The 55,133-nt window shown below is 61.7% G+C and carries 58 protein-coding genes and 1 pseudogene (2 of these 59 running past the window's edge); 23 read left to right on the top strand and 36 right to left on the bottom strand.

The features are described from left to right. Positions 1-499 carry the 3' portion of a sigma-70 family RNA polymerase sigma factor gene (locus EOB49_RS10790; RefSeq protein ID WP_127380953.1) on the top strand. The gene continues 113 nt to the left of window position 1, outside the view, so the window shows 499 of its 612 coding nt (coding positions 114-612); the start codon falls outside the window, past its left edge; the stop codon is at positions 497-499. On the opposite strand, the gene EOB49_RS10795 is transcribed toward EOB49_RS10790, so the two are convergent. Further along, a complete protein-coding gene (locus EOB49_RS10795) occupies positions 500-676 on the bottom strand; it encodes a hypothetical protein (RefSeq protein WP_127292183.1) in 177 nt (58 codons plus the stop codon). A gap of 141 nt (positions 677-817) precedes the next feature. On the opposite strand from EOB49_RS10795, the gene EOB49_RS38780 reads away from it, so the two are divergent. Beyond that, the gene (locus EOB49_RS38780; RefSeq protein ID WP_164781642.1) at positions 818-1,075 is read left to right on the top strand and encodes a hypothetical protein; all 258 of its coding nucleotides are present in this window, start codon (positions 818-820) and stop codon (positions 1,073-1,075) included. Between the two features lie 62 nt (positions 1,076-1,137). On the opposite strand, the gene EOB49_RS10805 is transcribed toward EOB49_RS38780, so the two are convergent. The 9 genes from EOB49_RS10805 to EOB49_RS10845 are packed head-to-tail and all read right to left on the bottom strand — an operon-like array spanning position 1,138 to position 9,498. Next, positions 1,138-2,052, bottom strand: a complete 915-nt coding sequence (locus tag EOB49_RS10805) for a class I SAM-dependent methyltransferase (RefSeq protein ID WP_127380954.1) — start codon at positions 2,050-2,052, stop codon at positions 1,138-1,140. A gap of 3 nt (positions 2,053-2,055) precedes the next feature. Then, positions 2,056-3,030: a GNAT family N-acetyltransferase gene (locus EOB49_RS10810; protein ID WP_127380955.1), complete on the bottom strand. Its 975-nt coding sequence runs from the start codon at positions 3,028-3,030 to the stop codon at positions 2,056-2,058. Positions 3,031-3,038: 8 nt separating this feature from the next. Beyond that, entirely contained in the window at positions 3,039-4,187 is a 1,149-nt protein-coding gene (locus tag EOB49_RS10815; protein WP_127380956.1) for a glycosyltransferase, read from the bottom strand. Between the two features lie 6 nt (positions 4,188-4,193). After that, on the bottom strand, positions 4,194-5,126 hold the full coding sequence (locus EOB49_RS10820; protein ID WP_127380957.1) for a beta-xylosidase: 933 nt from the start codon (positions 5,124-5,126) through the stop codon (positions 4,194-4,196). Then, complete coding sequence (locus EOB49_RS10825) at positions 5,119-5,880, bottom strand: TIGR04290 family methyltransferase (RefSeq protein ID WP_127380958.1); 762 nt, start codon at positions 5,878-5,880, stop codon at positions 5,119-5,121. The genes EOB49_RS10820 and EOB49_RS10825 overlap by 8 nt, the downstream gene beginning before the upstream one ends. A 2-nt stretch (positions 5,881-5,882) precedes the next feature. Beyond that, positions 5,883-6,686, bottom strand: coding sequence for a sugar phosphate nucleotidyltransferase (locus EOB49_RS10830; protein WP_127380959.1), 804 nt, complete (start codon positions 6,684-6,686; stop codon positions 5,883-5,885). Next, positions 6,686-7,786, bottom strand: coding sequence for a glycosyltransferase (locus tag EOB49_RS10835; RefSeq protein ID WP_127380960.1), 1,101 nt, complete (start codon positions 7,784-7,786; stop codon positions 6,686-6,688). Before EOB49_RS10835 ends, EOB49_RS10830 begins: the two co-directional genes overlap by 1 nt. Positions 7,787-7,801: 15 nt before the next feature. After that, entirely contained in the window at positions 7,802-8,398 is a 597-nt protein-coding gene (locus tag EOB49_RS10840; RefSeq protein WP_127320166.1) for a histidine phosphatase family protein, read from the bottom strand. Then, positions 8,395-9,498 (bottom strand): inositol-3-phosphate synthase, encoded by a 1,104-nt coding sequence (locus EOB49_RS10845; protein WP_127292207.1) that lies wholly within the window; start codon positions 9,496-9,498, stop codon positions 8,395-8,397. Before EOB49_RS10845 ends, EOB49_RS10840 begins: the two co-directional genes overlap by 4 nt. On the opposite strand from EOB49_RS10845, the gene EOB49_RS10850 reads away from it, so the two are divergent. Beyond that, the gene (locus EOB49_RS10850) at positions 9,447-11,396 is read left to right on the top strand and encodes a hypothetical protein (RefSeq protein WP_245472630.1); all 1,950 of its coding nucleotides are present in this window, start codon (positions 9,447-9,449) and stop codon (positions 11,394-11,396) included. The two genes, EOB49_RS10845 and EOB49_RS10850, sit on opposite strands and share 52 nt — an antisense overlap. A gap of 9 nt (positions 11,397-11,405) precedes the next feature. Here the strand turns inward: EOB49_RS10850 and EOB49_RS10855 are convergent, their stop codons facing one another. From EOB49_RS10855 to EOB49_RS10895, 9 genes are all read right to left on the bottom strand, one after another. Continuing rightward, on the bottom strand, positions 11,406-11,591 hold the full coding sequence (locus EOB49_RS10855) for a hypothetical protein (protein WP_127268456.1): 186 nt from the start codon (positions 11,589-11,591) through the stop codon (positions 11,406-11,408). 94 nt (positions 11,592-11,685) lie between these two features. Beyond that, positions 11,686-12,732 (bottom strand): UDP-glucuronic acid decarboxylase family protein, encoded by a 1,047-nt coding sequence (locus tag EOB49_RS10860; RefSeq protein WP_027036338.1) that lies wholly within the window; start codon positions 12,730-12,732, stop codon positions 11,686-11,688. A gap of 23 nt (positions 12,733-12,755) precedes the next feature. Then, entirely contained in the window at positions 12,756-13,859 is a 1,104-nt protein-coding gene (locus EOB49_RS10865) for a glycosyltransferase (protein ID WP_127380961.1), read from the bottom strand. Beyond that, positions 13,856-14,950, bottom strand: a complete 1,095-nt coding sequence (locus tag EOB49_RS10870) for a glycosyltransferase (RefSeq protein ID WP_127268454.1) — start codon at positions 14,948-14,950, stop codon at positions 13,856-13,858. Before EOB49_RS10870 ends, EOB49_RS10865 begins: the two co-directional genes overlap by 4 nt. Continuing rightward, positions 14,947-16,077 (bottom strand): glycosyltransferase, encoded by a 1,131-nt coding sequence (locus EOB49_RS10875; RefSeq protein WP_127380962.1) that lies wholly within the window; start codon positions 16,075-16,077, stop codon positions 14,947-14,949. The genes EOB49_RS10870 and EOB49_RS10875 overlap by 4 nt, the downstream gene beginning before the upstream one ends. A gap of 2 nt (positions 16,078-16,079) precedes the next feature. Then, complete coding sequence (locus EOB49_RS10880; RefSeq protein WP_127380963.1) at positions 16,080-17,180, bottom strand: glycosyltransferase family 4 protein; 1,101 nt, start codon at positions 17,178-17,180, stop codon at positions 16,080-16,082. Then, positions 17,165-18,457, bottom strand: coding sequence for a TIGR04295 family B12-binding domain-containing radical SAM protein (locus EOB49_RS10885; RefSeq protein WP_127320997.1), 1,293 nt, complete (start codon positions 18,455-18,457; stop codon positions 17,165-17,167). Before EOB49_RS10885 ends, EOB49_RS10880 begins: the two co-directional genes overlap by 16 nt. Then, positions 18,454-19,527 carry an NAD-dependent epimerase/dehydratase family protein gene (locus tag EOB49_RS10890; protein WP_127380964.1) on the bottom strand — a complete coding sequence of 358 codons (1,074 nt, stop codon included), beginning with the start codon at positions 19,525-19,527 and terminating at the stop codon, positions 18,454-18,456. The genes EOB49_RS10885 and EOB49_RS10890 overlap by 4 nt, the downstream gene beginning before the upstream one ends. Then, entirely contained in the window at positions 19,524-20,630 is a 1,107-nt protein-coding gene (locus tag EOB49_RS10895; RefSeq protein WP_127380965.1) for an SDR family NAD(P)-dependent oxidoreductase, read from the bottom strand. The genes EOB49_RS10890 and EOB49_RS10895 overlap by 4 nt, the downstream gene beginning before the upstream one ends. Before the next feature lie 208 nt (positions 20,631-20,838). Here EOB49_RS10895 and EOB49_RS10900 point away from each other — a divergent pair, with 208 nt between their 5' ends. After that, positions 20,839-21,111 (top strand): hypothetical protein, encoded by a 273-nt coding sequence (locus EOB49_RS10900; protein WP_023809470.1) that lies wholly within the window; start codon positions 20,839-20,841, stop codon positions 21,109-21,111. Positions 21,112-21,217: 106 nt separating this feature from the next. On the opposite strand, the gene EOB49_RS10905 is transcribed toward EOB49_RS10900, so the two are convergent. Further along, positions 21,218-21,874, bottom strand: coding sequence for a response regulator (locus EOB49_RS10905; protein WP_127269400.1), 657 nt, complete (start codon positions 21,872-21,874; stop codon positions 21,218-21,220). A 271-nt stretch (positions 21,875-22,145) separates the two neighbouring features. On the opposite strand from EOB49_RS10905, the gene EOB49_RS10910 reads away from it, so the two are divergent. Continuing rightward, positions 22,146-25,268 (top strand): CheR family methyltransferase, encoded by a 3,123-nt coding sequence (locus EOB49_RS10910; RefSeq protein ID WP_127380966.1) that lies wholly within the window; start codon positions 22,146-22,148, stop codon positions 25,266-25,268. Beyond that, entirely contained in the window at positions 25,265-25,645 is a 381-nt protein-coding gene (locus tag EOB49_RS10915; protein ID WP_127321138.1) for a response regulator, read from the top strand. The genes EOB49_RS10910 and EOB49_RS10915 overlap by 4 nt, the downstream gene beginning before the upstream one ends. A 427-nt stretch (positions 25,646-26,072) precedes the next feature. Here EOB49_RS10915 and EOB49_RS10920 read toward each other — a convergent pair whose 3' ends face one another. Further along, complete coding sequence (locus EOB49_RS10920; protein WP_127380967.1) at positions 26,073-27,251, bottom strand: zinc-dependent alcohol dehydrogenase; 1,179 nt, start codon at positions 27,249-27,251, stop codon at positions 26,073-26,075. A gap of 74 nt (positions 27,252-27,325) precedes the next feature. Continuing rightward, entirely contained in the window at positions 27,326-28,111 is a 786-nt protein-coding gene (locus EOB49_RS10925; RefSeq protein WP_127380968.1) for an SDR family NAD(P)-dependent oxidoreductase, read from the bottom strand. A 332-nt stretch (positions 28,112-28,443) separates the two neighbouring features. Between EOB49_RS10925 and EOB49_RS10930 the strand changes: the two genes are divergently transcribed. The 8 genes from EOB49_RS10930 to EOB49_RS10965 all read left to right on the top strand — a co-directional run bounded on the left by EOB49_RS10930 (position 28,444) and on the right by EOB49_RS10965 (position 31,986). Then, positions 28,444-28,710, top strand: coding sequence for a hypothetical protein (locus EOB49_RS10930; RefSeq protein ID WP_027036323.1), 267 nt, complete (start codon positions 28,444-28,446; stop codon positions 28,708-28,710). Continuing rightward, complete coding sequence (locus EOB49_RS10935; protein ID WP_127380969.1) at positions 28,707-28,925, top strand: hypothetical protein; 219 nt, start codon at positions 28,707-28,709, stop codon at positions 28,923-28,925. The genes EOB49_RS10930 and EOB49_RS10935 overlap by 4 nt, the downstream gene beginning before the upstream one ends. 4 nt (positions 28,926-28,929) lie before the next feature. Continuing rightward, entirely contained in the window at positions 28,930-29,148 is a 219-nt protein-coding gene (locus EOB49_RS10940; RefSeq protein ID WP_013533184.1) for a hypothetical protein, read from the top strand. An 83-nt stretch (positions 29,149-29,231) separates the two neighbouring features. Continuing rightward, positions 29,232-29,462: a hypothetical protein gene (locus EOB49_RS10945; protein ID WP_031212583.1), complete on the top strand. Its 231-nt coding sequence runs from the start codon at positions 29,232-29,234 to the stop codon at positions 29,460-29,462. Positions 29,463-29,619: 157 nt separating this feature from the next. Next, positions 29,620-30,075, top strand: a complete 456-nt coding sequence (locus EOB49_RS10950; protein ID WP_127380970.1) for a hypothetical protein — start codon at positions 29,620-29,622, stop codon at positions 30,073-30,075. Next, a complete protein-coding gene (locus EOB49_RS10955; protein ID WP_127380971.1) occupies positions 30,072-31,292 on the top strand; it encodes a divalent metal cation transporter in 1,221 nt (406 codons plus the stop codon). The genes EOB49_RS10950 and EOB49_RS10955 overlap by 4 nt, the downstream gene beginning before the upstream one ends. Next, positions 31,292-31,651, top strand: coding sequence for a hypothetical protein (locus tag EOB49_RS10960; protein ID WP_127322794.1), 360 nt, complete (start codon positions 31,292-31,294; stop codon positions 31,649-31,651). The genes EOB49_RS10955 and EOB49_RS10960 overlap by 1 nt, the downstream gene beginning before the upstream one ends. A 2-nt stretch (positions 31,652-31,653) precedes the next feature. Further along, positions 31,654-31,986: a hypothetical protein gene (locus EOB49_RS10965; RefSeq protein WP_127292269.1), complete on the top strand. Its 333-nt coding sequence runs from the start codon at positions 31,654-31,656 to the stop codon at positions 31,984-31,986. Positions 31,987-32,015: 29 nt separating this feature from the next. Here EOB49_RS10965 and EOB49_RS10970 read toward each other — a convergent pair whose 3' ends face one another. The 3 genes from EOB49_RS10970 to EOB49_RS10980 form a co-directional block, all read right to left on the bottom strand. Next, positions 32,016-32,342: a hypothetical protein gene (locus tag EOB49_RS10970; RefSeq protein ID WP_127322793.1), complete on the bottom strand. Its 327-nt coding sequence runs from the start codon at positions 32,340-32,342 to the stop codon at positions 32,016-32,018. Between the two features lie 69 nt (positions 32,343-32,411). Further along, positions 32,412-32,666 carry a DUF982 domain-containing protein gene (locus EOB49_RS10975; protein ID WP_127268255.1) on the bottom strand — a complete coding sequence of 85 codons (255 nt, stop codon included), beginning with the start codon at positions 32,664-32,666 and terminating at the stop codon, positions 32,412-32,414. A gap of 150 nt (positions 32,667-32,816) precedes the next feature. Next, positions 32,817-33,248: a GNAT family N-acetyltransferase gene (locus EOB49_RS10980; RefSeq protein ID WP_127268259.1), complete on the bottom strand. Its 432-nt coding sequence runs from the start codon at positions 33,246-33,248 to the stop codon at positions 32,817-32,819. A gap of 234 nt (positions 33,249-33,482) precedes the next feature. Here EOB49_RS10980 and EOB49_RS10985 point away from each other — a divergent pair, with 234 nt between their 5' ends. After that, positions 33,483-33,680, top strand: coding sequence for a hypothetical protein (locus tag EOB49_RS10985; protein WP_127268256.1), 198 nt, complete (start codon positions 33,483-33,485; stop codon positions 33,678-33,680). Between the two features lie 135 nt (positions 33,681-33,815). Here EOB49_RS10985 and EOB49_RS10990 read toward each other — a convergent pair whose 3' ends face one another. After that, positions 33,816-34,334: a ferritin-like domain-containing protein gene (locus EOB49_RS10990; protein WP_127268257.1), complete on the bottom strand. Its 519-nt coding sequence runs from the start codon at positions 34,332-34,334 to the stop codon at positions 33,816-33,818. Between the two features lie 419 nt (positions 34,335-34,753). On the opposite strand from EOB49_RS10990, the gene EOB49_RS10995 reads away from it, so the two are divergent. After that, positions 34,754-36,316 (top strand): GMC family oxidoreductase N-terminal domain-containing protein, encoded by a 1,563-nt coding sequence (locus EOB49_RS10995; RefSeq protein ID WP_127380972.1) that lies wholly within the window; start codon positions 34,754-34,756, stop codon positions 36,314-36,316. Positions 36,317-36,358: 42 nt separating this feature from the next. Here EOB49_RS10995 and EOB49_RS11000 read toward each other — a convergent pair whose 3' ends face one another. The 8 genes from EOB49_RS11000 to EOB49_RS11035 all read right to left on the bottom strand — a co-directional run bounded on the left by EOB49_RS11000 (position 36,359) and on the right by EOB49_RS11035 (position 46,573). Next, positions 36,359-37,885, bottom strand: coding sequence for an aldehyde dehydrogenase family protein (locus EOB49_RS11000; RefSeq protein ID WP_127276290.1), 1,527 nt, complete (start codon positions 37,883-37,885; stop codon positions 36,359-36,361). Further along, positions 37,885-38,691, bottom strand: a complete 807-nt coding sequence (locus EOB49_RS11005) for a creatininase family protein (RefSeq protein ID WP_127323041.1) — start codon at positions 38,689-38,691, stop codon at positions 37,885-37,887. Before EOB49_RS11005 ends, EOB49_RS11000 begins: the two co-directional genes overlap by 1 nt. Next, complete coding sequence (locus tag EOB49_RS11010; protein ID WP_127380973.1) at positions 38,688-39,662, bottom strand: ABC transporter permease; 975 nt, start codon at positions 39,660-39,662, stop codon at positions 38,688-38,690. Before EOB49_RS11010 ends, EOB49_RS11005 begins: the two co-directional genes overlap by 4 nt. A gap of 10 nt (positions 39,663-39,672) precedes the next feature. Next, positions 39,673-40,695 carry a Gfo/Idh/MocA family oxidoreductase gene (locus EOB49_RS11015; RefSeq protein WP_127380974.1) on the bottom strand — a complete coding sequence of 341 codons (1,023 nt, stop codon included), beginning with the start codon at positions 40,693-40,695 and terminating at the stop codon, positions 39,673-39,675. A 10-nt stretch (positions 40,696-40,705) separates the two neighbouring features. After that, complete coding sequence (locus EOB49_RS11020) at positions 40,706-43,249, bottom strand: ATP-binding cassette domain-containing protein (protein ID WP_127380975.1); 2,544 nt, start codon at positions 43,247-43,249, stop codon at positions 40,706-40,708. A 115-nt stretch (positions 43,250-43,364) separates the two neighbouring features. Continuing rightward, complete coding sequence (locus EOB49_RS11025; RefSeq protein ID WP_127322740.1) at positions 43,365-44,384, bottom strand: sugar ABC transporter substrate-binding protein; 1,020 nt, start codon at positions 44,382-44,384, stop codon at positions 43,365-43,367. 157 nt (positions 44,385-44,541) lie between these two features. Then, positions 44,542-45,480 carry a threonine/serine dehydratase gene (locus tag EOB49_RS11030; RefSeq protein WP_127380976.1) on the bottom strand — a complete coding sequence of 313 codons (939 nt, stop codon included), beginning with the start codon at positions 45,478-45,480 and terminating at the stop codon, positions 44,542-44,544. Beyond that, entirely contained in the window at positions 45,470-46,573 is a 1,104-nt protein-coding gene (locus EOB49_RS11035) for a succinylglutamate desuccinylase/aspartoacylase family protein (protein ID WP_245463597.1), read from the bottom strand. Before EOB49_RS11035 ends, EOB49_RS11030 begins: the two co-directional genes overlap by 11 nt. A gap of 40 nt (positions 46,574-46,613) precedes the next feature. Here EOB49_RS11035 and EOB49_RS11040 point away from each other — a divergent pair, with 40 nt between their 5' ends. The 6 genes and pseudogenes from EOB49_RS11040 to EOB49_RS11065 all read left to right on the top strand — a co-directional run bounded on the left by EOB49_RS11040 (position 46,614) and on the right by EOB49_RS11065 (position 53,102). Continuing rightward, positions 46,614-47,453, top strand: coding sequence for an IclR family transcriptional regulator (locus EOB49_RS11040; protein ID WP_164749416.1), 840 nt, complete (start codon positions 46,614-46,616; stop codon positions 47,451-47,453). A 129-nt stretch (positions 47,454-47,582) separates the two neighbouring features. Continuing rightward, complete coding sequence (locus EOB49_RS11045; protein ID WP_127380992.1) at positions 47,583-48,332, top strand: GntR family transcriptional regulator; 750 nt, start codon at positions 47,583-47,585, stop codon at positions 48,330-48,332. Between the two features lie 68 nt (positions 48,333-48,400). Continuing rightward, a pseudogene (locus tag EOB49_RS11050) lies at positions 48,401-49,978 on the top strand (putative N-acetylmannosamine-6-phosphate 2-epimerase). An 81-nt stretch (positions 49,979-50,059) separates the two neighbouring features. Continuing rightward, a complete protein-coding gene (locus EOB49_RS11055; protein WP_245472634.1) occupies positions 50,060-51,355 on the top strand; it encodes a sugar ABC transporter substrate-binding protein in 1,296 nt (431 codons plus the stop codon). A gap of 56 nt (positions 51,356-51,411) precedes the next feature. Further along, positions 51,412-52,278 (top strand): sugar ABC transporter permease, encoded by an 867-nt coding sequence (locus EOB49_RS11060; protein ID WP_127380978.1) that lies wholly within the window; start codon positions 51,412-51,414, stop codon positions 52,276-52,278. Positions 52,279-52,280: 2 nt separating this feature from the next. After that, a complete protein-coding gene (locus tag EOB49_RS11065; RefSeq protein ID WP_127380979.1) occupies positions 52,281-53,102 on the top strand; it encodes a carbohydrate ABC transporter permease in 822 nt (273 codons plus the stop codon). Here the strand turns inward: EOB49_RS11065 and EOB49_RS11070 are convergent. Then, on the bottom strand, positions 53,099-54,226 hold the full coding sequence (locus tag EOB49_RS11070; protein WP_245472636.1) for an NAD(P)/FAD-dependent oxidoreductase: 1,128 nt from the start codon (positions 54,224-54,226) through the stop codon (positions 53,099-53,101). The genes EOB49_RS11065 and EOB49_RS11070 overlap by 4 nt on opposite strands. A gap of 86 nt (positions 54,227-54,312) precedes the next feature. Then, a complete protein-coding gene (locus EOB49_RS36915; RefSeq protein WP_206526102.1) occupies positions 54,313-54,459 on the bottom strand; it encodes a hypothetical protein in 147 nt (48 codons plus the stop codon). A 567-nt stretch (positions 54,460-55,026) separates the two neighbouring features. Here EOB49_RS36915 and EOB49_RS11080 point away from each other — a divergent pair. Continuing rightward, on the top strand, positions 55,027-55,133 hold the 5' portion of the coding sequence (locus tag EOB49_RS11080) for a hypothetical protein (RefSeq protein WP_127380980.1). Its footprint extends 82 nt past the window's final position; 107 of the gene's 189 nt are visible here — the first part of the coding sequence; it begins with the start codon at positions 55,027-55,029; the stop codon falls past the right edge of the window.

A 55,133-nucleotide genomic window follows, 5' to 3' on the forward strand; every position in this document is an offset into this window, starting at 1 on the left:
GCGCACCTTCTGCCGCGTCCCCGACGACGCTGACGATCTCGTGCAGGAGACACTGACCAAGGGTCTCGCCAACATCGACAAGTTCGAACCCGGTACTCGAATGAAGTCGTGGCTCTTCACCATCATGCGCAACACTTATTATACCCGGGTCAAGATCGCTGCCCGGGAGGCGCCCGGCCTGCTCGATTGTGCGTCTTCGAGACCAATTTCGGAAGCCACCCAGGAATGGACCGTTCAGAGCAAGGAAGTTCACGGCGCCATTCAAAGGCTGCCTGAACACCAACGCGAGGTCCTGATGCTGATCGGCGTTTTGGGAGTGAGCTACGAGGAAACCGCCGACATATGCGGTTGCGCGGTCGGGACGGTCAAAAGCCGCCTGAACCGTGCGCGCGCCAACATCCTTGAATTCCTGGGGGAGAGTTCGCTGCAGACATTGATAGAAAGACGAAACCAGCTGTCGGATGGTCAGCTCGATGTCGAGGTCGACGGCCGCAGATAGTCAGTTCTTCACGTCGCGCCGACGTTTCTCGACGAGCGCGTTCTGCAATTCGATCGCCAGCTTGGTCAGGCGGTCTGGAATTTTTTCCTGCTCTATGGCGGCCAGCAGGGAAGCAATCTCCTGATCCACAGCCATCTCGACATGCGGATCCGCGGTATCGTCGCTCGAACGAGACATCACATTCTCTTGATAGCGGTCCCTTGATCCTAGTGTGGTGATAAGCGCCTGGCATTACAAGGCGGTGTCCACCGTCAAGAAGCTCACCAGCGGCCCCTCGCACAGATTTATTTCCTTGCTGCTCCTTCGTCGCCCCGGGCCATGGACGCGCTGCGGTGGCGTTCAATCCCTAGGCAATCGGTCAGCGGCCTGATCCTGATATTGATCGGACTTGATCCGATTGCCGTCCTGCCCGCGCTCCTGGCCATGCTGCTTCTTGTTGCGATTCGACAAGACCGCGTTTTCTTCGATCTTGTCCCTCTCCAGGGAGGTCATCGCGCCGGCGCCGGCACTCTTGCCTGGCTGCTGCGGCCGAATTGTTTTTTACCGCCGGATGCCATGATATCCTCCTTCAAATAGGGTACACTCGTCGGTGCCCGTTGTTCGAGGTCCGAACTGGCATCGCGCTGTAATGTTCCGCTTCACCCAGCGAGCAGAAAGGCGTCGCCATCCCACGACCGAAACGGCTTCTCGCCGTCGATGAGGACCCGCAATTGATGAGCTTGCGCCAGACGGCCGATATCATCGCGGTCTGAGAGAAGTGATCCGCGATAGGAATAGTTCAGCAAGGCGAGCCAGCCCGGCCGTTTCAGAACGCGCGCAATTTCGTCGAAATGCCGATCAGCCATGCCGGCCAGAACCAGATAGGGAAAGCTGTCCACCGCCAGCACGCAATCGAAACTGGCGTCGGCGAATTCGGACAGATCGAGACCGGAGGTTTGTCGCAACTCGACATTGCCGAGTGCGGCGCATTGCTCGGAGGCGATGGAGATCATCCTCGGCGATATGTCGATGCCGACCATGCGCTTGAAGGATTTGCACAGCGCGCGCTCGAAACGGCCGGTGCCGCAACCGATGTCGAGAATGCTCCGTTCCCTTCCGGTGAATTCTCGCGCTTCCAGCCATGCGACGATTTCGTTGGTCGTGACTGTGAGCCTTGCCTCATCGCCGAGGGATGCCAGTTGGACACTCGCGGCTCCCGAAATCGCTGCCGCGGCATCGAAGCTGGAGGCCAGCCGCATGACGACAGCGACATTCGTCTCGTCCTCATCGCGCTCATGCCGAACGGCGCCACCCGTTGCCCGCAACATGGCGAAGACGTCTGGTTTGCAGCGCAGCAGTCCGGCGACCCTTCGCAGCCTTGCTGCGTCGCCGGCATCCGCCGGCTGGACCTTCAGCACGACCTCCGCCAATTCCGCCGCTCCAATTGTGGGCGGCAGGTGGAGCGCCAGCCTGACGAGAACACCTTCGGCGCAAATGCCATCGGCCATGCAGTCTTCAACCGCCAGCCTGACCGATGTCGTGCGCCGGGCGGCTTTCGGTGCGGTTACACTCATGCATCAACTCCGCGTCCAGACCCTGCGCATCGTCCACCTGTCGACGGCGCCCCAGCCATATTTATAGGCCTCCTGGCCGCGCAGAAAATCGAACTCGCGCGCATCTTCGCGGATCGCTTCCGCGATTGCGTGGCCAATCAGGATCGCACCTGGGCTCTCCTCGGCATAAGCAGGGTCGAAGCCACCGAGATAAGCATAGGCACGGCCGCGGTGGTGAAATCCGTAATAAGCGCCGACGGTTCCGCCATCGATCGCGAACAGCCAGCATCGCACCAGACCGTGAGCGTCGAGCAAGGGAAGTGAGAGCCGATGGAATTGCTCGACGGCGGCGTTGGCCAACACACCGCCTCCTTGTTCGGCCCAGCGCATATTGTGCAGGCGGATCAATTGATCGAGGAAAGTTTGCGGACTGCCGCTTGCCGACAACAGCGCGATCCGGCCGCATCTTGATGCGGCTTGACGCGCCCGACGCAACTGGCGTCTGCGTCTTGCGGGGACGCAGCCTGCAAGCGTTTCGTCGCCGGCGAGGGCGAGCACGGGGCAGGCGGCATGGGCGGTCGGCCAATCCATCTCGGGATGCGTCATCGCAAGGGAGAGGCTGTCCTGCGGCAAGTCCGACAAGATCCATTGCGCCCACCCGATCGAGAGGATCGACTCGGCGACAATGTCGACGACCTCGGCTTCGCTCCCAGGGACAGCCAGAATGTCCAGATAATCGCTGAGCGAAATGCCGACCGGAAGCAGCTTCGAACCGGATATCCCATGCTCGAGATAGAATGGCGCCAGCCCGACCAGATCGTCGCCACGCCAGACCGCGACCGTCGCCAGTTCACCAGGTGCGAATGCGTGCCACCACGGCACCAGCCAGGCGGGAGATTGAAACGGCGTCGCCGAGGGACTCTGCTGCCACAGTTTCCACCAGTGCGGCGTCAAGGCGTCCAATTGTGCGAGGTCACCGATGATTTCGCTGCGCAGCACAGCTTAGCTCACGGCGTCGCCGCGAAGCGCCGGCGACCACTGCCAAGCTGTGCCAGCGCCTGATAGGCGTCCATGTAAGACGAGATCATCCGTTCCAGCGAAAACCGCCGTCGCGCTTCGGCCCTGCATGTCTCGGCATCCAAGCTGGGCGCCGCAAGAATGGCTTGGGCCATCTCGTCGACCGTGTCGACGAGAAAGCCCGTCCTGCCGTGCTCTATGACATCGGGAAGCGCACCATTTGGAAAGGCGACCACCGGGGTACCGCAGGCGAGGGCCTCCATGGCCACAAGCGAGCTGGTCTCGGCTGCGAGACTCGGAATGACCAGACAGCGCGCCGCATTGAGAATGCGTCGCTTGGCGGTGAAGCCGAGAGGGCCAAGGAAGCGGCGGCGGCCATCGAGGCGAGGTTGGACCTCATCGCGAAAGTACCGCGTATGCGTTTCATAGGGATAGACCTTGCCGCCGATGACCAGCGGCACATCTGCCTGTTTGGCTGCGTCGAGCGCCAGGTGGACGCCCTTTTCCGGACAAACCCGGCTTAGAACAAGGGCAAAGTCGCGCTTCGACTGCAGCAGGGTCAGTGCTTCGATGTCAACGCCGTTCGGAATCGGCGCCGTCAGCCGGGCGTCTGATGGCGCGGTTTTCTGCTGGGTGGGCGAGACCGCATGGAGCCAGAGGTCACCGCGCGTCGGGCGCAATGCCGCGGCCGGATACCAATCCAATGGCAGGTGGAGGGTCACCAAGGTCGGACCATCGTCGGGCAGATAAGCGTCGAAATCAATGCCGTGCAGATGAACCACGTCGATGGGCCATCGGGCGCGGGCAGCCGCGATCGCGTCGCGATGGGCCTGTTGCGCGCGGCTCTTCGCCGCCTCGTCGAGTACGCCGTTTTCGGCCGGTATTTCCACAAGCGTGCCGCTCGCGCTGGAGCCTCGGCACCCAATGACGATAGATCGATGACCGGCCTGAACCAGTGCCCGATCCAGCATCGACAGAATCTGTTCGGCACCGCCGACAGCGTCGGGGCCGACGGGCGCGAGAGGGTAGGCGACATTGAGGACGGTGAGTGTCTCGCCTGGTCGAGTCTCGTTGCCCCGCGCCGTATCTCCACCTGTCAACGGCGTCGCGAAGTCCTGCATCTGATGCATGGGCAGCATGACATTTCACGCGGCCGAGGCCCGCTGCGTGGGGAGCGAGGCGGATGTCATGCCAGGCGCATAGCGGCGGATCATGGTTGAACAGAATTCAGCGAACTCCTCCGGCACCAGGGGCGGGCTGGTGTGGTGGGGCATCATTCCGCGGTGCTGAGGTGTGAAGCAGAAGGTGACCGTCACATCGAAATCGGCGAGTGCTTCCATCTGCCGGTCGAACCAGTCCAGCGCATTCGGCCGAAAACTGTCCGCCCAGGAAAGCCCGGTACGCATATTGGTGACACCCAGCCGCTTCATCCAGGCGACGGCATCGTCTAGCCGCGGGTCTTCGAAATGAAACCACTGCACCAGGCCCATTGCGGGTGTATGGCGCAGGAATTCCTCCAGCGCGGGCTTTGGCGTGCCGTCCTGGCGTAGCAGCCCCATATGGAAATGCCGGTAATAAGAGGAGCCCTCGGCTTCGCGGTGACGCGTCGTTGCTTCCCATTCACGCGGAAGATCGTAGAGGCTGTACCATTGGATGCGTGGCGCATTGCCGAGCAGCAATTCAGCTGTGCGCTTGAGCCCCCAGACTTGGATTTCCTCGGCGCCGAAGGTCGATACGCCGACTTCGCTGACCCAGATGGGAAGGTCGGTGACGGTCGCGATCTCGCCGATCTTCTGCGGCCATTCCTGGATCTGCCACAGGTTCCAGTCGAGGGGAAAGCCGTGCACGGCGACGGCGTCGACATGGTCCAGCACGCCGAATTCCTTCATGCGGGTGATGAACCCCGGATCTATCGGCGAGATGCCACCGAGCACTTTGGTCAAAGCCGGGTTTTCAGATGCGATTGCGTCCGCCGCCAGGATTGCCATCCTGGCGAAGCGGCTCCAATCGGGATCGAGCTCGGGATCCCAATGCGATTTGTTGTTGGGCTCGTTCCAGATCATCGCGGCTTCAATCATGGCGCTGTCCTTTCGAGGGGTAGACGGGACCCCCACTGGCCGCGTCGCCGCCGGCGCGGCAGAAATAGACCTCCTGCTCCGGATGCAGGACGATTTCAAAGCCGGCGCTGCGCAGCATCGCTTCGGTGCAGGCGCGGTTGGGTATCCACCAGTTGGTCGGGTCATCGGCATAGCGGTGCTCGATGAAATGGAGCTTGGGAAATTCCGGCCGGTCGAACAGGTCATGCGTCCAGAAATGATAGTTCTCTTCCATCTCGGGCAGATCTGTGCTGCCGCGTTGCATGGACTGGAAGATCATCAGGTCACCGGCGACATGCTCACGGATAAGGTCGAGCGCGAGCAAGGGGTGGCGCAAGTGATAAAGCACCCCCATGAACAGCACGACATCGAACGTTTCACGCAGGGCGCCGACGTCGTAGACCGAAAGTTTCTGGAATTCGATCTCGCAGTCGGCGATCTCGGCGGCAAAGCGGGCCTGCGCCAGATAGGCCTCATCGAAATCGATGCCGAGGACACGGGCAGCACCTCGCCGTTTCATCTCGATGGAATAGAAACCGGCATTGCAGCCGATATCCAACACCGTCTTGCCTGTCAGATCGGCGGGAATAGCCTCTGCGAATTTGCGCCATTTGATCAGCGGATAATTGCCGAGAAAATGGTTGGGAGCGGTTTCGACACCCGCCAGTTCCATGTTGTGGAACCATGGGCCGAGAGCATCGATACGGCGGCGGATTTCGGCATGGGAATGCAGCATGATCAGGCTCCTTCGCCGGGAACGACAGGCACATGCGAACGGGCACCTGGCATAATCGTGGCGGGTTGGTGATGGACGGGTGCGGCGCCGTCCTCGAGCAGCCGCAGGGCCGTGCGATAGCCGTTGAAAGTGCCGACATCGACATAGGCGGACCCAGCCTTGACGCCGGAGGCTTGACCTCCGGCCGCAAGGTAGGCGTTGACCAACGTGCCGATATATTCGTCACGGCATTCCCGTTCACGCCAGAGTGCCGCAAGCTGATGCAGGATCTGGCCCGGCATCTTGAACGCACCCCAAACCCAGTTCGTGGCGGCGTCCTGTTGCTTGACCTGGATTTCGATCACGCGCTCGTGGTCATCGACAACGACGGCGTCGAAGAATTCGGGACGATCCACCGGGAAGAGCAGAAATGAAAGCTGATCGTCAGGCAAATGACAGAAGCCGTCCTCGGGAAACCAGATCGTGTCGGGAAGGCCGACCAGGACGACCTCATCGGACGCGACGAGAGGCGCTGCCCGAAAAATCGCATCGCAAAGTCCAACGGGGTTGGGCTGCACCACGAAGAGAGCCGCGGCGTCACCATAGCCGGCAGCGTAATATTCGAGGATGTCGGATTTGCCCGATCCAATGATGAAACAGATCTTGTCGACGCCAGCGTGCATCATCCGCCGCACCAGATACTCGCTCACGGCGCAGGGACGCTCGGTCTGTCCATCGATCCGGCTGCCGACCGGCAGCAGCTCTTTCGAGAAGCCGAGCGGTTGAATGCGGCTGCCGCGCCCGGCAGCGGGCACAATGCCCAACATCAGACTGCTTCCATCATCGGTTCGCCGGGAGATCTTTGAAAGGCGTCGTTTAGAATCTGGTCCAGCTCCGCCGCGCGCCGGCCAGAAGTGTGTTCGTCGAGAACCCGTTGGCGCGCACGGGTTTTGATGGCATCGAGTTCTCCTGCGGGTAAGGCGAGCGCCGCGACCACGTCATCGGTGTCGTGGGCCAGCAGGATCTCGCTGCCGGGTTCGAAGAAGCTGCTTAGGCCCGGCCATGTGTCGGTTACGATAGGCACTCCACATGCCGCTGCTTCGAACAACCGGCCCGAAGGGCACCAGCCCTTTTGCGCCATCGCCTCGCGGGTCACATTCAGTGTCAGACGAGAGGATGAGAAAAACGCCGGGTGATCGGCCGGCGGAAGGTGCCTGACGAAGAAGATGTTGTCGCTCCACGGGAATTCCTGCGGATATTGTGCGCCGCCGATGATGAAGCGCTGGTCCGGCAAGCGCGCAGCTGGGCGAACCAGCAGATTCTCGACGGCCGCCTGGCGATCGGGCGCGTAGGTTCCGAGATAGGAGAGATCGGCCTTGAACTCGGCCCGCGGCGTAGCCGGTCGGTGTTGATCCGGATCGACATGCCCATAGAGCGGCACCACGTGACGCGCGCCCAGAACCGCCTTCAGCGCGTCGACCGCCGAGCCGCCTGTGTAGCTCAGGACGAGGTCGAAATCGGCAAGACCCTCGGGGCCGAAATAGGGTGGACGCTCACCTTGTTCGATGCGGGCAAGCGTGACCGGAGTGTCCAGATCGTAGAAGACCCGCAGTCCGCGCCCTGCCTGCTGCGCCAGCCGCGAGGCGTCCACGGCATCGGGACAATAAGAGGTGACGATAACGACATCCGATCGTTTGATCGTTTGCTCCGCGACCCGGCGGATATCCTCCCAGTCCGGATAGAGCACGATGTTGCCGCCGTCCAGATGATCAACATCGCGCGTTCCGGCATAGTAGGGTGTGTCGCGTTCGAAGAAGGTGATGGACCAGCCGCGCCGGGCGAGGGCTCTGATCAGTCCCCTCCATAAGGTGGCATGGCCGTTACCCCATGAAGACGTGACGGTAAGACCGAAAATGACCATCTGCATTCGGCAAAATCCTCGTCAGGCAACTTCGTTCAATCGGATCAGCTTCGCCCCCCAGTCGCCCGACACGATCGTGGTGATCGAGGCGGGATCGATGTCGAAGCGAAAGCAGTCGCCGGCCGGCAAGCCAAGGACTTTGCAGACGGCGGCCTTGATCACATCGGCGTGGCTGACCAGGGCGACACACTGATTCTGATGCTGCTCGTGGACAGCGTTCATCACCGCGACGACGCGCTGCTGGACATCCAGCATGGTTTCGCCGTTTGGTGTCCTGGCCTCCTGCCGCTGGTCGTTCCAGGCTCGCCAGCCGGCGTTGCCGCTCAACTCATCGAAGGTCTTTCCCGACCAGTCGCCGAAGTCGATCTCGTCGAGTTCGGCACAGATCGCGATTTCCCCGACGCCGCAGGCGAGCGCGATTGGCAGGGCCGTCTCCCGGGTCCGCTCGCGCGGGCTGCACAAGATCGCTGCAATCGGCTCCCGGGCCATCCGGCAGCCAAGCTGCGTTGCCTGCGCCTTACCAGCATCCCCGAGGCAAACGCCGTCCATACGGCCTGCCAGATAGGAGCCGACATTGTCGTGTGCCGCATGGCGGATCAGAAAGAAGGTCGTCGTCATTCGGCAGCATCGAGCAAAGGCTCGTCCTTGCCTGCGATAAAAGCGAGCGTGCGCTGCCGCGCTTCGGCGTCGGTGAACTGTTCGGGAGGCGACTTCATGAAATAACTGCAGGGACCGGTCAGGGCACCGGCTATGCCGCGATCGAGCGCGAGTTTGGCGCAGCGTACCGCATCGATCACCACGCCGGCCGAGTTTGGAGAATCCCAGACTTCCAGCTTGAGCTCGGCGTTGAGGGGCACGCCGCCGAAGGTCGTGCCTTCCACCCTTATATAGGCCCATTTGCGATCAGTCAGCCACGGTACGTGGTCGCTGGGCCCAACGTGGATATTGCCTGGCTCCAGGGGAACATCGAACTGGCTGGCCACGGACTGTGTCTTCGAGATTTTCTTCGATTCCAGCCGCTCGCGTTCCAGCATGTTGAGAAAATCGGTGTTGCCGCCGAAATTCAGCTGATAGGTGCGGTCGATGCGCACGCCGCGTTCGCGAAAGAGGTTGGCCAGCAGCCGGTGCACGATGGTCGCGCCGACCTGGCTCTTGATATCGTCGCCGACCAGCGGCAGTCCTCGCTGCTCAAAGCGCCGGCGCCATTCCGGGCGTGAGGCGATGAAAACTGGTATGCAATTGACGAAGGCGCAGCCAGCCTCGAGTGCGCATTCGGCATAGAAGCAAGTTGCCTCCTCAGAACCCACCGGCAGGTAGGAAACCAGCACGTCAGCGTTGCTGTCGCGCAGGATCTCGCTGACATTGGCAACCGGCTCCGGAGCTTCTTCAATCTCGTCGCGCAGATATTTGCCGATCCCGTCCAACGTCGGCCCGCGCTCGACGCGAACGCCGGTTGTCAGCGCGTCGGCGAAGCGGAACGTGTTGTTCGGGGCGGCGTAGATCGCTTCCGCCACGTCGAGGCCAACCTTGCTCCTGGCGACATCGAAGGCGCAGACAATCTCGATGTCGTCGACATGGTAGCCGCCGAGGTCGGCATGCATCAGCCCAGGGATTGGTTCGTTGCTTTTAGCGTGACGATAAAAGGAGAGGCCCTGCACGAGGGAGGATGCGCAATTGCCGACCCCAACGATACCAACACGAACCTTTTTCGATCCCACGAAACCACCACCCTATGTTGTTCAAAGGTAAGTTCCTGGCGCCGAACCATCAGCGTGCCGGAATGTTCCTCGGCCCATCGAAAAATTGCGCGAGAAGCATGGATCGAAGCTGCATTCGATGCGTTGCCGCACGGCCAGCATTGGAAAACCGATCGATGATCGTCTACGGCGACCACAAGCAGACGCAGAACGCACAGCAGCTTCGCGAAGCAGCAAGCGAAATGGCCGAAAGCCTGGATCGGATGTCTCATGGCGTCCAACGCCATGCTGCATTGGTCGGACTATTCATTAGCGTGTCGGAGCTGGTTCAGGCGCTTGCCGATGTCGATTTCCAAACCAGCGGCATCGACATCTTTTCGCCGCGGCAACAGCGAGGCGCCAGATTGCTGGTCGGACTTGCGGCAGAGGTGGCGAAGTCGTGGCAAAGCGGTTTCGGCGTCGGCGGTGGCATCGATCCGGGACTTCTCAAACTGCTGGCCGGGCTCGACTGCCAGGCCGAGGTTCTGACCGGCTCTGCCGAGGGTTATGCGCACTATGCGCTTTATCCCGAAAGCTATTTGGACGCGGCGCAGAAGTCGGGTCTCGATGCGAACACATGCGTGATCGGCGTCCGCAGCATCGGCCTCGGGCTGGCAGCTATGGTGGCGGCCTCGATTGGTGCGCCGGCACCATTCAGCGTTCGCCCGATCGGCCATCCCTTCCGCAGGTATATCAACGCCGATCCGCAGTCGATCGCCACTTGGATGAACAATCCATCGGCGCGTTTCGCCGTTGTCGACGAGGGTCCTGGCCTGTCCGGCAGTTCGATGCATGCCGTTATCATGTGGCTGCGTGAACTGGGTATCGATACGGACCGCATTCACCTGTTTCCCAGCCATTCAGGCGGCCCGGGCATCGAAGCGTCGCGGGAGGCTCGGGAGACATGGTCGCGCTGTCCGAAGCATGTGGCGACGGCGTTTGAATGCACCTTCTCCGAAAGCTCGAAAATTCTCACGTTGCGCGATTGGGTGGCCGAGGCGGTCGGCAGGCCGGAATTAGGCCTGACCGAGATATCTGGCGGCGAGTGGCGGGGCGCCCACTACGCCGACGAAGGGCGCTGGCCGCCGAGCCCTCGCGGTACCGAGCGGCGTAAATTCCTGGCGTCCTCCGGGCGTGACCGCTGGCTCGTCAAATTCGCGGGCCTCGGCGAAACCGGACGGCGCAAGAAACGAACCGCGACGATGTTGCATGAAGCCGAGTTCGGATCGCAAGTTGTCGCGCTTTGCCATGGCTTTCTGGTTGAACGGTGGATTGACGGCACCACGATGGATCAGGCGCCGCTACCCAGGGAAAGACTGATCGCGGAGTTCACAAATTACCTGGCCTGGCGTGCGCTCAATCTTCGAACTTGCGAACCGGGTGCATCATTGCTTGCACTCGCGGAGATGGCTGTTTCCAATACGTCGGAAGCCCTGGGCGAAAAACGCGCGGCAGCGTTGCGCGGTTGGCTCTCGAAACTGGCCCCCGCGAGCGGGCTGCAGCGCGTTGAAATCGATGGAAAGCTCCAACCATGGGAGTTTCTCGTTCGCGCCGACGGCAGGGTGCTCAAGACAGATGCCGTCGACCATTGCCGGGCACACGATTTGATCGGCTGCCAGCCAATAGAGTGGGACATTGCCGGCGCCCGTGTCGAGTACGGGCTATCCGACAGCGATGTGAGGACCCTGGTCCAAGGAATGAAGCTTGCCATCGACAACGGCCACATCGGCTTTTTCGAACCGTGCTATTTGGCATTCCAGCTCGGGCTCTGGAGCACGGCTGCGCAATCCGAAAATGGCCGGGAAAAAGCAAGGCTCGCCGCGACGGCAGACCGATATAGGATGCGACTGATAGGATTCCTGGACGAATGCCTGATATGATCGTTCCGATCAGTCCAGCCTTCGCAGCATGTCTGCTTCCTGCTCGAGAATAGCGGCCACTTCCTCGCGCTGCAGATGCGTCATCATCAAGCTGACGCAGCACTCGAGATAGGTGATCGAGGCGCGCCGCAGATAGGCAGCCGTCTCGCGTTCGGCCATCTGGTCGATATCCCTCGCGGGTCGCTTGGGTTGCATGAGGATGATCCTCCGTATCGGTTCCTCCCGCCAAACCACAAGCTTGGGCGGATGTTCCGCGCGATCTCGGGAAAGATTCGGCGGCCGTCTCGCATCACGCCGGAAGGTTCTGCAGCCCGCCGGATGCTGGCCTCGCTCTTTTGGCAAAGCCTGTCATCTGATCGCCGATGCGACTGCCTTCGAGCGCCGCGAAATAATCGATCGTCAACTTGAGCCCTTCGTTGAGGGGCACCTTCGGTGTCCAGCCGAGCAGCGCTTTTGCACGCGAAATATCGGGCTGCCTGCGCCGAGGATCGTCTTGCGGCAGCGGCAGAAATCTCAGATCCGATTTGGTGCCGGTCATCGCCTTCACCAGCGCCGCCAGTCGCACGATGGTGAATTCTCCGGGATTGCCCAGATTGACCGGCTTGCCCGGATTGGGATCGATATCCATCAGTCGCCTCAATCCATCGATCTGATCGGAGACATAGCAGAAGGACCGCGTTTGCAAGCCGTCGCCGAAGATCGTCAGAGGACGTTTTTCTAACGCCTGCATGATCAGGTTTGAGACGATGCGGCCGTCCGCCGGATCCATTCTCGGACCGTAGGTGTTGAAGATGCGCGCGACGCGCACGTCGGCTTTGCCGGCTCTAAGATAGTCGAAGCAAAGCGTTTCGGCAGTGCGCTTGCCCTCGTCGTAGCAGGCGCGCGGGCCTGTGCAGTTCACATGGCCAACATAGTCCTCCCTCTGGGGATGTTGCTCCGGATCGCCATACACTTCGCTCGTCGAGGCCTGTAGCAGCCGCGCGTCATATCGGACAGCGAGTTCGAGCAGGTTGAGCGTGCCGATCACGCAGGTTCGCGTGGTGTGTATCGGGTCGGCCTGGTAACGCGGCGGCGAGGCAGCGCATGCCAGGTTGTAGATGCGATCCACGGGCTCGCCGAGATCCAATGGCCGGCAGATGTCCTGCTCGATCAATCGGAAACCCGGCTGATCCATGATCGAGATGATGTTTTCCATGCGCCCTGTCAGGAAATTGTCGGCGCAGATCACGCGCCAGCCGTCGCGGAGCAATGCTTCGCAAAGATGCGAACCGAGGAATCCCGCACCGCCGGCGACAAGCACTGCCTTTGCCCTTTGCGCGTTTCTTTTTTGTCGCATCGTCGTTTTCTCCTGTATGCCGGTCATGCTGCGCTTCCGATGTCGAAATCGAGGGCCGCCGCCCTTGGCTGTGTCAACGCCGTCACGAATTCGCGCGCTCTGGCCGCACCGGTGTGGGATGCGAGGACGCGTTCGCGGGCCCGGCGGGCCATGGCGAGGCGTGTGCGCTCGGACTCGCCGAAGAGGATTTCGATGACATCGTCCGTTTCCCCGGCGTTGTGGATCGCCGATGCGGGAAAGAAGCTGTCGAGCCCTGGCCAGCGATCGCTGATGATGGGCGTGCCGCAAGCAGCCGCTTCGAACAGGCGCACACTGGGTGACCATCCGGCAGCGATCATGGAACTGCGTGTGACGTTCAGCGTGTAACGCTGACGGCTGTAGAACGCGGCATGATCGGCCGGCGGCAAATGTTCGATGCGTTCGACATTGTCCGGCCAGCTGATGTCGGATGGGTATTGCGAGCCGGCTACGACGAAACGGCGGTCCGGCATACGCCGTGCTGGTTCGAGCAGCAGCGCGTTCAGCGTTGCCTGCCGGTCGGCACTGTAGGTGCCGAGATAGCCGAGATCCCAGCGGATCGGATCGCCGGTCCGGTGGTGCCGTTCCGGGTCGACCGAGCAGTAGAGCGGTTCGGCGCGGCGCGCGCCGAACTCCTCCACCAGACGGCCAAGCATCGGCCCGCCGGTGAACGAGAAGTAGACATCAAAATACGGAATCTGCCGCCAGCTCAGATAATCGCAATCATCGGCTGAAAGCTGTGCCACGGTTACCGGCGTGTCAATGTCGTAGAAGCAGAAGCGCCCCTTGCAAAATGAAGCGACGATGTCGATGACCACGCGCCCTTCCGGCACGAAGGAGCCCATGACGACAATGTCGGCCTGCTCCAGGCACCGGGCGTAGTCGCGTTGCAATTCCGCTGTGGTTTCGTAGTAGCGCAAGGCGCAGAAATCCGGGTCGCGCAGATCGCGGTGGTTGGCGTACCACGGCACGTCGCGCTCCAGAAAGGTCACGCGGTGGCCGAGTTCGTGCAGACCTTTCAGCAGGCCTCGAAACGTCGTGGCGTGGCCGTTTCCCCAGGACGAGGACAGCGACAGGCCGAGAAAGACGATGTCCAATTGCTTGGTCATTCCGCTGCCTCCACGGTCCCCTGCTCGAAATGACGTTTGAAGACGGCATCGGCCACGTCCGCCCGCAGCGCGTAGGTATGGTCGGCCAGCACGCGGCAAAGTGCGGCCTGACCGATTGCCTTCGCCCGACTGGAGGTCAGCGAGCGCATGATCTCAGCGACATCGCCGCCGTCCCGTGCCACCAGGATCTCCTCGTCTGGTTTCAGGAACAGTTCCACGCCCAGCCATGCGTCGGTGATGAGGCAGGCACCGGCGCCGGCCGCCTCGAAGACACGCGTGGCCGGTGAAAAACCGTTTACGGCCATGCTGTCGCGACTGATGTTCAGCACGGCCTTCGGAGTGACGTTGAAGGCATTATGATCGCGGGTGCCAACGTGACCGAGCCAGCCGACATTGGCGGGAAGCGGCTTGTCCCCCCAGCCCGATCCGCCGAGCAGAAAGCGCTGTTTCGGCAGCTGGCTTGCGGGATCGAGGAAGAATGCTTCGACACGCGCCTCACGATCCGGCAGCCGGTTGCCGAGGAACGCCAGATCGCAAGCGAAACGCGCATTGCTGGCGACCGGGTGATGCGTTTGGGGATCGAGCGCATTGTAGATCGGCACGCATTCGTTCGCCCCCATGGCACGGTAGGCCCAGACGACGGGGTCGCCGCCGCCATAGGTCAGCACAAGGTCGATTTCTTGCAGGGCGCCATGGAGCGGATGGTCCGGTTCGTCGCGCAACTGGGCAAGGGTTGCCGGAGCGTCCACGTCCCAGAATACCACCAGCGCGTCGCTGCGGGCATGGTCGAGAACGGCGCGCAGCAGCGCCTCGTCCTCGAAACCGACGCCACTCGCCTTGACGACGATGTCGGCGCTGGCGGCGCGTGCCGCGACCTGCATCAACGCGTGCTGGGTCGCTTCATAGACGACCACAGTGCACCAGTCAGGGGCCTCGATGTCGCGGTTCTTCTGCCGGTCGTAGACGTCGGGCTCATAGAAGGTGATTTCGTAGCCCAATTGGGCAAGCGCCTTCAGCAAGCCGCGATAGTAGGTCGCGGCACCGTTCCAGTAGGACGACAAGAGGCTCGATCCATAGAATGCCATCTTCATGCGGCGGCTTCCTTTGCGGTGGTCTTGTTGATGGTATGTTCGGTTGTGCATTCCATGAGCACGCCGAACAACTCGTCGACGCGGTGCTGGCAGGTGTGCCGCGAGCGGATGGTCTCGAGACCCGAAGTCACCAGGGAAGCCGCGAAATCCGCATCGGCCAACACCGCCCGCAGGTGTAGCCGCATTTGCGAGCCATTGTGGGCGAACAGGAAGTCGACGCCGGGCCTGAACAGCTGCTCGACATCGGACCATGGTGCTGAAATCAGCGGAATGCCGCAGGCGAGTGCCTCGAACATGCGGATCGTCGGAATTCCGGGCAAACCCTCACGATAGGGGCGCCGTGGGATGTGGACGGTGACACGATGCGCGGCGAACGCCTTCGGCACGTCGGCATTGGCGATCCATCCGTCATAGCGCAGTCCGGCGGTGGCCAGATCCGCAAGTGCGGGCTTGGGGTAGCGTACGCCGTGCACGGTGGCATCGAGACCGAGATCGTGTACCGGCTCGATCAGAAACTCCTTGAGTTCGGCGGTCCGCTCATCGTCGCCCCAGTTTCCAATCCAGACCAGATCGGACGTGGGGTGGATCTCCGGGTGTGGCTTGAACAGGCGATCGTCCGCGGCTTCATGCCAAGTGAAGACGCGCTTGCCCCAGCCGGCGCGCAGATAGCTCTCGCGCAAGGCCTCGCCAAAGGCGAGAACGCCGTCATAGTGCTCCAACCGCAGCGCCGAGATTGCCTCGGTCGCCGATACCGCCCGGTGGTGGGTGTCATGAAACAGAAGGATGAAGTTGCCGCCAGCGGCCCTGGCACGGCCGATGCGTGCGACAAGCTCCGGATCCGACCACTCATGCACGATCACAACGTCGGCCTCAGCGATCCAGGCCTCGTGATCGAACCCGGCATCGTAGGTCACCGGCATCAGTTCTGGGAAATCCTTGCGGAAGCGTTCGATGGCGAAGGATCCCTTCTCAGCCAGCAGGTTCGAACGGCTCCAGCTGTCGGACGGCTCCAGCGCGACCGCCTGGTGCCGGCGCGCGACCAGTTCCCGCATGATACCGCGCAGGAAATGGGCATTGCCGTGGTTCCAGTCGGAAACGACCGAGTGGGTGTAGAACAGAAAGCGCATGGTCAGCGCCCCGCCATGGCCAGGGCCGCCTTGTCGTAGATGCCTCGCATGGCCGCCGCTTGCCTGGCCAGTGTAAACCGGCGGCTTCGTCGCAGGGCTGCCTGACCGAGCTCTCGCCTGAGCTCGGCATCGCTGGAGAGACGATTGAGGCAGGCAGCGAGGTCGTGCGGATTGCGCGCGTCAAAGAACATCGCGGCCCCGTCCCATAGTTCGCGATAGGTTGCGATGTCGGAAAGCACCAGGGGCGTCGCCGACATGGCAGCTTCCAGCGCGGCCAGACCGAATGGCTCATAGATTGATGGCGACACGAAAATGCCGGCGCGCGCCATCAAGGAGCGCACCTCGTGAGACGGCAGTGCTCCCAGAGGAACAGCATAGCTGAAGCTGGTACGCCCGCCGTTGGGACCGTGCATCGAACCGGCGGCAAAAACGGGCCATTGCGTCAGCGACGCGGCCTGGTCGATCACCGCCGCATTCTTGCCCTCGTCCCACCAGCGGGCAGCGGCGAAGACGAGCGGTTGGCGCTTTTCGGTCTTCGGCACCGGACTTGCACTATTTCCGACCACACTCAGACGCGCGATCGGGCCGTAGCAGGTCTCAAGCATGTCGGCGTGGCTGCGGCTCGGCACGATAACAGCGTCGGCCCGATCCAAGCCGCGCCTGTTGCGCTCCTTCTGCCAGGCCCATGCGCCATCCACGGCCTGTTTCCTGACGGCGTGGAACCATGTCGTCACGCAGGAATGGGAGACCACCACGGCCGGGCACGGCGCATCGAATCCCGATGCCTGCGTCGGCGCGTTGAAATGGACAAGGTCGATGGCGTGGTCGCGCATGGGCGCAAGCAATTCCCGCGGCAGCGCGTCGAGGTCGCCGCCGTTGCGGGTCATCCAATCCGGCGGCGTATTCAACCAGATCAGCGTCGTGAAAGCCTCTGCTTCCGCAGCCTGCTGCCTCGACGGTTGTGGACCGAGGCCGGCAAGCACCACGCTGTCGCCGCCGTTCACAATTTCCCGTGCCAGATCAAGGGCATAGCGCCATACGCCGCCCACGGCATCGACAGTCATCAGGATGCGCCGCGAGCGCGGCGTCAGTGTCCGCAACATGTCGCCTCCAGTTCCGCCAGCGGTCGCGGCCGCCTCTCCTGGATGTCACTGAATTTCTGGAAAGATGCGAGGTAGTGGTCATGGGCGCGTTCCCAGGCAAGGTCGTCGGGTTCGCCCCAAAGCTCGCGGTAGCTGGGCGAACTCGGATACGGATAAAGCGGCACAGGTTCGTTAGCCCATACGCCGTGGTCGATCAGGTGGGTTCGCCAGTGCTCGACCAGGGCGGGATCATCCTCGACCACGCCGATCAGATTGGCCTGAACGAATGGAACGTGACGTCTGGCATCGACGAGCAGCGCGGCGAGTTCCTCGGTACCCAGCCGGCAGCGCTTGGCCAGCATTGCCCGACCTTCGACGGTCAGGCTTTCGAGACCGGCCTCGATGGAGACGCAGCCTGCGGCGCCCAGCAATTCCAGCAGCTCGGGCTTCCACAAATCGATGCGGGTCTGTACGCCGAATTTCACATCGCGATCGACCAAGGCTTCCAGCAACGCTTTTTGCGGCAGGAAGATCTCGTCGATGAAGTAGATGTAGCCGACACCTTGGGCAATCAGCCGATCGATCTCCGCTACCACCGCTTCGTGGTTTCGACGGCGATAGGCATCACGGAAATCGATCTTGGCGCAGAAACTGCAGTTATAGGGACAGCCGCGCGATGCCTCGACTTCCGCACCGAACCCCACCTGATTGTCATCGAACCTGTGATGGTGGTGCGAATGGGCTGCGATCCAGTCCGCTGGCCATTCGAGTGGCGGATGATCGACAAACGAGCTGGCGTGGACGCCTCCGTTCGAAACCACCCTGGCATCCCGCAGATAAGCGGTTGAGGGCACGGCGCTCCAATCATCGCGCCGGGCAAGTTGCTCGACGACTTCTTCACATTCGCCGCGCACGACGATGTCGACGCCGAGCTTGCGCAAGGTTGGCGCCGGCGTTGCCGAGCCATGCGGCCCGACCGCGACCGTGCGTCCACCGCGCCCGGCGAGACGGTTGAGGAAATCGGCCGGCACACGCAATTCCGGCGGTGCGCAGCGCCAGAACAGATAGGTCGGGGCGGTACTGACGACGGTCATCGCCGGGGCGAAATCAGCCACCCGCTCGCAGAGACCGGAATTATCGAGCCTCTGCAACTGCCCATCCAGCATCAGCACCTCATGCCCGGCGGCTTCGAGCAGGGCCTTCGAATAGCCGAGTTCCAGCGGCAGATGTGGTTGGCGGCAGCCGAAATAGATGCTGTCGTCGTAGGTCCAGAATGGGTTTACCAAAGCGATTTTCATGCGACGTACCTCACGGCTTCAGGGCGAGGCTCGAGCCGATGGCGCTGCAGCCAGTCGGCGAGGTCGCGGACGCCTTCGCGCCATGAAACATGGGCCATCCAGCCAAGCGCGGTTTTGATCTTGCGGGTGTCGGCGACGAAGAAGGGCTGGTCGCCGGTGCGTTCCCCATCGTGGCGGATTGAAAGCTCATGGCCGGTCAGGCTATGAATCTCGCTCAACAGCCTGCGCAGGCTGACCGCATTTTCCGGGCCGCCGCCAAGATTGAATGCTTGGCCTTTGATGGTCTCGATGCGATCGAGCACGGCCCTGTAGGCGGCAACGGCATCGGAGACATGCAGGATATCGCGCACTTGCCTGCCGTCGCCGTAAATGGTGATTGGGCGTCCCGTCAGCGCGCTGAGCAGGAAGTGTGCGACCCAGCCCTGGTCCTCGGTTCCGAACTGGCGCGGTCCATAGATGCAGCTCATCCGCAGCACCGCCGTCGGCATGCCGTAAGATTTGGCATAGTCGAGCACATACTGATCCGCCGCGCCTTTGGAGCAACCGTAGGGCGTGCAGAAGTCCAGGCCCCGAGCCTCATCGATGCCGTGCGCCTGGATGACGCTGTCGCAAGGCACATAGCGATCGCCGTCCTCGCGGACCGCGACGTCAGGCAGGCTGCCATAGACCTTGTTGGTGCTGGCGAAGATCACCGGGATACGCTCGCCGCTCAGTCGTGCCGCCTCCAGAACGTTGAACGTTCCCCGAAGGTTGATGTCGAAATCCTCGCCCGGCTGGACCAGGCTTGTGGTGACGGCGGTTTGCGCGGCCAGATGGAAAATTGCCTTCGAAACCATCAAGACAGGCGCCAGGGCGTTGGCGTCTCGCACGTCGACCGTCTCCACCGTGAGGCGACCGCCGTGTTTTTGCGCCAGCCATTCAAGGTTCTGCTCGACGCCCGGACGGCTGAGATTGTCGATCACCAGTACCGGCTCGCCATCCGACAACAGGCTGTCGGCGAGGTTCGATCCTATGAAGCCGCTGCCGCCGACGATGGCGACCGGCGCGTCGCGTCGATTGCGTGTGTTCATGAGACCAACCCGCGTTCTTCGAGCTCGCGCTTCATGTCGGCGCCGCGGTCGACGGCGGACGTGTTACGCACCCAGGAGACGAACTCGCCGAGCGAATTCTCCAGTTGCCGCACCGGCTCGAAACCGAGCAACTCACGGGCCTTGGAAATATCGGCGAAGCAGTTGCGGATATCGCCGGAGCGGGCTTTGCCGAGCAGTTCCGGCGAGCGATTCGGTGTCCCCATGGCCTCGGCCAGCAATCGCGCGACTTCGCTGATCGCATAGGCGCGGCCGCTGCCGATGTTGATGACATGACCCTTTGCCTGGCGTTGCTGCAGAGCAAGGCGAAAGGCGCGGGCGACGTCCTGCACATGGACGAAATCGCGCTTCTGTTCGCCATCCTCGAAGATCATTGGCCGTTGGCCGTTGGCGAGACGCGAAGCGAAGTTGGCCAGCACGCCGGTATAGGGATTCGACAACGCCTGGCCGGCGCCGAAGACATTGAACAGGCGCAGCGCGACCGCATCGATGCCATAGGCCTCGCCGAAGATCAGCACGGCGCGTTCCTGGGCGTATTTTGTCAGCGCATAGATGGAGGCGAGATCGACCGGCTTTTCTTCGTCCGTCGGCAGCGGCGAGAGGGCGTCTCCACCTGGCGACAGCGGGTTCCATTGCCCGCTCCTGATGTCGCTAGCCTTGCGCCGAGCATTGTCGATACGCCGGCCGTCTGGCGTTGCATAGAGCCCTTCGCCATAGACGCTCATCGACGAGGCGACGACGATCCGTTCGACCGGGTGTTTGATCAGCGCATCGAGCAGCGTTGCGGTGCCGAGATCGTTGGCGCCGACATAGCGCGCGATCTCATACATCGATTGTCCGACGCCGACTTCCGCCGCCAGATGAATGACCGCGTCAACGCCTTCCAGCGCACTGGCGACCGCCTCCCGGTCCCGGACATCGCCCTTGATCAGCTCGGTCCCGGCGGGAAGCGCGACGGCTTCGCCTGCATGCACCTGCTCCAGCAGCGCATCGAGGATGCGAACCGAATAATCCTGCTCGACGAGTTCCTGTGCGACATGCCGGCCGATGAAGCCGCAGCCTCCTGTAACCAATATGCGTTTCACGACGACTCCTCAGACAAGTAACCTCGGCGCCCCGAACTTTTCGGCAAAAGGTTTGTTCCCTTTGCTTCAACAAAGTTCCTTTGGCCGGCTTCGTTGGGAGCCGGCGCCGCGATCACCGCGCGGTGCTGGAACATTGACGCCCTTGTGCTGTTAGGACGCCCGACAGCCCGCGCGTCCCATGTGGCAACGCCGATCAAAGGAGATTTCAATGTCTCAGTCGCAAACGACCACCAACCATGACGAAATTCGCAAATGGGCCGAGGAGCGGGACGGCCGGCCGGCGGTGGTGCGCACCAAAGGCGAGGGCGGTATACTGCGGATCGACTTCGGCGAGCCCGAGGAAGCATTCGAGCCCATCGAATGGGACGAGTTCTTCCGGATATTCGACGAGAATGATCTGGCCTTTCTGTATCAGGCCAAGACCGGTGAGGGGAAAGCCAGCCGTTTCAACAAATTCGTCGAGCGCAATCAGAAGGGCTGATGACGCCGGCCAAGCGGCCGATCTGTACGGCCAAGTTTTCGAGATGTGGTGAACAATGACGGCCCCGCGGCTTGGCACTTCAGCCTGAGAGGCCTTGGAGGTAAAACTAATGCATCAGTTTTGCGCCGCGGGTTTTCGCCATCTCTCGCATGATGCCGTTGAGCCAGTTTTCAGTGGATTGACCAAGCTGTCTGCGGTCGACATCCCGGATCGCTTGCTCGAGCGTCCTCTCGACGAGCCGATCCGATGCGTCGACGTCTCCCAGCAAAAGGCGCGCCGCAAGTCGCAGTTTGGGCAAAAGCGCGAAGACGTCGTCGGACGGGTCCGGTACGGAGGTCGCCCGTCCCGATGCCTGTGGGGGAAAGAGTGCGTTGAACACGGCCTGGCTGCCCGAGGATTTCCGCAAATTGCTGGCGTAGCGGAGATGATCGGGAATGGCGATGTCGTCATCGCCACTGAAGAACACGAAGGGGACACCCCGGCGCATCAACTCATCGGCGATTGGAAACACGCGTCGGCCATTGAGATTGACGTCGAGAATTGCAGCTTCGGCCGTCCCGGTGTGTTTGGAAGCCTGTTCGACAGTTGCAGCGGGACCAAGGATTATGGCGCCCATATTGCTGAAAAACCGCGCAAGATCTCCCGCCATCGTCCATTCGTCTTCGACTATCAGAATATGCAGCCCCCGCAGGTCGCGCACGTCGTCATCCTTTCTTGGAACGGAGGTTAGAATGCAGCGGATTTGCTTTCCGAATTCTGTCATCCAAGGCCGCCTGCAACCGTTTCGCAAGCATCAGCATGCGATCCGGGACGGGCCCCGCATGGGAACCTTCGAGCGATCCAGGCGCTCCTGATACCACCGGCGTCGGGAGTTTTATGTCAGCAGATCGTTTTGCCATTGAACCACCATTGATATCGGGTTCAACGTCATCCCTGACGTCTTGTTCCATCCGTCTTGCGCGCTATATGGTTGTGTCCTGTTCGATCCGGCCTTGAGGAGACTTCATGTCGGGTCGGCGAAAGGGGGACATGCCGTGACTGCCCGATCGACTAGATTTCCCATCGTGGGCATAGGCGCGTCCGCGGGCGGCATTCCCGCGATGGAGGGCCTTTTCAAGGGCGTGACCGGCCAGCCCGGCATGGCGTTCGTCATCATCACGCATCTCAGCCCCAACAGGGAGAGTCTGTTGCATGAGGTTGTCAGCCGCTACACCGAGATGCCTGTTTCGGTGGTCGAGGATGGCACGATGGTTCAACCTGACCACGTCTATGTGATGCCGCAAAACGTGACATTGGCCATTGAATCGGGGGTGCTGCACCTGCGTCGGCCCAATGGGCTTACCCAGGAGCGCAAGCCCATCGATATCTTCTTCAGCGCACTGGGTGAAGACCAGGGCGAATATGCCGTCGGCGTTATCCTGTCGGGCGGTGATTCCGATGGAACCCTGGGCGCCAAGGCCATCAAGGAGCGGGGCGGGTTTATCGTCGCGCAAGCGCCGGACGGCTACGGGCCGCGCAATCCCGACATGCCGCAGAGCGCTATTGCCAGTGGGCTCGTCGATGTCGCAGTGACTGCCGAGGAGATCGGGGCGAAGCTGGAGGCTTTCGCCCGCGGCTTCGACACGCTGGACGGGTTGGCGGAAGACGATGGCGATGAAACGCCCGACATCGACAAGGTGCGAGAACAAATCTACGCCATTCTGCGCAGCCACTCCGGCCATGACTTCTCGGGCTATAAGACCAAGACGTTCCTGCGTCGCGTGAAGCGACGCATGCAGATCGCCCAGGTCCATTCCATCAGCGGTTATATAGACTGGCTGAAGAAGGATGCTCGCGAGGTGATGAACCTTTTTCGCGATCTGCTGATCAACGTCACCAACTTCTTTCGCGACCCCGATGCCTTCGAGTTGCTCGAGCGAAATATCATACCGCAGCTGTTCGAAGGCAAGACCGCCAGCGACACCGTCAGGGTCTGGGTCCCCGGATGCGCCACGGGCGAGGAGGTATTCTCCATCGGCATCCTGCTGCGCGAACACATGGAGAAGCTTACGGTCGTTCCGCGCGTCCAGATATTTGCCACCGACATAGACGAGCCTGCGCTGGCGGTGGCCCGGGCGGCACGCTATCCCGAAGCCTTGCTGCAAGGGCTTTCACCCGAACGCCGACAGCGGTTCTTCAACGGCGACGGAGAGAGCTATGTCATTAGCAACGAGATACGGGAACTGTGCATCTTCTCGCCGCACAGCGTCATTCGCGATCCGCCTTTCTCGCGCATGGACCTGGTCTCCTGCCGCAATCTGCTGATCTATTTCGGCCCGAGCATCCAGAGCCGTGTAATCCCTGTCTTCCACTATGCATTGAAGCCCGGCGGTTACCTGTTCCTCGGCACCTCCGAAAGCGTCGGGCAGCACGACAATCTGTTTGCCACTGTCGACAAGAAACATCGCATTTTCCAGGCGCGGGAGCATGCCTCACCGCACATCAGACTGCCGGCCCTGATCGGAGAAAGCCATTCCAGCGTCTTTCCATCCGAAAGCGCCGGCTCGAAGAAGGGACTTGTCGGCTATCCCCTGCGGCAGGCAGTCGAGGCGCAGGTGCTGGAACGGTTCGCGCCGCCGCATGTCCTGGTCAACGCCGAGGGCGATGTCGTCTATTATTCGGCCAGGACCGGCAGATATCTCGAAGCGCCACAAGGGATTCCCAGCCGGCAGTTGCTGACGATGGCTAGGCGTGGGCTGCGGCTGGACCTCCGCGCCGCGTTGCGGGAAGCGACGACGACGCGCCGCACAGTGGTGCGGGAAAACCTCATCGTGGAGGAAGACGACGAACGGGTCCAGCCGATCAGGCTGACGATCGAACCGCTCGCCGAACGTGGCAATAGCGAGCCGCTTTATCTCGTCCTGTTCGAACCGTCGGGGCCGACCCAGGCCCCCTCAGAGGAAGATGGCGGCGGCCGCGACAGCGACAGCGACAGCGACAGCACCGCCGATCTCGAGCGGGAACTACGCGACACCAGAGAGCGCCTGCAATCGACGATCGAGGAGTACGAGACCGCGCTGGAGGAGGTGAAATCGTCGAACGAGGAACTCGTCTCCGTCAATGAGGAGGCGCAATCCACCAACGAGGAACTCGAAGCCTCGAAGGAGGAGATGCAGTCGCTCAACGAGGAGCTCAACACGATCAACGCCGAGTTGACGGCCAAGATAGAAGAGCTCGACCACGCCAACGGCGACCTGCGCAACCTGTTCGAAAGCACCGACATCGCGACCATTTTCCTCGACCGCAGCCTTGTGGTGCGAACCTTCACGCCGGCGGCGTCATCCTTCTTCAGCCTGCGCCCCTCCGATGTCGGCCGGCCGCTGACGGATCTGTCGAGCCAACTCGACTACCCCGAGTTGAAGCAGCACATCGACAAGGTGTTCGAGACGGGCGAGGTCCTGAATCACCATCTGGCACGCGATGCCAGGGGTCTGTTTCACATGGTCCGCATCAATCCCTATCGCGACAAGGGCAACAGGATCCAGGGCGTGGTGGTGACACTTGTCGATGTCACCACTCTGGCACAGGCAGAAGAGCATCAGCAGGTGCTCATCTCGGAACTCAACCACCGGGTCAAGAACATGCTTGCGGTGATCGCCAGCATTGCAAGCCGCACGCGGGAAAGTTCTGATACGAAGGAGGAGTTCGCGGATGCGCTGATCGGTCGCCTGCATGCCATGTCGCGGGCCTACGGCCTGCTGACCCGGGAGAGATGGAAGGAAGCCTCGGTCAAGGAATTGCTCCAGCAGGAGCTCGAACCATTCGGCATCGAGCGGATCGAACTCGATGGCGAGGATGTCAAGCTAGGTCCGCAACAGGGGCTTTCCATGAGTATGGCCATTCATGAACTGGCCACCAACGCGGCCAAGTACGGCGCTTTGTCAAAAACCGATGGCAAGGTCAGTGTGCAATGGTCGATCGAGGACGACAGTTTCACATTTGGCTGGCGAGAAAAGGACGGCCCTCTTGTCAAGGCGCCGTTGGAGAACGGTTTTGGGCTGACTCTGCTGCAGGGAGAAATCGGTTACAGGCTCGGCGGCAATGTCGAGACCGCGTTCCACAAGGACGGCCTCAGCGTCCAGATCGCGTTTCCAGCAAACCACAAGGAGGCGCCGTGAGCGACGACAGGCCACGCGTTCTGGTGGTCGAGGACGAATGGCTGATCGCCGAAGACATCGCGTCACGCCTGCGTGCGGCGGGTTATCCGGTGATCGGCCCGGTCTCGTCGGTCGCCGCGGCTCGTCAGCTTATCGATGCAGGCAAAGCCGACGTGGCGCTGCTGGACATTCAATTGAACGGTGAAACAAGTCTGCCCGTGGCCGAAACATTGCTGGCTCGCGGCATCCCATTCGCCTTCATGACCGGATTTGGGCCGCGCGACGTTCCCACACCCTTCCGAAACTGCAAATTCGTGCCGAAGCCGGCAGGCGACGCTGCACTTCTCAACACCCTGGCGGACCTGGCATCGCTTCGTCCCGACAAACACTCGTTATGAATTCAAGAGGCCGGTTTCGATCAGTCCAGGGGCTTGTCCGTCGGCCTAGGCGTGGTGCTCGCCTGACGCGGCCGCCCCGCGGTTCGATTGGCAACCGGATTGTCCAGCGGCGGGGCCGATGGCCGGGACGTGCCGGCGGTTTTCGGCGTCAGCGGCTTAGCACCGGCATCCGTGTCACTGGCGTCCCGTCTCGGGTGCGGCAGAGCATCGGCGTTTGGTGACCGGACGCTGGGTTTCGATGTGGAATTCTCATTGCTCATGGCGATAGCTTCCTTCGCAGCGGGCGGGCACGATAGTCTCGTCGCCCTGAGTTTATTCTGCGGGTCAACCACCGCCACGGTCGAAAGTTCCAGGTTCCTCGTCGGCGTCGGTGCTATCCTTGGCGGGGAATCCGCGCAAGGTGGACCCCGCGCAAGATGCCGACATCTCAGCCATGCGGTCGCATTACCACCTTGATGCAGCCATCCTGCTTGTCACGGAACGTCTTGTAGAGGTCTGGTCCCGCTTCGAGGTCTGCCCGGTGCGTGATCACGAAGGAGGGATCGATGTCGCCCTTCTGGACCATGGCCAGGAGCGGTTCGAGATAGCGTTGCGTGTGCGTCTGACCCATCCGGAAGGTCAGTCCTTTGTTCATGGCGGCGCCGAACGGAATATGATCGACGAGGCCGATATAGACGCCGGGGACCGAGATGGTGCCGCCTTTGCGGCACGAGTAGATTGCTTCGCGCAATACATGCGGCCTATCGGTGCCGAGATAGACGGCAGCCTTGACCTTGTCGAGCATGGAGTCGGCACTGGCGCCGGGATCCGACTCGGTCCCGACACAGTCTATGCAGCGATCCGGACCGCGGCCATCGGTCATCGCCATCAAAGCGTCGTAGATATCGGAATTGCTGAAGTCGAGCGTCTCGGCCTTGCCGTGCTCGCGAGCCATCGCCAGCCGCTCCGGAATCTTGTCAATGGCGATGACACGGCCGGCGCCGAGCATCCATGCGCTCTGGATGGCGAACTGACCAACCGGACCGCAACCCCAGATGGCGACGGTATCACCTGGCTCGATGCCGGCGTTTTCGGCCGCCATATAGCCGGTTGGAAAGATGTCGGAGAGAAACAGCACCTGTTCGTCGTCCATTCCGTCCGGCACCTTGATCGGACCGACATCGGCGAAGGGCACGCGCAGATATTCTGCCTGTCCGCCCCAATAGCCGCCGACCAGATGCGAATAGCCGAACAGGCCAGCCGGGGATTGTCCCATCACTTCGGCAGCCTGTTTGGCATTGGGATTGGACCTGTCGCAAAGCGAGAACAGCCCCTTCTGGCAAAACCAGCATTCACCGCATGAGATGTTGAAAGGCACCACGATGCGGTCGCCTTTTCTAAATTTCGAATGGCCGCTTCCGACTTCGACGACCTCGCCCATCGTCTCGTGTCCGAGCACATCTCCAGATTCCATGGTCGGCATATATCCGTTCATCAGATGCAGGTCCGAGCCGCATATGGCGCAACAGGTGACTTTGATGATGACGTCGCGATCATCCTCGATGCCGGGGTCAGCCACCTGATCGCATCGAATGTCGCCTTTGCCGTGCCACGTGAGCGCTTTCATGATGGTGCTCCTGCTTGGAGAAGGTCGGCAGAAGACCCTGCCGGACTTTTTTTGGTTTGCTTGAAGGCCGAAGGTCAGTCTTTGGACGCCGAAACCGGCTCGGCCATCTTGCGGTGCTGTTCGGCCAGCGTGCCTGCCGGCGTCACATGCGCTGCGGCGACCTGCAGCTTGTTCTTCCAACCGCTGATGATTTGTTCCTCACCGTCCATCATCGCCTCGTAGCCGGCCTCGGCGACATCGGCGGGATTGTCCTTCTCGTCGGTGCCGACCTTGGTATCCATCATTTCGGCGCGTTCGAAGAACCGCGTCTTCGTTGCCCCGGGCATCAGCACGGTGACTGTGACTCCTGTGTCCCGCAATTCATGACGCAGTGCGATCGAAAAGGAATCGATGAAAGCCTTGGTACCGTTGTAGACCGCCTGGAAAGTGCCGGGCATGAAACCAGCGATCGATCCTGTGAAGAGGATGCGGCCTCGGCCGCGGCGTGCCATCCTGGCTCCGAGTTGATGCGCGAGATAGACGGTCCCGGTGATGTTGGTGTCGATGATGCGGCGGACTTTTTTCCAATCCTGATCGACGAAACCACGGCCGAGCCCACGTCCGGCATTCAGGAACAACAGGTCGACATCGCGATCGCCGATCCCGGCGATCAAACGATCGACACCTTCCTCGGTCGCCAGATCGGCCTCGATGGCTTCGACAGTCACACCATGCGAACCGAGCGCCTCGGCGGCCTGCCGGATCGCAGGTTCGTCAGCGGCTATGATCAGATGGTAGCCGTCCCTTGCGCACAGTTTGGCAAGTTCCTTCCCAATGCCGCTTGAGGCGCCCGTCACCACGGCCAACTTTTCATTCGTCATCACGTCCTCCGAACTCGCTTCGGCCGAACCACTGTCGGGGCTGATTGTTCCGTGCGGTTTGATGCGCGGCCGTATGCGGGCCGTGACAACGATTTGTCCTTGAACAGCGGCGCGTGGAGAGGTGGAACAACTCAGGTCTACGCGAGTTCGACATCCGTGCAGCGTCGTTGCTCCCCCTTGTTGATGCTGCACGATCGGGTCCCCTCAGCCTGATCCAGCCCGCGCGTCCCTGCTCGGAAGCGCGGGCTTTCCCGTGAGTTCGGCTGTCATGTTTTTAAGTTCTGGTGGGAACAATGTACCCGTTTGGCAGTTCGGCGCGCAGGAGGAACAAAATGCAATACGCCGAAGAAATCGCGCTCAGGCGCGTAAAGATGCTGGTCGAACAATATGTTGTCGCCAGGAGCAGGAGATATGATTTCGTCTCGACGGAACTTGCCTGCAAGGCCATTCGCCAGGTCGTACGAAGCCCGATCGAAGACGCCGAACTGGACCATTTGCTGGCTAGAAGCGCGGTCAAACAAGGGCTCTCGGTGCGGTTCGACCGGATAGGTCATTGGCAGGCGGCTTCGCCCGGACTCAGCCAGGAGAAATCAGCATGAGGGCAGTGCTTTTGATGTCGGCGGCATTGCTCGCCTTGGCGGGGTGCAACGACAATGCCGATCCAGTCAAGTCCAAGACGGATACTACGAACAGCCAGCCGGTCGACAAGAATCCCACGACGGACACCAACCCAACACCGCAGACCAGCACCGGCGGCGACCAGCAAGGTACGCAGCCAACCCAGCCGGCATCTCCCAAGCCAAGTGGTGGCTAGGCCTATGGAGCGGCGCAACGCAATAATCTCGCTGGTGATAGCGGCGGTCATCATTGTCGGTTTCGTCGTCGGCTTTTTCTACGTCGATATGGGCTGGCAGACCTCGCCGCTGAAACGCGCGCCGGAGCAGAACCAGGGCGGCAATGCCCCCGCGGATACCGCCCCGGCTGCCGGCGTCCAGAAAAATCCCAGGGAAAACACGGAAATGCCGGGGCAACAGTGATCGACGGCCGGCAGCAACAGGCGAGGCGGCGTCGCGGTGACGGTGCCGAAGTGAGTTCGATACAGCACGGATCTGGAGTGTGGATGATGGGCATCCTTTCCGACCTCGACAAGAAACTGACGGACAATATGTACGAGCATGGCAGCGAATTCACTGATGCGGTTTCGGATCTGCCCGAAGCAGTCGTTGAAGCGGTCGAACGGCTGATGTTTTTCATCCAGCCCGACGCGCGCGACACAGTCAGAACTCAGGTTCTCGGCCTCATTCACGAATACAGAATCCAAGACGCTCCGAACGGGGATCGCCCTGCCTGACCTTCAGCTTACGCTGATGCGGCAATTGAAACCGATCGGGACCTGGCTCGCCGCCGCGTGCTCCGGATCGGCGGGCGCGGTCGTTGACGGACCCGACGAGTGCTCTAGATCAGATTTACGCCGGCCACGGTTTTGTTGGGTCGGGGGAGACTATTCGGTGGCGCACCAAACGCCTGATTTGATCGTTAGACGCCGCTATCTCAGGCTCGACTGCTTGTGCTTGCTGTTGCTGATGTTGTCGGCATGCTCATCTTCCGATCAGATCGAGCAGCAATCACGAACTGCGGCCTCCGCATCGCAGACTGTATTGATGGCGCTGGACGCCTGGGCGGCAGGGGCGGCGCCGACCGCATACACGGCGGGTACGCTGCAATCGATCGGCAAGACGCTTGCCGATGCCGGGGAGCAAATCCGGTCCGCCGAAACCAGTGAACCCGCCGAGCAAGCTTCGCTGACGAAGGCAGTCAACGATTTGTCGGTCGCGGTGGCACGTGCAGAGGCCGGATTGCAGGCGGGCGACCGGCCGGAAGTCCAAGATGCGCAACAGGATCTACGGCTGGCGTCGCGTTCGCTCGCTACCGCCTACGCCAAATATTTCGCGCCGAAGCCATGAAGAAGCTCATGGAAATATCCCTCGGCGTCGTCACCAGCGTCGGCGGCTTCCTCGAAGTTGGGTCCATGGCGACGGCGGCGCAGGCAGGCGCGATGTTTGGCTTCCAGTTGATCTGGGCGGTGGTGCTCGGCACCATCTGCATCATCTTCCTTGTCGAAATGTCCGGCCGGTTCGCGGCCGTGAGCCATCACACGATCTCCGACGGCATCCGCGAGAGATTCGGCTTCAATGTCTTTCTATGGCCGTTGCTTGCCGCCCTGCTGGTCAATTTCCTGGTGCTGTCCGCCGAGATCGGCGGCGTCGCCATTGCACTCGAATTTGCCACCGGCATAGGCTTCCAGTGGTGGGCACTGCCGGTGGCTCTGCTGGCGTGGCTGCTGCTTTGGAAAGGCACGTTCGGCTTCATCGAGAAGGGCGTATCTATTCTCGGTCTGGTGACGCTGTGTTTCGTCGTCGGAGCGGTGATGCTGAGACCCGATTGGACGGCAGTCGCAAGGGGCGCCGTGCCTTCGCTGCCGGTCCACGATGCCGCCAATTACTGGTTCATGGCGGTCAGCATTCTCGGCGCCTCGATATCGCCCTACCTCTTCATGTTCTATTCCTCGGGGGCCATCGAGGACCGGTGGGACAAAAGCTATCTCGGAGCCAATCGGGCCATAGCGGGATTGGGCATGACTTTCGGGGGGACCATCTCGATCGGCGTGTTGATCGTGGCCGCTCTCGTGCTCGCCACGCATGGCGTCACCCAAGTGGATGACTATCACCAATTGCCGTTGATGCTGATACCTATATTCGGCTTCTGGGGCTTCGTGCTGTTTGTTGTCTCCCTCGCCATTGCCTGCTTCGGTGCCGCACTAGAGGTCGGGTTGCAACAGGCCTATCTTGTGGCCCAGGGTTTCGGCTGGAATTGGGGCGAGGATCGCAAGCCGCGCGACGATCCGGGTTTCAGCGCCACCTACACGATATCATTGCTTTTGGCGGCTATTCCCATCGCGCTTGGTCTCGATCCGCTGAGGCTCACCATCTTCTCCATGGCGCTGACGGCAGCCAGCCTGCCGCTGACGGTCGTCCCATTCCTGTTTCTGCTGAACGACAAACGTTATGTCGGCGAGCATCGCAATGGCATTTTGTCGAATGCCGCCGTCATCTTCATCATCGCGCTCGGCTTCGTACTGGCGGTGGTGACCATCCCGCTGCAGATATTCGGAGGCACATGATGAAGTTGCTGCGTGATCTCCTCGACAAGCAGGTGGTCGACCGCGAGCAGATCAAGATCGGCAAGGTCGACGGGCTGGTGGCGGAGTTACGGCCTGGCAAGCCGCCTCGGATCATTGCCATCGAGCTCGGCTCCATCACCCTGGCACGTCGCCTCGGCGCACGGCCTGGGCGGTGGATGGCGCGGCTCGCGGTCAAGCTGGGTGGCAAGCAGCATGGCGAGCCCCATCGGATCGCCTGGCACAAGGTAAAAGATATCGGCATCGATATCGAGTTCGACATCCATGTGCGAGAAACGTCGATCTTCGCCTGGCAGGACTGGTTGCGCGACCATGTCATCGGGCGCATTCCGGGAGCTTGATGATGACCACCGTCAATCTTGAGCATCTGGCTGGGCGACGCGTACTCTCGCAGCGCGGCAAGAATGTCGGCTATATCGAGGAGATCCACGCCGAACGGGATGGTGACGATTTCGTCGTCACCGAATTCCATGTCGGGGTCTACGCCGCTTTCGAGCGCCTCTCAGCCTCGGCCATAGGCGTGGCAGTGCTGGATCTTTTCCGATTGCGCCGCCGCGACGGTCTATATCGCATCCCTTGGAACAAGCTCGACATTTCCGATCCCGCGCGACCGCGGCTGCTGTGCCCAATGACCGAACTCTCGGGCATGAAGGGCGCACCAGACCTCCAGGAATAGGCCGTGGTGCCGCATCGTCGGGATCATTCTCAGCGCAGCATGCCTGCCGTCAGGAAAACCACGGCTGCTATCAAAACGACAGCTGCAATTACCAACACCGGCCAGTTGCCGCCGGGCCGCAGTTCCGGCTCGCCTTCGACCGGGCGCATGGCATTGGCAAAGCTGGCATCGTTTTCGAATTTTGGGCGAGTGCGCGGCGGACTTGTCCCAGCGACCGGATTTTGCGTGTCCGCAGCCTCGGCGTCTGTCTCAAGCGGGGCAATGGCGGGATCGAACCCCGGCGTTTTGTCCTGCGTTGCTCCTGCCTGAACTTCGCTTCTGGCCGCGGCAGGCGTGGGACTTGAAACCTTGATCATGATTTCTCCCTTTCGAACCAATCTCGGCAGAGTCGCACTTGCAGGCACCGGCGAGGCGACCCACCACGGTCAGACTTGCTCGCTCAGCAGAATCTTGGCGTCCTTGGCCGCAACGATGAACGCCTGTCGTGCGGTCCTTGTAGGCTTTTCGCCTCGCATGACGGCAAGGCACGCTCTGATCGCGGCAAGACGCCTCTCGGATGTCGGCTTTGGCCAGTCCCGCAGCAGCACTTCGGCTGCGTCCGACACCGAAACCACAACCCTGTCGCGGTCTATCCGGCCAGGTTGAATGATAATCGGCTTTCTGAAATGTCCAGTACGCACATGCCTCTCCAGCGGGATGCACTCTATTCGACACGTCGCTGCAAGACTGCGCGTCGCGACGCGTTTAACTCCGCACTCGTCGATTTGTTCCAGAGCATCTGGCGTTTGAAACAACTAGCCGATGGCCATCCGTGCGCCCTGTCCCAAGACTTACAGCAGATCTTTCCGAAGGAAGACTCGGGCATGTCCAGGGATCCCGAATTCGACTTTGCCGAATTCCTCGAACCCGTGCTGCATGTAGAATAGCGGCGCCTGGAAACTGCTCGTCTCCACGACGGCCTTCTTGCAGCCCCGCCGGATGGCTTCTTCCTCGATCGTCGTGAGAAGTTGTGAGCCAAAGGATTGGCCACGCAACTGCTCAGGCAGGAAGAACATGTCGAGAAACAGGAGCCCAAGCTCCGTCCTGCCCCAAAGCCCGCCCCAGGTCTTTCCTGACTGGTCGCGAAGCTCCGCTCCGATATCAGCTCGGTCGTCGATCCCGGTCTGTGCGATGTTGTATTGATAGAGCGCTGCGGCGGCCTGCGCTCTTTCATCGTCGCTATAGGTCAAAGTGGTTGTAAATCTCTCGGATCGGAATGACATGCATTTTCCTCCTGGTGGGCACAGGCATGAGATCCGCCGGCAACGTCGGTCACGGCCAAGATGAACTCGTTGCCAACGCCAGAAATAAATCCGGCATCCATCTCGGGCGCCTTCGAACGCCGTGGGCTTCGTCTGATGGTCTTCACAAAATATTACGTGAGGGAACGTTCGCGCCTAACTCGTCTTAGGCAATCGAGGCGGTTGTCGCCTCGCGGATTGCGAAGGAGAAGAACAATGCCTAATCAAGGTGGTAGCCACGAACAGCACGTGAAGGCAGGCCAGCAGAGCCACAAGAACGCCGACAACAAAAACCGTCAGCAACAGCAGGCCTCTGGTGGTGGTCAACGGCAGCAGGGCGATGGATCCGGCATGCGTGGTGGAACCCACGAACAGCATGTGAAAGCTGGCGAACAAAGCCACAAAAACCGCTGATCGCGTGTGATTTCAGCAGACCCGCCCCGAAGTATCGGGGTGGGTTTGATTGCATCTGAAGGGTACCGACGAAGAGGGCGCGAGGCCGGGTCGCGAAGTCGCCCGGCGGCTTGGCGCCGGGGCGACGACGCCCAGTCAGGCAGCTTGCTGCAGGGCGCGCTCATTGACACCGCCTTCGCCCAGCCCGGAAAGCGCTTCGTCCGTCGCGACCTCCTCTTTCAATGTCTCGTTGAGGAGCTTGACCACGTCGCTCTTGCCAAGCTGTTCAGCCCACGCGACCAACGTGCCATAGCGCGCGATTTCATAGTGCTCGACGGCCTGTGCCGCGCCGACCAGTCCTGCATCCAGCGCCGGGTCACCCTTGTATTCGTCGAGAATTTCCGACCCTTCCTCAAGAATGCCGTCGATCGCCGGACAGGTCTTGCCGCGGGCCGGTTTGTCCATAAGTTCGAACACTTGCTCGAGCCGATCGACCTGGCCTTCGGTTTCCATGCGATGTTTCTCAAAGGCCGCGGCCACCTCCTCGGATTCGGCGCCCTTTGCCATCTTCGGCAAGGCTTTGAGTATCTTCTTTTCAGCGTAGTAAATGTCCTTCAGCCCATCGAGGAACAAAGCCTCCAGTCCTTTTGTCGTCGCTCTTTTTGCAGTCGCCATGATTTGTCTCCCTTGGATTGTCATGAAAGCTCACCGGCGGTGTAGCCATGGACTAACTTTCCATGGAAGCAGTTGTTCCCTGGGCGCGACTCGGAAGGGGCAGCACGCCAAATACCGCTTTTGTCGAGAGCCGATCGCTATCAAAAGGCGATGGACGATGACGGTGTGAGAATCGCCGGCAGTGACGGAGAGCACCGGGGTTCGTCGCGCCATATGGAGTAGATGGGAGTTCATATACGAAATCATATTTACATATAAAACAAATCATGATGATCTTGCAGTCGTGCAGCGCGGCTAAGGTGGTTGGTTCCGGCGTACATCGCTGAGCCTGAATGCCAGCAGATGATCGTGCGCGCATGAAATCAACATGATGTCGCGGTCGAGTCAGCCGTGCATTGATCGGATGTAGGGAGTGCGGCATGCCCTTTGATGTCATCGTTATCGGAGCCGGCGCAGCCGGAGCTGTTCTTGCTGCCCGGCTAACCGAAGATGCTGCCACGAACGTGCTTTTGCTGGAAGCGGGGCCGGACTACCGGAGCGGCGAGCAACCTGCCGAGATGGCGAGCCCAAATCCCTTCAACCTGCTTCTTCCCGACCATTTTCAGCAACAATACATGTATCCCGACCTGATGGCTCGTCGCACGAAGCGGCAGGAACACCGGGTCTACTGGCGCGGCAAGGGGCTTGGCGGTTCGACGGCCGTCAATGGGCAGATTGCCATTCGCGGTGTGCTCCATGCATTCGACCGCTGGGAGGAAATCGGATGCAAGGGCTGGTCGGGAGCCGACGTGCTGCCCTTCTTCTGCCGCCTGGAGGATGACCCGATCGCGGCCAATTTTCACGGCAGCGGCGGCCCGATTCCGATCTACCGCGCGCCTGTCGAAAGCTGGGGCAGCGTCGACAAGGCCATGCGCCAAAGCGCGATGGCTCTCGGCCATCCCTGGCATGACGATCTCAATGCTCCGGATGCCGAAGGGGCTTGCACCTATCCCATCAACAGTCGAGCCGGCAAGCGCGTGTCGGTCAATGACGGCTATCTGGAAGCTGCCCGCGACCGGCCGAACCTTACCATCATCGGGCAGGCGACGGTGGACAAGGTGCTTTTCGATGGCAGGAAAGCGATCGGCGTTTTGGCCATCGTGGCCGGGCTAGTTCGCAAATTCGAGGCGCCGCTGGTCATCGTCTCGGCCGGCGCCATCCACTCTCCGGTCATCCTGCAGCGCTCGGGCATCGGTCCTGCGGCTCTCTTGAAACGAAAGGACATCGAGGTGCTTGCCGACCTGCCGGTCGGCGAAGGTTTCTTCGACCATCCTTATTGCCGCATCGAACTGAAGCTGAAGCCGGGATTCAAGGCGACCGATGTCGACGCGCGGCATACCAACTGCTGTGTGCGGATGAGTTCGGGCGTGCCGGGCGCTGAGCGCGACGACATTCTCTACGTTGCCATGAACCATGGCGGCATCGGCGTGGAGTCCGACAGCGCCCAGTTCGGCGAGGCGATGGTCAATCTGATCCTGATGGAGGCCAAGAGCCGCGGCACCGTGCAACTGCGTTCCGCCAACCCTTTCGACCAGCCGCTCGTGGAAGAGAACATGCTGGACGATCCAATGGATCTCCAGCGCATGCGTATCGCCTATCGCCACCTTGGCGAGATTGCCCGGCAGGCGCCGATCCAGGCGATCGCCGAGCGCGTCCTGCTGGGGGATTCCGATCTGCCTTTGTCATGGCTCGAAACGGCAAGCGACGAGGAGGTCGACAATTTCCTGCTGGCGCAGTCTTCCGATGCGCAGCATGGGATCGGAGGCTGTTGCATGGGAAGGCCCGGCGAGGCCGTGGTCGATCCGGAATGCCGGGTCTACGGTTTGGAAGGACTGCGGGTTATCGATGCGTCGATCATGCCGCTCGATTGCCAGGCAAACACCAATCTCACCTCGATCATGATTGGCGAGAAAATGGCCGACAGCCTGCGCCGGTCCACCTGACAGCTCGAGGGCAAGCCCGCGCACAAGGCGCGGGCCTTGGAGTCAGCGGGTGATATCCACGGTAATCGTCTTCAAATCGCACATTTCCATCAGCGTGTGCCGGCCCCCGGTGCGGCCGAGGCCGCTCTGCGTCCCGGCGGCGCCGCCGGCAGGAATATGCGGCTCCCAATAACAGCTCATCTCGTTGATGTTGACGATGCCGACCTTCAGGCTTTCAGCAAAGGCAAAGGCGTTCTTGATGGTGCTGGTGAAGACCGCGGCCGACAGGCCGTAGGGGCTGGACGCCGCAAGTTCCATCGCCTCCTCGTCGGTCTCGAAGGTCAGCACTGGTGCGATCGGCCCGAAGGATTCCTCGACATTGAGCAGGCTTTCCCGGGTCAGTCCTGTGACGATCGACGGCTCGAAATAGAGATTGGTGGCAAAACCCGACGCCACATTGCCGCCGGTGACGATCTCGGCGCCACGCGCGCGGGCGTCCGCGATGTGGCTGAGCACCTTGTCGACGGCCACCGCATTGTTGATCGGACCCATCGTTGTCGCGGGATCGAAAGGGTCGCCCATTTTCACCTGCGCGGCCGCTTTCACGAGACCTTCGATGAAACGGTCATGGACGGATTTATGCACCAGCACGCGTTCGGTGGCCGTGCAGATCTGCCCGGCATTGGCAAAGCAGCCGGCCCCGACCTGGGCGGCGGCCATGTCGATATCGGCATCGGCCAGCACGATGGTCGGACCGTTGCCGCCCATTTCGAGCAGAAGCGGCTTGCCCGCTCCACGCCGGGCGATCGTCGCGCCTGTGACAGAACTGCCGGTGAAGCCGATGGCATGGGTGCCCGGATGAACGACCGCCTCGTCGCCCACCTCCGCACCGTCACCCAGAACGAGATTGATGGCGCCGTCCGGCAGGCCCGCCTCGATGAAGCATTCGACAAGTGCCGTGGCAATCAGCGACGTCGTCGGCGCCGGCACCCAGACGACGGTGTTGCCCGTTGCGATGGCCGGTCCGAGATAATAGAGGCAGGGCAGGGCGAGCGGGAAATTCCAAGGTGTGATGATGGCAAAGACACCCTTCGGCTGCAGGAAGCTGAAGGCGCGCTTGTTGGCATCGGCAAGCGGAAACGCCGCCGTCTCCAGCCACTTCATCTGCTCTGCCGCATTGCGGAAACCGAGAGCTGCCGCCGATGCTTCGGCCTTTGCTTCGCTGTGGAAGGGCTTGCCCTGTTCCAGGCAGAGCAGCCGTGCGAGCTCCTCGGCGCGCCTGTCGATCGCGTCGGCGATGCGCATGCACAGCTGAGCCCGCGCGAAGGTTCCCATCTTGCGCATGGCCTCGCGTGCGCCTTCGGCGGCTTTCACCGCGCGGCCGACATCGGCACGGGTGGAAAGCGAGAGATAGCCGAGATGCTCGCCCGTCGACGGACTGTCGATTTTCAGGAATTTGCCGGAGCTGCCGGCAATCCACTCGCCGCCGATGCGGTTGATGCCGATGCGGGCGGCTGCTTCCGGCTCCGAGACGATCGCCATGCCGCGCAGGTTGGGGCCTTCGAGAGAAGATTTGAAATGGACTGTCATCATGCGTTCCTTTGGCCGAATTCGGATTGGATGTTCAAAATGGCGGCGCGGCTGCGTTCCACGGCTGCGATGAAAAGTCTGCTGCCGGCCTCCGCGCTCGCCTCCGAGGGCGTACCGATGACGCCGTTGCCGCGGATGGCTTCGAAACGGCGCCAGACGGTGACGGCCGGCGCGGCGTAAAGGTGAGGATCCGGCCAGGATGGCGGGGTGCCGCCCGGCGGGATGAGATCGCGGCGAACGCTGTCGCCAAGCACATGCATCATCAACGACGTTTCAAGCGCACAAGCGTGACCGGTGCCTGTAGCGGCATCGGGCAGGGCCTCCGCCGCCAGGTCGGCGATGAGATCGAAATACGAGAAACCCGCCGTGACGATGCCACGCTTACCAAGGGTGGTGATCGCCACCTGGATGGCGGCGCGGTTTCCGCCATGCCCGTTCAGCATGACCGGCAGATAGCCGTCTTCGGCAAGGCAGGTGCAGAGATCGACGAGAACGGCGATGAAGGTCTGCGGGCTGAGGCTCATCGTGCCGGAGAAGGAGCGATGATGCTCGGACGAGCCATAGGCGAAAGGTTCGGCGACACGCATGGAAGCCTGTCCTTCCGCCGCGGCGAGCGCAACCGCTTCCGCAAGCCAGCAATCGACGCCGAGCGGCAGATGCGGGCCATGTTGCTCGACAGCGCCGAGCGGTAGAATGACGACGGGTTTATGCACGCCGGCTGTCGCGTGTCTTTCCGTATCCGGGGAGGTCATCAGCGCAAAGCTGGATCCAGGCGGGATCGGCAAGGCCGGAGCTGGCTCGTTCATCGTGCTGCCTCGACAAGCCGCGCCTTGGCGTAGGTCATGCCGGAATCGGCCAGGAGAGCGACCATGATGATTGCCCCCTTGTAGAGTTCGAGGCTGGACGGGTCCGTGCCGAACACCCGAAGCGCTGTCGTCAGCAGGCTGACGATCAGGGCGCCGACGACCGCGCCCCACACCGTTCCCCGTCCGCCAAAAATACTGGTGCCGCCGAGCACGGCAGCGGCGATCGCGTCCAGAAGCAGCGAGGTACCACCGATATTGGGCGTCACGACAGGCACCCGGCTGATCATGATCACAGCCGTCAGGAAGACGAAGATACTGGAGGCGCAATAGACGAGGATCGTGTGTTTCGTCACCGGGATGCCGGCAAGTTCCGCGGCCCCGGCATCCGACCCGAGCGCATAGGTACGCAGCCCGAAACGGCTGTGCCGCATCAGGATTGCTGCTACGGCGACGATCAGCAGTGTTGCGAAGATGACATTGGGAATGCCGAAGCTGCGCTCGATGCCGACCGCGCGAAGCGTCGGATCCTTCAGCATCAGGACGCCTTTGGAGGCAACCGCAAGCGTTGCGCCCTGCAGCGCGACCATTGTGGCCAGTGTCGTCACGAAGGGCGGTATCTTCAACAATGCGATAACGGCGCCGTTCGCGAGGCCGATCACCACCATCACGGCAAAGCCGACGAGCAGGGCAAGCGGCAGGCCGGCGCCGCCGTCGATCAGGCTGGCGATGAAGACGGCACAGAAGGCGACGCCGACGCCGGCGGACAGGTCGATGCCTGCCGTCAGCAGAACGATCAGGGCGCCCAGCGCCAGGATGGCGATCGGGGTCGCCTGAGCGACGATGTTGATGAGGCTGGCGGTTGAAACGATGCGGGCGTCGATGAGGGCGAAGATCGCCAGCAGGACGACCAGCAGGATCAACGGCGACAGGTCGAGAAAGCGCCTGCACCAGATGTTCTGTTGGCGGGTCATGAGGGTCCTCTCATCGGATGTGCCAATCTTCGACCGGTTCGCGCAGACCTGATTTGACGCTGCGCAGGATTGCATCGTTGACGGCGACGGCGCGCAGGGCGTCGCCGAGCGGCATCACGAAAGGGGTGTCGTCGCGAACCGCCGAAATGAAATGGTGGACCTCCTCGAAGAGATCGCCGGTGATACGGCCATTGACGGTCGGCCAGTGCAGGGCGTCGGGTTGCGACCACTGTCCCCGCGACAGGATGCGCAGACCATGGTCGCGGACGTCGAGGTCGATCATGCCTTCCGTGCCGATGATTTCCGTGCGTGCCCAGATGCCGGTCGGAACGGTCGGTGGCAGCGTCCAGCCGAAGTAGAGCTGTCCGCTCATTCCGTTCGACAGCTCGACGGTGGAGAAGATCGCGTCTTCGGAGCGAACCCCGAGCGAAGGCATGAGCTTGGCGACCGGGCGGGAGTAGACGGCGATGATGTCCGAACCTGAGATCCATTGCAGCGCATCCACGTCATGCACGCCGAGGTAGAAGCAGACGCTCGAATTTCCGTTCATGCGAAGACCGACTTCGCGATTGGTGAAACGGCCGCTGCTGCCGTGGATCGGCTCGCCGATCCGCCCGGATTTCACCGCTGCCGCGGCCTCGCAATAGCGCGGGTCGAACCGCAGGATGTGGCCGACCAACAGGCGCGCGCCGTTTCTCTCCGCCGCTCTAGCAATCGCCTTGGCAGCGGAAAGATCGTGAGCCATCGGTTTTTCGAGCAACACCGGCTTGCCGGCATCGAGCAGCGTGCGGCAGACGTCTTCATGCAGCGTGTCGGGTGCCGCCACGATATAGGCGTCGGCGGCATTGGCGGCCAGCGCGGTGGCGGCATCGCGGAAATGCCGGGCACCGAAATCGGACGCGGCCTTGCTTCCCGAGGCAGCATTCGGATCAACGAATGCCGACAGTTCCGCGACAGGGCTCGCGGCAACCACCTGCGCATGCAGAAGGCCCATGTAGCCGGCACCGACAATGGCGATCTTCAGCTTGCTCAAAGGGTTCTCCTTACAGGCATGGTGCAAGGTTGGATGCTGGCCGGGGTGCGCAGGCTGGCGGTGTGATCGTGTGATCACCGAAGGCCAGCGTCATCACTTCTTCTTCCGTCGCCCCACGAGCCAGCGTGCCGACAGAGTGGCCTTCGCGCATGACGACGATGCGGTCGGCAACGCCGAGAACCTCGGGCAACTCGCTCGACACCATGAGGATCGCCGCGCCCTCGGCCTTCAATCTTGCGATCAGGTGATGGAGTTCGGACTTCGCGCCGACGTCGACGCCGCGTGTCGGCTCGTCGAGCAGGATGATCTTCGGTTTGGTGGCAAGCCATTTGCCGATGACGACCTTCTGCTGATTGCCGCCCGAAAGCTCGATGGTCATTTTGTCGGGCTGGGCCGGCCGCACGCCGAGTGAGCCGATGAGATCGCGGGCGAGTGCCAGGATGCGGCGAGGTTTCAGCAGGCCGAAGTGACTGTTGTCGCGAATCCAGGCGAGGGACAGGTTGTCCCTGATCGACATCGTGCCGACGAATCCTTCCAGGTGCCGGTCTTCGGGTATGTAGACGATGCCGGCGCGATTGGCGGCCTTGGTGTCGCCGCCGGTCTGCTGCCCGCCGAAAATTCTGAGCGTGCCGCCATGCATGGTCTCGAGGCCGGCAATCAGCCTGAGCACCTCGGAGCGGCCGCTTCCCATCAGGCCGGCGAGCGCGACGATTTCGCCCCTGCACACGCTGAGCGTGGCCGACTTCAAGAGCTTGCCATCGGAGATGTTGCTGATTTCGATCGCGGTTTCGCCGACTTGCGCTTCGAGATAGGGGAAGATGTCGCCGACGTCGCGCCCGACCATCATCGAGACGATCTCGGCCTCGCTGGTCTGGCGGGTCTGGCGCTCGCCGATGAAGCGCCCGTCACGCAGAACGACGACGCGGTCGCACTGGCTGAAGATCTCTTCCATCTTGTGGGAGATGTAGAGGATGCCGGCGCCGCGAGCTCTCAGCCTGTCGATCAGGTCGTAGAGTTGGTCGCGCTCGCGGTTGGAGAGCGCGCTGGTCGGCTCGTCCATGATGAAGAACCAAGCATCGGACAGAACGGCACGGGCAATTTCCACCATCTGCCGGTGCCCGACGGAAAGCGTTCGCAGCTCCGCGCCAATGTCGATGTCGAGCGACAGCTCGTCCATGATGGATTTTGCATCTCGCCGCATCCGGGCCCGGTCGAGAAATCCCAGGCGGGTATGCGGTTCGCGGCCGATGAAGAGATTCTCCGCCACCGTCAGGTCCGGCGAAAGGCTGAAATGCTGATGGATGACGCTGATGCCCCTGGCGTCGCTGGGGGAGTGGAACTGGACGGCGTTGCCGTCGATGATGATCTCACCCTCGTCCGGGCGATGCAGACCGGAAATGCACTTCACCAGCGTCGATTTCCCGGCCCCGTTCTCGCCGGCAAGTCCCACCACCTCACCGGCCGAGACGGCAAAGCTGACACCATCGAGTGCCTTGACGCCCGGAAAAGACTTGCCAAGCCCGCGCAAGGCGATGCTGTGTTTGCCGACCGGTGTTGCGGCGATGTTGCGGGGCGACGGGGTGGACTTGCGGCCACCGGTCTTGAACAGGGCGGCGACACTCTCCGGCTGGCTGGTGAGAACGGCCACCAGAATGAGGCTCGCGGTCACGAAATAGATCAGGATCTGCGGTACCTGCAGGAAGGACAGGCCGGTGTTGATGACGCCCAGCAGCAGCGCCCCGATCGCCGTTCCCCAGATGGAGCCCTGGCCGCCGGACAGTTTCGTGCCGCCGATGATGGCGGCTGTGATGGCTGTAAATTCGAGGCCGGTGCCGGCAAGCGGCTGTGCCGAACCAAGGCGGCCGATGGTGAGTATCGCGCCGAGCCCGGCCGTCGCACCGGCAATCAGGTAGACGGAGATGCGCACGAGGTCGACGGGAACCAGTGAGGCCCGCGCCGCGCCCGCATTTCCGCCGACCGCATAGATCCAGCGTCCGTAGACCGTACGATTGAGCACGAACCACCAGAGGCCCAGGCAGATGGCGGCGATGATGACGGAGACCGGCAGGAGGCCGATCGTCTCGCGTCCCGCGAAAAGCAGGACCGGATCGGCGACCGCGATGCTGGATGCGCCGGAGAGGCTGAGCGCCAGGCCGCGCGCAAACGCCATGGTGGCGAGCGTTGCGATGAATGGGGAGATGCCGGCAAAGCCGATCAACGTTCCATTGAGCAGACCGATTGCGGCACCGCCACCGATCGCGGCGAGAAGGCTCAAGCTCGCCGAGCCGGTTGCCGTGTAGGCAAGACCCGCGGCGATGCCGGAACAGGCAAGATTGCTGCCGACGGAAATATCAATGCCGCGCGCGATGATCACGGCCGTCATGGCAAAAGAGATGAGGGCGATGACCGCACTCTGCTGCGCGATGCTGACAAGATTGCCGGTCGACAGAAAACGCGGATCGATCCAGCCGAAGACGGCGATGGCGACCAGCAGCACCGCGATGAGAACCGGTTCGTTGCGCCGCAGTAACGGAGAGGTCCAGGACTGGAACATGGGTCGGTCCTCTTATCGAGCATCATGCGCGGTCACCACGGAGCGGCGACGGCGATCGTCGGGAAAAGGGGACGCCGGATGATATGTCATCCGGCGCTTGAGCCGCTTTAGGCTGTTACTTTGCCAGGGTCATGGCGGTCGCCGGAACCTTGGGACCGAGTTGCTCGGTATAGTTCTTGGCTTCCACCGCCTCTTTGTCGGTGTTGATGTATTCGAAGGTGAGGCCATCCGCCTTGAGCTTCGCGGCCGTCGCATCCGAGGTCACGAAATAGGTCGGCATGTAGAGATCCTGCGGCAGCTTTTCGCCGTTGGCCAGGCGAGCGGCAACGGCGATGTTCCAGTAGCCGACACGATAGGCGCCGGTCAGCACGTCCATCACCATCTTGCCGTCGTCGATCAGCGGCTTCATCTCGGCGTCGCCGTCATAGCCGCCGTAGAGCAACTGGGTTCCCATCGAGCTGGCAACGGAGTCGGCGGCCAGGCAAAGGCTGTCGGAGATGCAGCCGATGGCCTTCAGATCCGGATAGGTGGTGAGCCAGGTCTGGGCGGCATTGGTTGCCTTGGCTGCGTCCCAGCCGGTCGGCTCGATGCCGACAACCTTGATGTCCGGAAACTCCTTTTTCAGGGTTTCGACAAAGCCTTTTTCGCGCGTGTCGGACACGAAGTTGCCACGCGAACCGACGAGCAGGGCGACTTCGCCCTTGCCGCCAAGCGACTTGCCGAGCGCGCGGGCAACCATCGACATGTTGTCGTAGTCTGGATAGAGCGTCGAGTAGTTCGAGCCGGCCTCGACCTTGTTGCCCATGGTGATCACCGGAATGCCGGCGGCGGTGGCTTTCTGGATGACCGGAATGACCGCGTTCTTGTCGATCGGATCGATCAGGATCGCGCTGACGCCCTGATTGATGAAATTCTCGATGATGCTGACCTGTTTTTCCAGACTGCCCTCGGCGCTCTGCCAAGTGGATTTCACCCCATAGTCGGCGGCAGCCACGTCGCCCGCTTCCTTCATGCGGACGAAGAAGGAGTTCTGCAGGTCGATTGCCGCAAGCCCCAAAACCTTTTCCGCGGCAAGCGAGGGCGTCGCGATGGCGAATGCGAGCAGAGCAATGGATGCTTTCAGGGAAATGCACATGTTCAGTTCTCCTCTTGTTGCGACAGGACGATTCTTCGCCTCTTTTTCATGTCCCGCACGACGACCGTCCCAGTGACAGGCATTCCGGCGGTATTTCGCGGCACTCGTGCCGTATCCATGTCAGGGCCGCGTCTGCGTGGACCGGCCTTGTTCAATCTCAGCCATTCAGGCCTTCGATACCGGCGCCACAGACAAGCCCGGCGATGCGGGCGCCGCGCGGTGGCTTGAAAGCTCCGCTCGTCAACGCGGCCACCGATGCCGCCCCACTGAGGTCGGCGGCGATGCCGAATTCGAACCAGAGCAATTCAGCGGCCTTCTGCATGTCCGCATCCTCGACAAGGACGATGTCGTCGACGTGCTTGGCGACGATCTCGTAGATGCTTTCGTCCGTGCGGCCGCAGGCCATGGTCGCCACCTTCGTCGTTATCTGGGGCAAGCGAACGACACGGCCGGCAGCCAGGGAGGCGTGAAGGGTCGGTGAACCGGTCGGCTCGACACCGATGATCCTGGCTTCGGGTTTGACGTGCTTCAGGACTTCGGACATGCCGCTGATGAGCCCGCCACCGCCGATCGCGACGATATAGATGTCGGCATTGGGCATCTGATCGACCATCTCCAGCGCCACGGTTCCCTGACCGGACACGATCTGGGCATCGGCGAAGGGATGCATGTAGAAGGCGCCGCACGCCTTTGCCTCGGCCGATGCAGCCTCATGCGCTTCATCCCAGACATTGCCTTCGAAGCGAACGTCAGCCCCCCATTTGCGAAGCTTTTCCGCCTTCAGCGGGCTTGCATTGTTCGGCAGGTAAATGGTGGCGGGAACGCCGGCCCGGGCAGCCACATAGGCGGTGGCCAGGCCGTGATTGCCGCCGGATGCGGCGATCAGTCCGTTTTCGATCCGGCTTGGCTCGAGCGTTTTAACCCGGTTCGTGGCGCCCCGAATTTTGAAGGAGCCGCTCACCTGGAGGCATTCCAGTTTCAAATAGACATCATGTTGAAGGTTTGCGCCCGTGGCATGGTCGAGCTTGACGACCGGGGTGCGCCGTATGAAGGGGGCAATGCGCCGGGCAGCCGCCATGATGTCCTCATGGCTCATCGGTCAGTGCCTCCGGATATTCGTTGGCAAGCACGAAGCAGCAATTCCCCGGACGCACACGGCCGGGCTGACGCTTGGCGAAAACGATACCGTCGATGGGGTGAAGAAGATCGATGGGCGCGCGTGACGGCGTGTGGAGGAAGTGAATGCGTCCGGCAAGGTCGCCCTTGCTGACGGCACTGCCGAGCGGGCTCAAGGGCTCGAAGACACCGTCCTCCTCGGAAAGCAGATAGCCTTCGCTTCCGGGAACCTTGAGCACGCGTGCGTTGGCGCCAGGGGCGATGTCAGGCGCGCCCTTCAGAACGCCTGCATGTTTCAGCACATTGCGGATGCCCCTGCGGCAGATGGCCAGCGCATCCGGACTGACAAGGCCGCCGCCGGCCATCTCACTGCCGATAACGATCAGTCCCTGGTGGTTGGCGGACGCGGTCGAGGTCCGGGTTTCACCGAGATTGTCGACCATGACAACGGTCGGCGCCCCGAAGGCGAGCGTCGCCCTGATGTTCTTGCGATGCCCCTGCGAGGTCGGGGAGGGCTCGATGATCGCGCTCGGCAGGATCATCAGGGACGAACCGCCGGAATGGAGATCCAGGAAGTAGTCGGCCATCGGAAACAGGACGTCATGCACGTAAGCCGCGATCTGGCTTGTCAGCGTGCCGTTGAAATCGCCCGGGAAACTGCGGTTGAAATTCAACCCGTCGACCGGGGAGGTGCGGGTGCCGGCCTCGACGGCCCGAATGTTGATGGCCGGAATCGCAATGATGCGTCCGGCAATATCCCGTGGATCGATCTCGCGCAGAAGCTCGCCGAGCGCGATCGGCCCCTCATATTCGTCGCCGTGGTTGCCACCCTCGATCAGGACCGTTGGACCGTCACCGTTCTTGATGACGGCGAGCGGAACGCGGACCGTACCCCAGGCATCGTCGTGCGGCGATTGGGGCACATGGAAGAAGCCCATCTGCTTGCCCTCGCGATCGAAATCGACGGACGTGTAAACACTGTTGTTCCGGGGAATGATGGTTGCGCGCACAGTGTTTGCACGTCTCTGGACGGTCATCGGGTCGGCCTCGAAATTCATTGTCCCCGTCATCATGTCAGTTTTATATATGGTGTCAAGTTTGGATATAAAACCAATGGCAATTCCGATTTCTTGTCTCTATCGTGCGGGACCACCGGGGATTCTTCGAATGGCAGATGACGCAAAAGAGAGTGGCAAACCGACCTATTCGGCCCCGGCGCTGACCAAGGGGCTGGATGTCCTGGAACTGCTGGCGGAGGCGCGGGCGCCCTTGACGATGAAGGAGATCGCGGAAGGCCTCGGCCGTTCGAAGAATGAGATTTTCCGGATGCTGATCGCGCTGCAGGAGCGTCAATATATCGAGCGCAACGCCGAGACCGACGCCTATTCGTTGACCGACAAGCTTTTCAAGCTGGGGCTGCACACGCCGAGCGCTCAGGATCTCATGTCCGCCGCCATGCCCGAGCTGACGCAGATTGCCGGGGACTCAAATCAGTCGCCGCACCTGGTCGTCTTCAATCATGGCTTGACCGTCGTGACCGCGGCCGCTCCCGGCGGCGAGGACATGGCGTTCACGCTGCGCCTCGGCTACGGCCGCCTGGCCACCGACGCGACCTCCGGCCATGTGATACTTGCCTTCCAGTCACCAAAGGTCGCAGCGCGGATGATCGATGAATGTGCGGCGCATTCACCGGCGCCGCTGGATCGTGACGCGCTGGAAAAGCAGCTTCGTACCATCCGCGCGGACGGCTACTGGATGCGCGAGAGCCGTGACTTCGTCGGGATCACCGATATCTGCTGTCCGGTCATCGGGCCGGACGGCAGTGCCGTCGCCTCCATCATCGTCGCCTATATCAATCGCCACACGCGTGAAAGCCGCCATGCCTATACTCTGGAGGTCCTGCGGGCTGCCTGCGATCGCATCTCCATGAAGCTGTCACCGAGGGTTCGCTAAGGGATCGTGATGCGCTGAGGGCGCGGCGAAGCACCGTCCGCCGGCCGTTTGCACCGGATTGATAATACCAGTATAGGTCCAGTCAGGAATGTTTTGATCCTGGGTGCTTCTCGCGCGGGAGGAAGGGCAATGACAACCGTGAACCTGATCGGGCTTGTCAGTCGGGAAATGGAAGCGACAGCGTCCGATGTGCCGCTTTACAGACGGTTGAAATCGGCGATCGAGGCAGCGATCCGTTCCAATGCTTTGAAAGCCGGCGCGGTTCTGCCGGGCGAGCGGGTTCTGGCGGAAGCCCTGTCGATCTCCCGTGTCACCGTGAGAAAAGCTCTGGCGTTGCTCGAAGAGGAAGGGCAGCTCAATCGCCGGCATGGTTCCAAAACCGAGATCGGGTCGCGGGTCGAAAAATCGCTTTCGACGCTGACGAGCTTTTCGGAGGACATTCTGGCGCGCGGCCTGAAGCCTGGATGTCTATGGCTTTCCAAGCAGATAAGCCGTCCATCCCCGGCCGAAATGATGGCCCTGGGTATTGCGGGCAATACCAATGTGGTTCGCATGCGTCGTGTGCGGACAGCCGATGGCGCGCCGATCGCCGTCGAGGTCTCGGCCGTGCCGGTTCGCTTCCTTCCTTCGCCCGAGATGGTTCAGGATTCCCTTTATGAAGCGCTTGATGCACGCGGCTTCCTGCCTCAGAGGGCAATCCAGCGCATGCGCTCGCGCGGCGCATCGCTGGAGGATGCAAAACACCTTCATTGCGAGATGGGCGCACCGCTGCTGATGACTGAGCGCCGCTGCTTTCTCGCCGACGGACAGATCGTGGAATACTGCGAGACACGCTACAAGGGCGACGTCTACGATTTCGTCTTCGAGCTGCAAAGGTAATACCAGTTATGAACTGGTTGTAATCTGGTATTTTCCATCTATCGTGATGGCGACAGGGGAGTGCCGACGTGCAGCGACAAGACATCGCCAACAGTCTCATCGTGTCCTGCCAGCCGGTTCCCGGCGGCCCGATGGACAGTGCGCAATTCGTGACAGGCTTTGCCAGGGCCGCTGTTGAAGCCGGAGCCAAGGCCCTGCGCATCGAATCCGTGCCCTATGTCGCGGCCGCCCGCCTGGCCGTCCGCGTGCCGATCATCGGTATCGTCAAGCGCGATCTCACCGACAGCCCGGTGCGCATCACGCCCTATCTGGCCGATGTCGAGGCCCTGGCAGAGGCGGGCGCCGATATCATCGCTTTCGATGCGACGGACCGTGTCCGTCCCGTTCCGGTCGAAGGGCTTGTGAAAGCCGTCAAGGCCAGGAACAAGCTGACCATGGCCGATTGCTCTTGCCTTGACGATGCGCGCCGGGCCCTTGCCGCGGGTGTCGATTTCGTCGGCACGACGCTTTCCGGCTATGTCGGCGGGCCGGAGCCGCAGGATCCGGATATCGCCCTCATCGCTGAAATGCGAACCCTGACCCCCTACGTCATTGCCGAAGGGCGTATCCGGTCGCCTGAGCAGGCGGCTGCCGCCGCGCGCGCCGGCGCCTGTGCCGTGGTTGTCGGCTCGGCGATCACCCGTACCGAGCACGTCACCTCATGGTTCCACCAGGCGCTTTCCGACGCCTATGCGGCGAGGGGCGCGCAAACCGCCCTTGGCACAGGTGTCCTGGGCCCAACCGTCCTGGGCCCATCCGTCCTGGGCCCATCCGTCCTGGGCATCGACATCGGGGGAACCAAGACCATGGCCGCGCTGGTCAGCGATGGCACGGTGATTGAGGACAAGATCGTGCGGACCGCGCGAGAGGCTGGACCCGACGCCTGGCTGGCATCCCTCGCGCAAAGCACGTCAGCCTGGTCGAGCCGCTTCAGCCGCATCGGCATTGCGGTGACCGGACTGGTGCAGGATGGACGCTGGTCGGCATTGAATCCGGCAACCCTTGGCATTCCCGACGGCTACCCGCTGGTCGAAAGGGCATCCGCTGTTTTCGGCTAGCCGGTCTGTGCGTTCAACGATGCCCAGGCGGCTGCCTGGGGCGAATACAAATTCGGCGCCGGGCAAGGTCGCGACATCGTCTTTCTGACCATCTCGACCGGAATTGGCGGCGGCATCGTTTGCAACGACCGATTGCTGTCCGGTCTAGCCGGTCACTTCGGTCTGATCCGTGGTCTGTCTGAAGACCGGGCTCCGCTCGAAGACAGCACGTCCGGCCGCTGGATCGCTTCGGAGGCCCTCAAGGCCGGTTCCAAGGCGGACGCCGCCGATGTGTTCGGACACGCGCTGAAGGGCGAGGACTGGGCCGGCGCCATCGTCTCGCGGAGCGCCTCGCGGGTCGCGGCGCTATGCCGGGACATTCAGATGATGTTCGATCCGAAATTGATCGTCATCGGCGGCAGCATCGGTCTTGCAGAAGGCTATCTCGACCGGGTGCGCGCACATCTGAGCGAGGTCCCGCCGCGCCTTTCCCCCCATCTCGTGACGGCGAAGCTCGGAGGCCACGCCGGCGTCATCGGTGTTGCCGATCTTGCCGAATGGGCAAGGTAACGGCGCCCCGGTCGTGTCATGCAAAAATCATCAAAAAAGAAGGGAACGATCATGAAATTGAGCAGGACATCTTTTGCGCTTATGGCCACCCTCCTTGCGGGGACGGCTTTGCCGACCTTTGCCAACGCAACCGTGACCGTGCTCGGCTGGCCTGGCGGCTCCGAGGAAACCGCACTGCGGGCAACCGTGGAAACCTACAACAAGCAGGCCAGCGATGCCGACAAGGTGGAACTGCTGTTCTTCAACCGGGAAGGCTTTTACGACAAGCTGCAGGCTGACATGGCGGCCGGATCCAGTGCCTTCGACGTGAACCTCGTCGCCACCTACTCGCTCGGTCGCTACGCGCCCTATATGGAGCCGGTCGATCTTGGCGCGGACGCGGCCAAGATTTTCGGCGAATCCGTTCTCAAGACGATGCAGTTCGACGGCAAGCAATACGGCGTCCCGACAGACCTTTCGTTGCACTTCATGTACTACCGCAAGGATCTCATCGACGCCTTGATCAGGGATGACGCCGCCAGGAAGACCTATGGTGAAATCGCCCGGAAATATCTCGGCAAGCCCCTGCAGCCGAAAGACCCGGATAGCTGGACCTGGGACGACTGGGCGGCCACCGCCCTCTATTTCACCAAGCAGGTGAACCCCGACAGCCCGGTGCGTTATGGCACAGTCCTGCAGATGAAGAACCTGCTGTTCAACATGATGGTCTTCCAGTCCCTGCCGCGTTCCTACGGCGGCGACTGGATGGACAAGGACGGCAATGTCACGGTGGATTCCGATGCCTACAAGACCGGCCTCGAACTCTACAAGAAGCTCTATGATGCCGGTTCTTCGCCCAAGGATTCGCTGAGCTACGAATATGCGGAAACCAACGCGGCCTTCGCATCCGGCCAGGCCGCGACGGCGCTGCAGTGGAATGCGGCGGCGGCGGATCTGACCAGCACCGAAAAATCCCCGGCCGTCGCCGAGGTGACCGGGATCGTCGCGCCACCGGCAGGTCCCGACGGACGCGCCGATCACATCCACGGCCTTGGTTTGGGCCTTAACAAGAACGCCAAGAACAAGGAAGGCGCCGTCAAGTTCCTGAAGTGGCTCACCACCAAGGATGCGGCCTTGCTCTATGCGCGCAGCGGCGGTTCGCCGGCATTGTCTCCCGATGTCGTCGCCAAGGTTGCGAAGGAACGTCCCGACCTCGTCAAGCTCGGCGAATTCGCCAGCAAGTACGGCTATGTCATGACCGGAGCGACGTCCGCGAGTGCGCTCCCGGTCTATGAACTGCAGGCAAAGGAGTTCACCGGCTACTGGTCCGGCCAGCAGAGCCTCGAGGATGCGCTCGCCCACACCAAGGCGGGCATGCAGGACCTTCTCAAGAAATGAACCATTTGCCGGACGCCGGGCCGAGGCTCGGTGTCCGGCGCGTTTGGCGGATCGACATGGCCCTTGTGACACGTGCCGAAGGCAGGATGTATCTGACGCCGCTGGTCGGCTTCCTGCTTCTGTTCCTCGGCTTTCCGGCGATCGTCAATCTGATCTATTCCGTTTCGACCGTCACATTCGAGACGCTGCGCAGTCCGGTGTTGAGTGGTTTCGCCAACTATGTCGCGGTGTTGAACGACCGCGAATTCTGGAGCTCGGCCTGGTTCTCTCTGCGCTTCGGTATTCTTACCGCATCAGCGGAATGTCTGATCGGCCTTTTCCTTGCCATCTTCCTGGCGCCGCTTCTGAGCAAGCGTCCAGTTCTGATGGCGCCGTTGATGCTGCCGCTGATGGTCGCGCCGGCCATGGTCGGTCTCATGTACCGGCTGGTGCTGCATGAATTCGCGGGCCCCGTCCCCTACTATCTCTTCGAATGGTTCGGCGACAGCCCGGCCTTCCTCGACATCGACAATGCCTTCCGCACCCTTGTCGTCGTGGAGACGCTACAATGGACGCCTTTCGCCTTCCTGCTCTTCTACATGGCCTATTCGGCCATATCGCTAGACGTGCGCGAAGCCTCCTCGCTCGATGGCGCATCACCGTTTGAGATCGTCCGCTGGATCGATCTGCCCTTGATGAAGCCGACGCTGGTCATCGCGTTTTTCATCCGTTTCATCGACGGTTTCCGGGTGTTCGACAATGTCTATGCGCTGACCGGCAGTGGCGCTGGCGGTTCAACGACGTCCTTGTCGATCTACATCTATCAGGCCTTCTTCAAGGAAGGGGCTATCGGCAAGGCGGTCGCCGCTTCGGTTATCCTGTTCCTGGCGTCGTTCATCGTTCTCCACGGCCTTAACCGGCTTGCCGGCCGCAGGAAGCGTTGAGGATGGTCAGGGCACTACGCTGGATCGTTTTTGCCATCGCCGTGCTGGCGATGAATTTCCCCATTATCGTGACGCTGATCACATCGCTCAAAAGCCAGCGCGAGCTTTCGACGAACCCCGGTTTGTGGATCAGCCAACCGACGCTCGACAACTATCTGGAGGTTCTGACGCAGACCAGCCGCTTCAACATCTATGCCTACCTGCTGAACAGCACCGTGGCGGCGCTGATCGGAACCGGCCTTGCGATCGTGCTCGCGTTCCCGGCTGCCTATGCGATCGCGCGTAGCGAGGCGGGAAAGCGCTTGGTCCTGCCGATCGTCATCAACCTTCGCGCCGTATCGCTGATCATCTTCGCGATCCCGCTTTACATGATGTACCAGTGGCTGGGCCTGCTCGATACGCAGATCGGGCTCGGGCTCATCCTGACCATCGTCAACGCGCCTCTTGCGCTCGTCATCCTGGTGAACGCGATTTCAGATGTACCGGTCGAACTCGACGAGGCGGCGAAAGTCGATGGCGCAAGTTCCTTGCAGGTGATGATGATGATCGTCCGGCCCGTCATCCGACCGGCGCTCGTCACAACCTTCATTTTCGGCTTCATCACTGCCTGGAACGAGTTCCTCTTCGGTCTCATGCTGACAACCAGCCGTGCCGTGCCGATGACGGTCGGCGCGTCCTTCTTCTTCGCCGCAAGCGGCGGCGGCGTAAAATGGGGAACCGCTTCCGCGGTCATGATGCTGGGCGCCTTGCCGCCGGCCTTGCTGGGTCTTGTGATGTATCGGCAGATATCAGGATCCATGACCGCTGGAGCGGTCAAAGGCTAAAGCAAGACGAAGTTCGTCGTTCTGACTAGTTGGACAACCCTATCCGACAGGGCGAGCGCACTTGTCAGGCCAGGTGACTCGATTCCGAAAAGACTGATCAGCCGTCCGGACTGATCTGCCAGAATGTCGAAATCGCCGAACTGCAACCCGTTCGTTTTAGGCCGCAGCCCGCAATAGCTCGGCTCCAGTTCCCCGTCCCTCAGCCCCGGCCAATAGCGTCGGATGGCCGCGTAAAATGGTGTGGCCCGAGTTGGGTCGACCGCGTAGCCGACCTCATCGACGGGCTCGACGTCCGGCCCGAAACGAACCGATCCGGCCATATCCAGCGTCAGGTGAACTCCGAGGCCGCCTGGTTCCGGAACCGGATAAACAAGATGGTTGAAGGACGGGCGGCGTCCAAGCGCAAAGTAATTGCCTTTGACGTAGGTGACATCTGGGATTTTGCCGCCATGCCCGCCCGCAAGGCTCCGGGCAACGAGATGGGCTGACAATCCGGCCGCATTGATGACCAGATTTGCGGCGATCCTATAGCCTTCCATATCGTCGCCAAACTGGAGCTCGCAGCCCGTTTTGTCGACGCTGCCGCCGAGAACCGGCGCGCGAAACGCAAAGGTGGCACCGGCATTCTCGGCATCGCCCTGTAGCCCCAGCATCAGCGCGCGGCTGTCGACGATCCCCGTGCTTGGGGACAAAAGCGCGCCGGCAACGTCCAGTTCAGGCTCAAGCCGTTCCACATCCGCGCGGCTGAGCATCTCCAGGTCCGCAACACCATTGTCCGCAGCCTTGGTCCGGATCCCCTCCAGAATCGGCAATTCCGCGTCGCTGGCGGCGACGATCAGCTTGCCGATGCGTTTGTGCGGAATCCCGCGCGCTTCGCAATAGCGGTAAAGCGCGTTCTTTCCTTCGACGCATAGCTGCGCTTTCAGGCTGCCCGTAGGATAGTAGATGCCGGCATGGATGACCTCGCTGTTGCGGCTCGACGTGCCCAGCCCGGGGCTGTCCTCGGCCTCCACGACAAGAACTTCGCGTCCCTCGAGCGCCAGCCGCCGCGCAATCGCCAGACCGACGACGCCGGCGCCGATGACGATGCAATCGACTTTCTCGTCGGGGACCCCCATCGTCATTCGCCAGCCCCTGGGGCACAATGCAGGACGTGCAAGCAGGCCTCACCAGAATTCCGGCCCGCCGAAAGCACCACAAGCATGACATGTCACTCCATCGGCCGTTTTCTGTCCGAGCGTGCAACGAAATAAAGCACCGCGATTGCGGCAAATACCATAATGTTGATGATCGACGAAAGCGCATAGAGCTCCGGCTTGACGCCATAGCGCAGTGCGCTCCAGGCGACCGATGGCATGGTAGGCGTGGCGCCAGGTAGAACGAGATATTCCGGCCATTGAGCGACAGCACGAAGGCTACGATCAGGCTGCCAAATAAGCCCGACCATGCAGGAATGCGTCATCGCCATCGATTATCGAGGCACGCCGGACAAGCTGGTCGCGGATTTCATTTCGGTGGTAAACCGCGTCTCCCAAGGCCACGATAGCCAAGTTGCGATGTAGTGGCGCGCCATGTTTGTCGTGTCCATGTCTTCGGAATACGCATGCGGTTCGGCTTCGATCCGGCTCGGCCCGGCGGCGCGCATGCAGGGTCAGTATGACCGCAGCCTCGCCGCTCCAGGAACGCATTCGCAATCAGCTTCGGGCTCAGTTCTTCGAGCGAATTCAAGTCGGTGAGCGGATCAACGAGGCGGAGATCGCGGCGACCCTTGGCGTCTCGCGTACACCTGTGCGTCACGCTCGGGTGCAAATGCAGGGCGAAGGGGTCGTAAGTTACGAGCCCAACCGCGGCTCGATTGCTCGAAGCGACCCAGCCGGGCGCTCGCCAAGATCAGGTGGGATCGCTTTCTCTCGACGAGAAAGTGATGCGCGACATGGCACTCGGTGTCCTGGATGGGATCATCAGCGAGCGGGCACTGCTGGCGCGCTACAATGCGACGCCGGGCGCGCTGACCTCGACGTTGCGCCGGCT

The sequence above is a fragment of the Mesorhizobium sp. M7A.F.Ca.MR.148.00.0.0 genome, assembly GCF_003997735.1.
In the GTDB taxonomy this organism is placed as follows: domain Bacteria; phylum Pseudomonadota; class Alphaproteobacteria; order Rhizobiales; family Rhizobiaceae; genus Mesorhizobium.

What these genes read in the sequence shown, in the direction of transcription:
- EOB49_RS10850 (WP_245472630.1), top strand. Translation starts at nt 9,447, where the DNA reads ATGCGCAATTGCCGACCCCAACGATACCAACACGAACCTTTTTCGATC.
- EOB49_RS10835 (WP_127380960.1), bottom strand. Translation starts at nt 7,786, where the DNA reads ATGCAGATGGTCATTTTCGGTCTTACCGTCACGTCTTCATGGGGTAAC.
- EOB49_RS11040 (WP_164749416.1), top strand. Translation starts at nt 46,614, where the DNA reads ATGGCAATTCCGATTTCTTGTCTCTATCGTGCGGGACCACCGGGGATT.
- EOB49_RS10825 (WP_127380958.1), bottom strand. Translation starts at nt 5,880, where the DNA reads ATGCTGCATTCCCATGCCGAAATCCGCCGCCGTATCGATGCTCTCGGC.
- EOB49_RS10930 (WP_027036323.1), top strand. Translation starts at nt 28,444, where the DNA reads ATGCAATACGCCGAAGAAATCGCGCTCAGGCGCGTAAAGATGCTGGTC.
- EOB49_RS36915 (WP_206526102.1), bottom strand. Translation starts at nt 54,459, where the DNA reads ATGCCATCGGTCGCCTGGAGCGCACTGCGCTATGGCGTCAAGCCGGAG.
- EOB49_RS10945 (WP_031212583.1), top strand. Translation starts at nt 29,232, where the DNA reads ATGATGGGCATCCTTTCCGACCTCGACAAGAAACTGACGGACAATATG.
- EOB49_RS10820 (WP_127380957.1), bottom strand. Translation starts at nt 5,126, where the DNA reads ATGATTGAAGCCGCGATGATCTGGAACGAGCCCAACAACAAATCGCAT.
- EOB49_RS10900 (WP_023809470.1), top strand. Translation starts at nt 20,839, where the DNA reads ATGTCTCAGTCGCAAACGACCACCAACCATGACGAAATTCGCAAATGG.
- EOB49_RS10940 (WP_013533184.1), top strand. Translation starts at nt 28,930, where the DNA reads ATGGAGCGGCGCAACGCAATAATCTCGCTGGTGATAGCGGCGGTCATC.
- EOB49_RS10870 (WP_127268454.1), bottom strand. Translation starts at nt 14,950, where the DNA reads ATGAAGATGGCATTCTATGGATCGAGCCTCTTGTCGTCCTACTGGAAC.
- EOB49_RS10965 (WP_127292269.1), top strand. Translation starts at nt 31,654, where the DNA reads ATGACCACCGTCAATCTTGAGCATCTGGCTGGGCGACGCGTACTCTCG.
- EOB49_RS11055 (WP_245472634.1), top strand. Translation starts at nt 50,060, where the DNA reads ATGGCCACCCTCCTTGCGGGGACGGCTTTGCCGACCTTTGCCAACGCA.
- EOB49_RS10860 (WP_027036338.1), bottom strand. Translation starts at nt 12,732, where the DNA reads ATGCGACAAAAAAGAAACGCGCAAAGGGCAAAGGCAGTGCTTGTCGCC.
- EOB49_RS11025 (WP_127322740.1), bottom strand. Translation starts at nt 44,384, where the DNA reads ATGTGCATTTCCCTGAAAGCATCCATTGCTCTGCTCGCATTCGCCATC.
- EOB49_RS10990 (WP_127268257.1), bottom strand. Translation starts at nt 34,334, where the DNA reads ATGGCGACTGCAAAAAGAGCGACGACAAAAGGACTGGAGGCTTTGTTC.
- EOB49_RS10855 (WP_127268456.1), bottom strand. Translation starts at nt 11,591, where the DNA reads ATGCAACCCAAGCGACCCGCGAGGGATATCGACCAGATGGCCGAACGC.
- EOB49_RS11045 (WP_127380992.1), top strand. Translation starts at nt 47,583, where the DNA reads ATGACAACCGTGAACCTGATCGGGCTTGTCAGTCGGGAAATGGAAGCG.
- EOB49_RS11065 (WP_127380979.1), top strand. Translation starts at nt 52,281, where the DNA reads ATGGTCAGGGCACTACGCTGGATCGTTTTTGCCATCGCCGTGCTGGCG.
- EOB49_RS10865 (WP_127380961.1), bottom strand. Translation starts at nt 13,859, where the DNA reads ATGACCAAGCAATTGGACATCGTCTTTCTCGGCCTGTCGCTGTCCTCG.
- EOB49_RS10960 (WP_127322794.1), top strand. Translation starts at nt 31,292, where the DNA reads ATGAAGTTGCTGCGTGATCTCCTCGACAAGCAGGTGGTCGACCGCGAG.
- EOB49_RS10925 (WP_127380968.1), bottom strand. Translation starts at nt 28,111, where the DNA reads ATGACGAATGAAAAGTTGGCCGTGGTGACGGGCGCCTCAAGCGGCATT.
- EOB49_RS10795 (WP_127292183.1), bottom strand. Translation starts at nt 676, where the DNA reads ATGTCTCGTTCGAGCGACGATACCGCGGATCCGCATGTCGAGATGGCT.
- EOB49_RS11010 (WP_127380973.1), bottom strand. Translation starts at nt 39,662, where the DNA reads ATGACCCGCCAACAGAACATCTGGTGCAGGCGCTTTCTCGACCTGTCG.
- EOB49_RS11020 (WP_127380975.1), bottom strand. Translation starts at nt 43,249, where the DNA reads ATGTTCCAGTCCTGGACCTCTCCGTTACTGCGGCGCAACGAACCGGTT.
- EOB49_RS10830 (WP_127380959.1), bottom strand. Translation starts at nt 6,686, where the DNA reads ATGTTGGGCATTGTGCCCGCTGCCGGGCGCGGCAGCCGCATTCAACCG.
- EOB49_RS10840 (WP_127320166.1), bottom strand. Translation starts at nt 8,398, where the DNA reads ATGACGACGACCTTCTTTCTGATCCGCCATGCGGCACACGACAATGTC.
- EOB49_RS38780 (WP_164781642.1), top strand. Translation starts at nt 818, where the DNA reads ATGGACGCGCTGCGGTGGCGTTCAATCCCTAGGCAATCGGTCAGCGGC.
- EOB49_RS11070 (WP_245472636.1), bottom strand. Translation starts at nt 54,226, where the DNA reads ATGACGATGGGGGTCCCCGACGAGAAAGTCGATTGCATCGTCATCGGC.
- EOB49_RS10980 (WP_127268259.1), bottom strand. Translation starts at nt 33,248, where the DNA reads ATGTCATTCCGATCCGAGAGATTTACAACCACTTTGACCTATAGCGAC.
- EOB49_RS10905 (WP_127269400.1), bottom strand. Translation starts at nt 21,874, where the DNA reads ATGACAGAATTCGGAAAGCAAATCCGCTGCATTCTAACCTCCGTTCCA.
- EOB49_RS10875 (WP_127380962.1), bottom strand. Translation starts at nt 16,077, where the DNA reads ATGCGCTTTCTGTTCTACACCCACTCGGTCGTTTCCGACTGGAACCAC.
- EOB49_RS10970 (WP_127322793.1), bottom strand. Translation starts at nt 32,342, where the DNA reads ATGATCAAGGTTTCAAGTCCCACGCCTGCCGCGGCCAGAAGCGAAGTT.
- EOB49_RS11005 (WP_127323041.1), bottom strand. Translation starts at nt 38,691, where the DNA reads ATGAACGAGCCAGCTCCGGCCTTGCCGATCCCGCCTGGATCCAGCTTT.
- EOB49_RS10920 (WP_127380967.1), bottom strand. Translation starts at nt 27,251, where the DNA reads ATGAAAGCGCTCACGTGGCACGGCAAAGGCGACATTCGATGCGATCAG.
- EOB49_RS11035 (WP_245463597.1), bottom strand. Translation starts at nt 46,573, where the DNA reads ATGATGACGGGGACAATGAATTTCGAGGCCGACCCGATGACCGTCCAG.
- EOB49_RS10935 (WP_127380969.1), top strand. Translation starts at nt 28,707, where the DNA reads ATGAGGGCAGTGCTTTTGATGTCGGCGGCATTGCTCGCCTTGGCGGGG.
- EOB49_RS11030 (WP_127380976.1), bottom strand. Translation starts at nt 45,480, where the DNA reads ATGAGCCATGAGGACATCATGGCGGCTGCCCGGCGCATTGCCCCCTTC.
- EOB49_RS11060 (WP_127380978.1), top strand. Translation starts at nt 51,412, where the DNA reads ATGGCCCTTGTGACACGTGCCGAAGGCAGGATGTATCTGACGCCGCTG.
- EOB49_RS10885 (WP_127320997.1), bottom strand. Translation starts at nt 18,457, where the DNA reads ATGAAAATCGCTTTGGTAAACCCATTCTGGACCTACGACGACAGCATC.
- EOB49_RS10890 (WP_127380964.1), bottom strand. Translation starts at nt 19,527, where the DNA reads ATGAACACACGCAATCGACGCGACGCGCCGGTCGCCATCGTCGGCGGC.
- EOB49_RS10880 (WP_127380963.1), bottom strand. Translation starts at nt 17,180, where the DNA reads ATGTTGCGGACACTGACGCCGCGCTCGCGGCGCATCCTGATGACTGTC.
- EOB49_RS11000 (WP_127276290.1), bottom strand. Translation starts at nt 37,885, where the DNA reads ATGACAGTCCATTTCAAATCTTCTCTCGAAGGCCCCAACCTGCGCGGC.
- EOB49_RS10815 (WP_127380956.1), bottom strand. Translation starts at nt 4,187, where the DNA reads ATGCTGCCCATGCATCAGATGCAGGACTTCGCGACGCCGTTGACAGGT.
- EOB49_RS10985 (WP_127268256.1), top strand. Translation starts at nt 33,483, where the DNA reads ATGCCTAATCAAGGTGGTAGCCACGAACAGCACGTGAAGGCAGGCCAG.
- EOB49_RS10805 (WP_127380954.1), bottom strand. Translation starts at nt 2,052, where the DNA reads ATGAGTGTAACCGCACCGAAAGCCGCCCGGCGCACGACATCGGTCAGG.
- EOB49_RS10995 (WP_127380972.1), top strand. Translation starts at nt 34,754, where the DNA reads ATGCCCTTTGATGTCATCGTTATCGGAGCCGGCGCAGCCGGAGCTGTT.
- EOB49_RS10955 (WP_127380971.1), top strand. Translation starts at nt 30,072, where the DNA reads ATGAAGAAGCTCATGGAAATATCCCTCGGCGTCGTCACCAGCGTCGGC.